This window comes from Paenibacillus cymbidii (genome assembly GCF_004764705.1).
Lineage (GTDB): Bacteria > Bacillota > Bacilli > Paenibacillales > NBRC-103111 > Paenibacillus_AN > Paenibacillus_AN cymbidii.
The window spans coordinates 57,672-115,342 of the sequence record NZ_SHLX01000019.1; the positions used below are offsets into that span (position 1 = coordinate 57,672).

Annotated in this window: 43 protein-coding genes (1 of these 43 only partly in view); 8 read left to right on the forward strand and 35 right to left on the reverse strand. The window is 58.0% G+C overall.

The genetic code is table 11. The features are described 5' to 3' along the window. From EXY20_RS24135 to EXY20_RS24155, 6 genes are all read right to left on the reverse strand, one after another. Positions 1–307 carry the 5' portion of a YbjN domain-containing protein gene (locus EXY20_RS24135; protein ID WP_135554684.1) on the reverse strand. It extends 182 nt beyond the left edge of the window, so the window shows 307 of its 489 coding nt (coding positions 1–307); the start codon lies at positions 305–307; the stop codon falls past the left edge of the window. Positions 308–319: 12 nt separating this feature from the next. Beyond that, positions 320–2,131 carry a hypothetical protein gene (locus tag EXY20_RS24140; protein ID WP_135554685.1) on the reverse strand — a complete coding sequence of 604 codons (1,812 nt, stop codon included), beginning with the start codon at positions 2,129–2,131 and terminating at the stop codon, positions 320–322. A gap of 161 nt (positions 2,132–2,292) precedes the next feature. Continuing rightward, positions 2,293–3,366 (reverse strand): phosphatidylglycerol lysyltransferase domain-containing protein, encoded by a 1,074-nt coding sequence (locus EXY20_RS40005; protein ID WP_235886173.1) that lies wholly within the window; start codon positions 3,364–3,366, stop codon positions 2,293–2,295. After that, positions 3,249–4,955, reverse strand: a complete 1,707-nt coding sequence (locus EXY20_RS40010; RefSeq protein WP_235886174.1) for a lysylphosphatidylglycerol synthase domain-containing protein — start codon at positions 4,953–4,955, stop codon at positions 3,249–3,251. Before EXY20_RS40010 ends, EXY20_RS40005 begins: the two co-directional genes overlap by 118 nt. Positions 4,956–5,125: 170 nt before the next feature. Further along, the gene (locus EXY20_RS24150) at positions 5,126–5,734 is read right to left on the reverse strand and encodes a transglutaminase-like domain-containing protein (RefSeq protein WP_135554749.1); all 609 of its coding nucleotides are present in this window, start codon (positions 5,732–5,734) and stop codon (positions 5,126–5,128) included. A gap of 466 nt (positions 5,735–6,200) precedes the next feature. Beyond that, positions 6,201–9,542, reverse strand: coding sequence for a DUF5107 domain-containing protein (locus EXY20_RS24155; protein ID WP_235886175.1), 3,342 nt, complete (start codon positions 9,540–9,542; stop codon positions 6,201–6,203). Positions 9,543–9,669: 127 nt separating this feature from the next. On the opposite strand from EXY20_RS24155, the gene EXY20_RS24160 reads away from it, so the two are divergent. Next, positions 9,670–10,554: an AraC family transcriptional regulator gene (locus EXY20_RS24160; protein ID WP_135554751.1), complete on the forward strand. Its 885-nt coding sequence runs from the start codon at positions 9,670–9,672 to the stop codon at positions 10,552–10,554. A 27-nt stretch (positions 10,555–10,581) separates the two neighbouring features. On the opposite strand, the gene EXY20_RS24165 is transcribed toward EXY20_RS24160, so the two are convergent. The 21 genes from EXY20_RS24165 to EXY20_RS24260 form a co-directional block, all read right to left on the reverse strand. Then, entirely contained in the window at positions 10,582–11,364 is a 783-nt protein-coding gene (locus EXY20_RS24165) for a DeoR/GlpR family DNA-binding transcription regulator (protein WP_135554686.1), read from the reverse strand. Between the two features lie 73 nt (positions 11,365–11,437). After that, positions 11,438–12,370, reverse strand: a complete 933-nt coding sequence (locus tag EXY20_RS24170; RefSeq protein ID WP_135554687.1) for an ROK family protein — start codon at positions 12,368–12,370, stop codon at positions 11,438–11,440. Positions 12,371–12,385: 15 nt separating this feature from the next. Then, a complete protein-coding gene (locus tag EXY20_RS24175; RefSeq protein WP_135554688.1) occupies positions 12,386–14,137 on the reverse strand; it encodes a class I mannose-6-phosphate isomerase in 1,752 nt (583 codons plus the stop codon). Between the two features lie 51 nt (positions 14,138–14,188). After that, positions 14,189–14,716 carry an ATP-binding domain-containing protein gene (locus EXY20_RS24180; protein WP_135554689.1) on the reverse strand — a complete coding sequence of 176 codons (528 nt, stop codon included), beginning with the start codon at positions 14,714–14,716 and terminating at the stop codon, positions 14,189–14,191. Between the two features lie 132 nt (positions 14,717–14,848). Beyond that, complete coding sequence (locus EXY20_RS24185; RefSeq protein ID WP_135554690.1) at positions 14,849–16,564, reverse strand: alpha-L-fucosidase; 1,716 nt, start codon at positions 16,562–16,564, stop codon at positions 14,849–14,851. 477 nt (positions 16,565–17,041) lie between these two features. After that, on the reverse strand, positions 17,042–17,812 hold the full coding sequence (locus tag EXY20_RS24190) for an SDR family NAD(P)-dependent oxidoreductase (RefSeq protein ID WP_167859478.1): 771 nt from the start codon (positions 17,810–17,812) through the stop codon (positions 17,042–17,044). Between the two features lie 40 nt (positions 17,813–17,852). Further along, positions 17,853–19,013 (reverse strand): galactonate dehydratase, encoded by a 1,161-nt coding sequence (dgoD, locus tag EXY20_RS24195; RefSeq protein ID WP_135554692.1) that lies wholly within the window; start codon positions 19,011–19,013, stop codon positions 17,853–17,855. Between the two features lie 21 nt (positions 19,014–19,034). Next, positions 19,035–20,357 carry a nickel pincer cofactor-dependent isomerase, group 22 gene (locus EXY20_RS24200; protein WP_135554693.1) on the reverse strand — a complete coding sequence of 441 codons (1,323 nt, stop codon included), beginning with the start codon at positions 20,355–20,357 and terminating at the stop codon, positions 19,035–19,037. Between the two features lie 217 nt (positions 20,358–20,574). Further along, positions 20,575–23,172 carry a phosphoenolpyruvate synthase gene (gene ppsA, locus EXY20_RS24205; protein ID WP_135554694.1) on the reverse strand — a complete coding sequence of 866 codons (2,598 nt, stop codon included), beginning with the start codon at positions 23,170–23,172 and terminating at the stop codon, positions 20,575–20,577. A 220-nt stretch (positions 23,173–23,392) separates the two neighbouring features. Continuing rightward, entirely contained in the window at positions 23,393–24,004 is a 612-nt protein-coding gene (locus EXY20_RS24210; RefSeq protein WP_167859479.1) for a sigma-70 family RNA polymerase sigma factor, read from the reverse strand. A 155-nt stretch (positions 24,005–24,159) separates the two neighbouring features. Next, positions 24,160–27,288, reverse strand: coding sequence for an efflux RND transporter permease subunit (locus tag EXY20_RS24215; protein ID WP_135554696.1), 3,129 nt, complete (start codon positions 27,286–27,288; stop codon positions 24,160–24,162). 192 nt (positions 27,289–27,480) lie between these two features. Next, complete coding sequence (locus EXY20_RS24220; protein WP_135554697.1) at positions 27,481–28,845, reverse strand: sensor histidine kinase; 1,365 nt, start codon at positions 28,843–28,845, stop codon at positions 27,481–27,483. Further along, on the reverse strand, positions 28,842–29,516 hold the full coding sequence (locus EXY20_RS24225; protein ID WP_135554698.1) for a response regulator transcription factor: 675 nt from the start codon (positions 29,514–29,516) through the stop codon (positions 28,842–28,844). Before EXY20_RS24225 ends, EXY20_RS24220 begins: the two co-directional genes overlap by 4 nt. A gap of 115 nt (positions 29,517–29,631) precedes the next feature. After that, positions 29,632–32,388: a fibronectin type III domain-containing protein gene (locus EXY20_RS24230; RefSeq protein ID WP_167859480.1), complete on the reverse strand. Its 2,757-nt coding sequence runs from the start codon at positions 32,386–32,388 to the stop codon at positions 29,632–29,634. A 117-nt stretch (positions 32,389–32,505) separates the two neighbouring features. Beyond that, positions 32,506–32,673 (reverse strand): hypothetical protein, encoded by a 168-nt coding sequence (locus tag EXY20_RS39155; RefSeq protein ID WP_167859481.1) that lies wholly within the window; start codon positions 32,671–32,673, stop codon positions 32,506–32,508. Between the two features lie 2 nt (positions 32,674–32,675). Continuing rightward, a complete protein-coding gene (locus EXY20_RS24235) occupies positions 32,676–33,074 on the reverse strand; it encodes a hypothetical protein (RefSeq protein ID WP_135554700.1) in 399 nt (132 codons plus the stop codon). Positions 33,075–33,238: 164 nt separating this feature from the next. Then, positions 33,239–34,951, reverse strand: coding sequence for a type 2 periplasmic-binding domain-containing protein (locus EXY20_RS24240; RefSeq protein WP_135554701.1), 1,713 nt, complete (start codon positions 34,949–34,951; stop codon positions 33,239–33,241). 100 nt (positions 34,952–35,051) lie between these two features. Then, a complete protein-coding gene (locus tag EXY20_RS24245) occupies positions 35,052–36,683 on the reverse strand; it encodes a response regulator (RefSeq protein ID WP_135554702.1) in 1,632 nt (543 codons plus the stop codon). Positions 36,684–36,686: 3 nt separating this feature from the next. After that, complete coding sequence (locus EXY20_RS24250) at positions 36,687–38,477, reverse strand: sensor histidine kinase (RefSeq protein WP_135554703.1); 1,791 nt, start codon at positions 38,475–38,477, stop codon at positions 36,687–36,689. Between the two features lie 356 nt (positions 38,478–38,833). Further along, positions 38,834–40,333, reverse strand: coding sequence for a beta-galactosidase (locus EXY20_RS39555; RefSeq protein ID WP_207671331.1), 1,500 nt, complete (start codon positions 40,331–40,333; stop codon positions 38,834–38,836). A gap of 15 nt (positions 40,334–40,348) precedes the next feature. Beyond that, entirely contained in the window at positions 40,349–40,795 is a 447-nt protein-coding gene (locus tag EXY20_RS24260) for an ABC transporter permease family protein (RefSeq protein WP_135554704.1), read from the reverse strand. 276 nt (positions 40,796–41,071) lie between these two features. Here EXY20_RS24260 and EXY20_RS24265 point away from each other — a divergent pair, with 276 nt between their 5' ends. The 4 genes from EXY20_RS24265 to EXY20_RS24280 all read left to right on the forward strand — a co-directional run bounded on the left by EXY20_RS24265 (position 41,072) and on the right by EXY20_RS24280 (position 45,874). Continuing rightward, entirely contained in the window at positions 41,072–42,547 is a 1,476-nt protein-coding gene (locus EXY20_RS24265; RefSeq protein WP_135554705.1) for a sensor histidine kinase, read from the forward strand. Further along, positions 42,544–43,230 carry a response regulator transcription factor gene (locus EXY20_RS24270; protein WP_135554706.1) on the forward strand — a complete coding sequence of 229 codons (687 nt, stop codon included), beginning with the start codon at positions 42,544–42,546 and terminating at the stop codon, positions 43,228–43,230. Before EXY20_RS24265 ends, EXY20_RS24270 begins: the two co-directional genes overlap by 4 nt. 133 nt (positions 43,231–43,363) lie before the next feature. Continuing rightward, complete coding sequence (locus EXY20_RS24275; protein WP_135554707.1) at positions 43,364–44,971, forward strand: S-layer homology domain-containing protein; 1,608 nt, start codon at positions 43,364–43,366, stop codon at positions 44,969–44,971. A gap of 63 nt (positions 44,972–45,034) precedes the next feature. Next, entirely contained in the window at positions 45,035–45,874 is an 840-nt protein-coding gene (locus tag EXY20_RS24280; protein ID WP_235886176.1) for an ankyrin repeat domain-containing protein, read from the forward strand. Between the two features lie 111 nt (positions 45,875–45,985). On the opposite strand, the gene EXY20_RS24285 is transcribed toward EXY20_RS24280, so the two are convergent. The 7 genes from EXY20_RS24285 to EXY20_RS24315 all read right to left on the reverse strand — a co-directional run bounded on the left by EXY20_RS24285 (position 45,986) and on the right by EXY20_RS24315 (position 53,716). Next, the gene (locus EXY20_RS24285) at positions 45,986–46,318 is read right to left on the reverse strand and encodes an ArsR/SmtB family transcription factor (RefSeq protein WP_135554754.1); all 333 of its coding nucleotides are present in this window, start codon (positions 46,316–46,318) and stop codon (positions 45,986–45,988) included. A gap of 48 nt (positions 46,319–46,366) precedes the next feature. Continuing rightward, the gene (locus EXY20_RS24290) at positions 46,367–46,873 is read right to left on the reverse strand and encodes an SRPBCC domain-containing protein (protein WP_135554708.1); all 507 of its coding nucleotides are present in this window, start codon (positions 46,871–46,873) and stop codon (positions 46,367–46,369) included. Positions 46,874–47,200: 327 nt separating this feature from the next. Continuing rightward, positions 47,201–49,885, reverse strand: coding sequence for a fibronectin type III domain-containing protein (locus tag EXY20_RS24295; protein WP_135554709.1), 2,685 nt, complete (start codon positions 49,883–49,885; stop codon positions 47,201–47,203). A gap of 145 nt (positions 49,886–50,030) precedes the next feature. Further along, entirely contained in the window at positions 50,031–51,248 is a 1,218-nt protein-coding gene (locus EXY20_RS24300) for a GTP-binding protein (RefSeq protein ID WP_135554710.1), read from the reverse strand. A 28-nt stretch (positions 51,249–51,276) separates the two neighbouring features. After that, entirely contained in the window at positions 51,277–52,215 is a 939-nt protein-coding gene (locus EXY20_RS24305; protein ID WP_135554711.1) for a metal ABC transporter substrate-binding protein, read from the reverse strand. Continuing rightward, a complete protein-coding gene (locus tag EXY20_RS24310) occupies positions 52,212–53,072 on the reverse strand; it encodes a metal ABC transporter permease (protein WP_135554712.1) in 861 nt (286 codons plus the stop codon). The genes EXY20_RS24305 and EXY20_RS24310 overlap by 4 nt, the downstream gene beginning before the upstream one ends. Continuing rightward, a complete protein-coding gene (locus tag EXY20_RS24315) occupies positions 53,018–53,716 on the reverse strand; it encodes a metal ABC transporter ATP-binding protein (protein WP_135554755.1) in 699 nt (232 codons plus the stop codon). Before EXY20_RS24315 ends, EXY20_RS24310 begins: the two co-directional genes overlap by 55 nt. Positions 53,717–53,956: 240 nt before the next feature. On the opposite strand from EXY20_RS24315, the gene EXY20_RS24320 reads away from it, so the two are divergent. Together EXY20_RS24320 and EXY20_RS24325 are read left to right on the forward strand one after the other, a co-directional pair. After that, positions 53,957–54,877, forward strand: coding sequence for a permease (locus EXY20_RS24320; RefSeq protein WP_135554713.1), 921 nt, complete (start codon positions 53,957–53,959; stop codon positions 54,875–54,877). Continuing rightward, complete coding sequence (locus EXY20_RS24325) at positions 54,874–55,788, forward strand: TIGR03943 family putative permease subunit (RefSeq protein ID WP_167859482.1); 915 nt, start codon at positions 54,874–54,876, stop codon at positions 55,786–55,788. The genes EXY20_RS24320 and EXY20_RS24325 overlap by 4 nt, the downstream gene beginning before the upstream one ends. A 105-nt stretch (positions 55,789–55,893) precedes the next feature. Here EXY20_RS24325 and EXY20_RS24330 read toward each other — a convergent pair whose 3' ends face one another. Then, on the reverse strand, positions 55,894–56,811 hold the full coding sequence (locus tag EXY20_RS24330; protein ID WP_135554715.1) for a tyrosine-type recombinase/integrase: 918 nt from the start codon (positions 56,809–56,811) through the stop codon (positions 55,894–55,896). 258 nt (positions 56,812–57,069) lie between these two features. Here EXY20_RS24330 and EXY20_RS24335 point away from each other — a divergent pair, with 258 nt between their 5' ends. Further along, the gene (locus tag EXY20_RS24335; protein ID WP_135554716.1) at positions 57,070–57,342 is read left to right on the forward strand and encodes an HU family DNA-binding protein; all 273 of its coding nucleotides are present in this window, start codon (positions 57,070–57,072) and stop codon (positions 57,340–57,342) included. The last annotated feature ends 329 nt before the right edge of the window (positions 57,343–57,671 follow it).

A 57,671-nucleotide genomic window follows, 5' to 3' on the forward strand; every position in this document is an offset into this window, starting at 1 on the left:
GCGTGTTGATTTCCGCCACCGTCGCCGCCGCCGCATCCCGTTCCGCAACGCCAAACGCAAACGGGAGCTTGGCATATAACTGTACCAGCTGAATCGCGTCGATCGACGTATCGTCAAGCGGCAGGAAGCTGAAGTGTATGTAGCGCTCCCGCCCCTTGTCATCGTGCGGCATTCCTGCCAGCAGCACCGGGAGCGGCAACGTATCGGACGCCTCGAGCAAATTCGTCGTTATGCCGGCCTCTTGCAAGATGGCCTCAAGCTGCCCGAGCTGCGCCAGATGGCTCGCCTGTTCAAAATCGGACGCCATCGGTGTCGCCTCCTATTCCCGCTGTTTCATAGCCTCGACCAGTTTCTCTTTCAGTTTGTCCGGATCGCTCTTGAATGCTTCAAACGCGTACAAACTGATGCCGGCCGCCTGCACGAGATCGTGCACTTGTTTATACTGCTTCAAGACGGCGTCGTCGTTCGACAGTACCGGCAGCTTGCCGATCATGTCGAGCATCAGATCCGCATGCGTCGACCGTTTCTCCTGCTTCTTTTCGGTTGACTTCTCGGCGTTGAAAATCGCTTTCGTAATTTTCCATGCGCCTTGTTTGGCCGCGCGGTCGCGACCGGCCTGCTTGAGCGAACGAACGAGCGGCATGGCGGCGCCGGCGCCGGCGGCCACAATTTTCAGCGGCGTGCCCACTTGCGCCCCGACGCCGGTAAGCGTTGCGATGTCTCCGGCGATTTTGGTCAGCTCGATGCCGATCTGCAAACCGCCGCGCGTTGTCCGCTTGACGTTGATGTCTTTCATTTCTTTGGCGAGCTCGTATTGCTGGACTTCGTCCAGCTCCGCCGTCAGGCGATTCTCTTCCTGCTCGCCTTCGTTCCGCTTCTGGGTAGCGTCCGCAAGCTGCTGTTCCAGAATCGTCTTGCGCTGCTTGTTGCGCTCCACACGCAAGCCGCCGCGGGCGATACGGTTGTCCATTTTGGTGATTTTGACCGTAATCGTTTGCATCTTGCTGTCGTTTTCATCTTTTTTCTGGATCGCGATCGTGAGATCGTCGGACAACTTCTGCTTGTGTTTGCCCAGCTCGCCCATGTCGACGCCGGCGTTGCGGAACCTTGTTTTCGCTTTGATGAACGACTTGCCGGCATGCTTGTCCTTGAACTCCCGTTTCAGCTTGGTCATCGCCGAACGGTTGAGGCCGGCCTTGATCACGTCGACGGTCTTGAGCGCAATCTTCACGCCGCTGACCGCAATGCTGACGCCCGGAATGACGGCGGTCAGGCTGGCCGTACTCGATTCCATAATCTCCATGATGCCTTTGGCGACTTTGAGGCCCGAGGATGCCGCCTGAATGGCGTTGCTGATCGTTTCGATCACGCCTTTGGCCGCTTCGCCCTTGTCGAGCCCGCCGTTTTCCGAATATTTGCTGTACATATCGTAAATCGACTTGACCGCCATAATTGTATTTTTGACGGCGGAAATCGCTTCGGCCACCGTCCCTGTATAATCGCTTACAGCCGAAGACGCGCCGACGCCTTTCTCATGGCCGACCGACTTGGCGGCCTTGTCGACCAGTCCGGCCGATCCGCTGACCATCTTGCCCCCCGATTCGATCATCGACGAACCGGTGGCGGCGTAATTCCACCGTTTGTTATGGCCGGTACGGCCCGAATCGCTTGAGACGGAGCGAGTTTCCCGGATCGCGCTCAAAATTTGGAACGGCCCGCCGACCAAATCCGCCGTGGACGAAACGGCGCCCATCGACGCGGAATCTTTGGCGGTGTTGGGGTCATTATTTTTGTCGAACGCATCTTTCAGGTCGTCCGAACGTTTACCGAAGCTTTCGCCGATCGAGCCGACGATGTTTCCGCCGAGATCCGCCCGATCCTTGACCACATCCTGCTGTTCTTGCGACGGGGGTGTCGGAGGCGTTCCGGATCCTGCGCGTTGGATCGTACCGGGCGCGGTACCCATCTGGCTGAGGTACTGCTGGGTCGCACGATTGCCCATCGTACGCTGCATGTTCATCATTCGTGCCGCCGACGACTGGCCCTGCATGCCGCTGCCGCTGCTTGTCCGTTGAACCGTTGGCCTTGAAGGAGCCGGGCGTCTGCCGGTTCCCGATTGATGCACGGGCATACGAAACCTCCTCTTGCACAAACATTCTGCCCAGGGGGGTGTTTAAACACACCCTAACTATATCACACTCGGTTGCGATTGTTACTAGTTTTTGGTCGATTTCAAGGTTTTGTCGCCAAATTGCCATACGCTGCTGCATACCCAGCTCAGTTTCAAGAAAATCAAGCCGATTCCGTTGGCGATCGACGACTGCCGGTTGCCACAACAGCTTTGCGCGAAACCAGCAGCAGCAGCTCTACCGTAAGCACGGACAGCGGCACGGATGCCGGGTAAGCCAGATAACGCGGCTCCCATACGGGATTGAACTTGTCCTTGTAACGGCGCAAGCCTTCGAAGCCATACCATGGTCCGCCATAGCGGAACACAAGCCGGGCCAGCTTCTCCTCGCGGAACGCCGTTTCCGTTTGGCCGACGCTGGACAGCGGCGCCATGCCCAGGTTGAACTGCGCATAACCCTGCTCCTTCGCCCATTCGAAGAGGTTGATGAATAAATAATCCATCGTGCCATTGGGCGCATCCGGCAAATGCCGCATCAAATCGATCGAAGTCGTCGTGCCGCTGTCGTAGCAAGGCATCAAGGTCGCGAACGCGATCAGTTCGTCGCTGCCGTCCGTCAGCAGTGCAACCGGCGCCCGCTGTATATAATCCGGCTCGAACCAGCCGAGCGAAAATCCTTTTTCCTTGCGCCCGGCGAGCCAGCGGTCGGAAACCACTCGCAGCCGCGCCATCAGCGCTTCGCCGTGCGGCGGTTCGGCCATTGCGAAGCGGCAGCCTTCGCGCTCGAAGCGGTTTTTGACGCTGCGCAAGGCGGCATTGCTTTTGCCCGACAGCCGAAATGTCGACAGCGGTACCAGCGCCTCTTCCCCCAGCTTGAAAAACCGGTAGCCATGCTCGTGGTAAAGCGGCAAATAGTCCGCCGTCGCTTGATAGAACACGACATGCAGCGCATGCTTGTCCGCAAATGTCTTCCATTCGCCGATGGCGGCGCCGGCCGATTCCGCCGGACCGATCGGGTCGCCCAGCACGATCAGCTTGTTTCTCGTTCGCGCATACGGAAACAGATGTTTCCCGTCCTTCGTCCAGAACAAATATTTGTCCCCGAGGAATAATGTATGGGTCAGCAAGTTTCCCTGCTGGGTCCGCTGCAAATAGTGCGCCAACTCGTCCAGTTGCCTGCGATCCGGCAGTGCGGCGATGCTGCCGTCCCGGCGAAGCGCCGACAGCAGGAACAGCACGACCCACGCTCCAACGAGACCGATCGCGGCCATAATGGCGAAGTCGTGCGAATCGGGAAAGAACTGCTCCCGGATGGCGGGAGGCAAATGACGGAACGCGCCGCGATGCGCCTGGACGCCGAGCGTGTAATAGGCGAATGCGGCACCGCTTGTCCCAGCAGCCAATAAACCGCCGCACGTGTCGAGAACGGCGCGCTGACGCGGTAGAACCGGGGGTGCGACACCCACAGCAGCAGCGCCACAACAGCGACAAACGCCGCCTCTTCGTAATCGAACCCTTTGGCGAAAGTAAACGCCGCGCCGGCCGGAAGCAGAACGAGCGTCGCCCGGTATGCCTTGCGGATGCGCAAGGAAATGCCGCGCGACAATACAAGCAGCGCAATGCCGATCATAACCGACAGCTGGTTCGACAGCTTCATAATCGGAAGCGTCAGCACTTCTTCGGACAAGCGCAGGCGGTACAGCATGCCCGGCGTCGCTGCGGACAACAGCAGCCACAGCCCGCTAAGCAGCACCAGCTTGCCAAGCGCCCAGGCGCCGATATCGCCGAGGAAGCCGAGCTGGCCCGGCCAACGCCACAGCTTCTGCCAGCCGTTCCAGACGCTTTCCCACGCCGGCGCGGCCCAGGCCTGCACCCGTTTGCGGTTATAGGCGATGTCGAAGACGGCGAACGCAAGGCCAACCGTCCACGGCAGCACGTAGTAAAACAGCCGGTACACCATCAGCGCCGCCAGCGCCTCCTCCGGTCTGGCTCCTAGCAGCTGCAGGCCGAGCATGGCGGTCAAATCGAACGCGCCGATGCCGCCCGGCGCCAGGCTGATTAATCCGGCAACCGCCGCTACCGTAAAGATGCCGAGCCCGGTACCGAGCGTCATGCCGTCCAGGAACCGGCTAGCCGCAAACCAGAACGCCACGCCGGCCAGCGTCCATTCGGCCAACGAAGCGCCGGTCATGGCTCCCGTCAGCAGCCAGGACGTTCTGCCGCCGCCGGGCTGGAAACGCCGCGACAGCCGGACCGAACGTTGCAGCGCAATGTAAAACGGCAAATAGAGCGCCATTCCTGCCAGCGCAACCAGCAAGGAACGATGCCCGTGGGCAAATACTGCCAAAGGAAAAAGACCCGCAAGCGCGGCGAGCGCAAGCACGGACAGGCCGGTAATCATCGCCGGCGACAAAAACACGATAGCCGCAGTGGCTGTCGCCGCCGACACCTCGTTGCTGCGGTACAGCAGCAGCCTGACTCCCGCTCCCGTTACGCCGGCAAATCCCATCATATTATTGAACGTATTGGCGATCCAGCCGTACCGGAACGTCTGCCAGCCGCTCAGCGGCAACGCGAACCGCCGCCGCAGCGCATAATCGTAGGCGCACATGACCGCTACCGCGGCGAGCGCGATCCCGGCCATTTCCATGGACGGCACAAGATGAATGCGGCGCAGCGCATGGAACGTACCGCCTAAACTAAGGCGGCGAAGCTCCAGCCCCGCCTCGCGGAAAACGTAGACAAGCACGGCGAGTGTAATGATCAGCCTCAGTGCCCGCGTGCGATACAGCGCCATTATCATTTGAATCAGTTTGTAGCGGGACATTCCGGCCCTCCAATTTCGTCGCTTCGCTATTCATCTTCCAAAATATATCATTCGTCAATCGAATACAACGAAAGATTTTCTGAAGAATAGCGAGCGTGCGGCCGTTCGTCAGACTTCCATCAACCGGTTTCTCCGCTCCTCCCCGTTCGAATCGACAACTTTTGCCCGCTCTACAGCTCTGTCGGCAGTCCCTGAAGATACATGCTGCGACAGTCCGTATTTCCTCGCAGAGCCTGAATGGTTTTCGGATGGGGCTGCGCGTAAATGACGGGGTAATCCGTTTCGTTGTATGCTTTTCGGATGGGAAAAGCCAGCTTTTCCCCGGTCAGGGAAAATTCCGCTTGAATGCCCGGTTTGTTGCCGCGTGCATCCAGGCGAATCCATTGGCCCGATGGTTGCAGAAATACAGCATTCAAGGCATGTATGCAGTACCCGGTATCCGGGGTATCCCCAAGAGTAAGCCGTTGGTAACAAAATCCGGCCGGAATCCCCTCGCTCCTCAACAAGGCGCACAATAAATTCGACTTCGCATAACAGATTCCTTCGCGAAAATGAAGCACTTCCGAAGCCTGGCACGTGATTCTTGCGCTTTGAATGTCCCACGAATGCGAGATTTCGTCTCGAACGAATTCATAGGCTTTTTGGATAAAATCGGTTTCGTGAGACGAGGCCGCATACAGCTTCGCAGCTTGTTCCCCGATCGATGGGTGGTGGAAATCGACTTCCTCCGACTCCGCCAAATAATCCTCGCGCACGTCTGATTCGCCATGCAGGTTCACGTTCACTCGGTCGCCGCCTTTATCGTCATTTCGTATAATAATACTTCACGACGAATAAATATACAATATATACAGCGGCACCAACGCCACCTTCCACCAAAACGGATGTTGGTGCATTCCTCGAACAGGAGGAGATCAAACGACGAATAACCGGCGAAACCGGCTCCCGCTGCGCGCGAGGGTTGTTATTCCGCTCGCTTCTTGTTTTCCGGATTCTTCGAACGATAACGGCCAGGGTGGAATCCGAAAAACAAAGGCGAACGCTGTCGCTTCTCCATAACAACCCTCGCTCTCCGCTCCGCCACTCGCCACTGTTTTAACCATCGCCAAACGCGGCATTCTCCCCTCCGCCAACTAACAAATTCGCTTTTCGTGTCGCTCCGATCAAGACTCCTGAAAAATAGGCCATGTTTTATGGCCTATTTCGCCAAAAACGGGCCGTCTCTCCGAAATACCTTCACGCGTCCTATTCGATGCAAAGCTTGCGATGAATACCGGCGCCCTGGTGGCCGGAATCAAGCCGGAGCGCCTCGTCGAAAGCTGCCAGCGCTTCCTGGCCCCGGTTCAGGCCGAGAAGACCGAGCCCGCGCATATAGTGGCAGTGAATCCGATTGCGGACGTTCAAATCGTCGTCGAATACGAGGAAATCCGGCAGAGACACAGCAAAATAGTCCATCTTCACGTCGTCGAACAGATGCTTCTCCGCATAATCGATCAGCTTGTTGAACCGCCGGTTCGCTTCCTTTTCCTCGCCCAGCTTCCGCCACGCCATACCTTGGTAAAAAATCATGTCCGGCGGCTGGTCGTTATAGAACATCGCGCTGGCCGGCTCCTCCAGCCCTTGCGAAGCGATGCGCCAGCAGCGGGCCGCTTCCTCGTGCTCGCCGCGTCCTTCATGGGCGCAGCCGAGGTAATTGTAGATGTGGTTCTCCAGTGCGCCCGCCAGCTTGCCTTCGCCCAGATTGTGCGGGTACGTCAGCGCCCGGGACAACGTCTCGACCGCCTCGTCGAACCGGCCTTTGGCAAGCGCCCGTTTGGCCAGCTCTACGTGGGCTAACACGTATTGGCCGGTCACCTTGCCCTCTCCGCCTTCCCATGGATGAAACCGCCGGGCCGCAATCGCTGCCAGCGCTTCCTCGTGCCTGCCTTGGGCATTGAGGAGCGTGGCGAATTCCACGTACAAGTCGTCCCGCTTCTCCACGAGCCCGCGCTGCGCTTCCAGTTTGGCGTACCGGACCTCCGGCGCGAAGCCGAGTTTCTTGTACAGCTGATCCAGTTCGTAGCAGACGCGGGCATCCTCCAGGTTGCACGCGAACGCCTTCTCCAGCGAAACAAGTGCCGCCTGCGCATCATTCCGCTTGTTGTAATAGGCCAGCGCCAGATTGCGGTGTACGGTGGCAAAACCGTCATGGATCGCTCTCGATTGCTCCCAATGCGATATCGCCCGATCATGCCGCTTCTTGTCGTACATCCAGTTGCCCAAATAATAGTGCGCCTTGTCGTCCTGCGGATTCGCCGCTACCGCCGCCTCCAGCGTTTGCAGGTCGAACAGGCTGTTCGGGAAGCAATAGTCCGGCGCCGCTTGCCGTCCGGCTTGGCGATGGGCCGCGGCTGCCTCGCTGCGACCGGATCTCTCGTGCAGATAAGCGAGCGCATAATGCAGCATCGGGTAAACGTCCGCGCCGACAGTCGGAACGATCCGGCCGAGCGCTTCGGCCGCTTCGTCAAACAGGCCCGCCGCGGCATAGTCGGCCGCGAGGCTCAAATAGTTGTGAGCATCGCCGCGCATCAGCCGAACCAGTTCGTCCAGCGCAAGCCGCGCTTGCTCCGTTTCGCCCATGGCCAGCAGGGTCAAGTACGCTTCATTGGCCGAGCCGAAGTCGGCAATGTCCAGACGCAGCGTCTCCTTCGCGCAAGCCAGCGCTTCCGCGAGCCGCCCCGCCTTGCGCAGCAAAGCCGCGCGCAGATGACGCGCCTTGTAGTTTCTGGCGTTGCGGACGAGCGAACGGTCCGCCAGCTCCAGCGCCTCGGCGTATGAACCCCGTTCGCAGGCGATTTGGGCGAGCGAAAAGTAGCCCGGGTCCTGCCAGGCCGCGGACCATACCGATTTGTAAAATGCGGCGAACGCTTCTTCCAGCCGCCCTTGCTGCTGCAAAGCCACGCCGAGCTGATAGCAGGCTTCGCTGTCGTAAGGATTCGGGTTGCGCCAGGTGAGCGAACGGATCGCGCGACGGAAATGAGCCTCGCTCTCCGCGAACTGGCCGCGCCGCAGCAGCAGTGTGCCGTAAGCAACGTTGATCCGGATGTCGGACGGATCGCGTTTCAAGCCTTCGAGGTAATACGCTTCCGGCTCGAACGTCGCGTGCCGGTATTGCTCCAGGTGCAGTCCTGCCAAATACAGCTGCTCGTTTGTTTGCAACTCATGCGGCACAGGCATCGGCTTGGCCGCCTCGGGCATCTGTTCGATCGCCGGACGCGCCGGCCGGTAAGCGATCAATGTGCGTCCCGCTGAGTCTCTCACGCTGACGGTCAGGTCGTGCGCCTCATCCTCTTCGTCCAGATTGACACTCGTATGGAACGTGGACGTCGGCGACAGCGTAATCTTCTCTTCCAGATAGCGCCGCTTCTTTCCTTGCAGCGCGACGACCGCCCCTTCGAATACCGATGTCGCGTACGCCATGACAGTCGCCCGCCGCTCGGATGGCTCCACCTCGAGATTGACGGCGGCGTCGAACGAAGCGTTTTTGACGATACCGATATCCTTGTACGGCATGAAGATTTGTTGGAACGATTTCTCCTCATACGGCTGCAGCCACGTAAAGTCCGGCTGGTTATCGGTGTACACGCCGGTCATGAGCTCGATGTACGGGCCATCCTCGTCGGTCAGATGGCGGTCCCAGGCTTGGCCGAACTCCCCGTTTCCCCACGTCCACTGCTTTTTGCCCGGCGAAATGTGGCGGTTGGCCACGTGCAGCAGCCCCGCCCCTACGCCGTGGTCGTAGCCGCCGACGAAGTTGAAGTCCGACTTGTATGCCATGTAAGAGGTCGGAACGGGAATATTGCTGTAGCGCGAAATGTCGACCCCGGCGGAATAGTCCATTTTGTAATAAGTCCCCGTGGCGATCGGAAAACGCGAAACGTCACGCTTGCCGTGATCGAACACGGCGGTAACGTCCGGCGGGAACACCGACTGCGTATGATCGTTTACCGCCACCGCCGGATTGGCCCACCACAGAAACGTTTGCGGCTCCGGCGTCCGGTTGTAGAGCTGGACGGAAATTTCCACATACGCTTTGCCCGGATGCAGCGTGAAGCCGGCCGTCATTTTCGTCCCGTACATCCGGTCGATTTCGCTCACCCAGACGGTCGCGCTGCCGTCCTCATTGTCGGACAGCCGGTATTCTACCGGGCCGAACGTGTTCGGACGGTGATGCTGCGGCCAGTTGAATTCGATGCCGCCGGAAATCCACGGACCGGCAAGCCCGACGAGCGCGGGCTTGATGACGCGGTTGTAATAGACGAAATCGTATTGGTTAGTTTTGTCCAGCGCGCGGTAAATGCGGCCTCCAAGTTCCGGCATCAGCTCGATCCGTACGTATTCGTTCTCCAGAATCGCCAACCGGTAATGTTGCGGCCGCTTCTCGTCCTCAATCTTGTCGATGACCGGATGCGGGTACACCCGCCCGGAGCTTCCCTGATAAATTCGTTTCTCCAGAAACATCGGATTTTTGTCCGGTTCCCCAACGCCGTAAGTGGGAATCGTTGCGTCTTCCTCCCACACGCGGACTTTATTTGCCGGCTGTTGCACGTCAATCTCTCCCCTGCTGCAGATACTTCTACTGTACTCCCGCGGGCAGGCGCTTCCAATTGACGAAATGCGGTTCTTGATGGATGATATTCTTACTCAACTGCCAAGGAGGCTTTGATTGGTGGATATGATTCGCAAACCGGATGGATTCGATTCGCAGAAGCTTTTTATTCAACCGGACTATATGCTCAAGGAGTTGGACAGGTCCGACTTGACGCGCTCCCTGCACGTCGGCGACATCGGCTGTTTCCCTAGCGCCCGGTATCATTACCGGGAAAGAAAGGACGGCTGCGACACCCCTATTTTCATCTATTGCGCGGAGGGGGAAGGCTGGATCGTGTTGCCCGGCGATCGTACGTTCCGGGTAGCGGAGGGCCAACTGGCGGTCATCCCTGCCGGCGTTCCGCATCGTTACGGCGCGTCGGCAGAGGACCCCTGGACGATATATTGGTTTCATCTGCAAGGCGATCACGCCGGGCAGTTGATCTCGCTGTACGGGCTGGACGCCGGACCGGCGCCGCTTCCGCTCGGGACCCGGTCCCGGTGGCTGGAAGGCTTCGAGCAAATGTACGCCCTGCTGACGGACAAAACTTATTCCGTTCCCGTACAAGCCCATGCCGCTCAAATCGCCCGGCACATGGTCAGCACCGCCGGCCTGACCGCCGGACGTACGGCGCAGGACAAAAAAAGAGAGCGTTATCTGGAGCAAGCCATCCGGTATATGACCGACCGGTTGTCCGACTCCGTTACGCTCTCCGGGCTGGCCCGGCATACCGGGGTGTCGAAGCAGCATTTGATCCATTTGTTCAACCGCGAAACCGGGTGCCCGCCGATCGAATACTTTTTGCGGATGAAGATCCGGCGAGCCGGGCAACTGCTTGACTTGACTGACCTGAGCATCAAGGAAATCAGCGCCGTCGTCGGTTTGTCGGATCCGTATTACTTTTCGCGGCTGTTCAAAAAAGTGATGGGCTGCTCGCCCACGACATACCGCAAAATTCCGAAAGGCTGAAGAATCGGGCCGCTGTCCAGTTCGCAATCAGCCGGACACGATATGCAGCTCGACGCCGCTGTTCTCGAGCTTCTCCTTGTCCTCGGCGCGGATGCCCGAATCCGTGACAACTATATCGACCTCGGCCGCATGGGCGATCGTGGTGAAGGAGCGGTTGCCGATTTTGGAAGCATCCAGCAGCAAAACCACCTTGCCTGCGGCGCGAATCATCGCTTTTTTCACCTGGGTGTCCAGCAGATTCGGATCCGTGAAGCCGTCTTCATGCGTATAGCCCAGCGCGGAAAGAAAGACGGTATCGGCATGATAGCGGGCAAAAAACTCTTCCGCCACCGGGCCTACAAACGTACCCGATACGTCGCGAAGCATGCCGCCGCAGCTTATAAGCGTTCTTCGCTCCGTCACAAGCGGCCGGAAAAGACTGGCCGTGTCGAGCCCGTTCGTCAGAACGGTCAATTCGGCGTAAGCCCCGAGATACGCCGTCATGCCGGAAACAGTCGTGCCGTTCTCGAGGATAAGCACCTCTCCGTCGCGCACGAACCGCTCGGCTGCGTAGGCGGCCAGACGGTTTTTGATCTCGCGATTGCGCCGGGACTTGGCGGCAGCGTTGGGCTCATCTTTGGATACTTCATGCTGTAAATAAACCGCGCCCCCGTGCGATCGCTGCACGCGATTCTCTTGCTCGAGCGCGTTCAGGTCGCGCCGGATCGTCATTTCGGAGACGCCAAAATGTTCGCTGAGTTGTTTCATGGTAGCGGCGCCGCTTTGCGCCAAATAGTCCAGCAGCGCTTGTTTTCGTTGCAGGGGAAGCATGGCCGCACCTCAAGGTTTTTCACCTATTCTAACATAGATGAACATTAACGCAACACGGCGAACCGGGGCCAAGTCATGGTTCCTTGACGACAAATGCATAAATGCCTTTCAACGTGCTGAAAAGCGTATGGCGCGACACCTTTACTTTTGCAACGAATCCCAAACGTGTCATTTCCTCTTGAAAAGCAGGGACGAACAAGCTGCCGCTTTTGGCGATTTGGCCGCCGATAACGATCGAATCCGCTCCGAAACGGCGGAGCGCCGGGGTCAGAATCGATGCCATTCGTTTGCCAAAGGCAACGAACAGCCGCACCGCGTCCGGATCGCCGGATTCGGCCAGGCTGGCGAAATCGTGAACGTCGCGCCCTTGCGTTTCAAGCCCCATTTCCTCGGCCAACTGAAGAACCCCTCGTTTCGAAATGCAATCGTCCGCCATTTGGCCCTGATACGGAATGTTGTACAACCATCCTTGGTCGGGAACGCCTTCGCCCTCCTTCACCAGGCGGCCGTACTCGAGGAAGCAGGAGCCGAGCCCGGTGCCGATCGTCAGGCAAACGCATTTTGCGCTGCCGCGGGCATCGCCATATGTGGCTTCGCCGAGTCCGAACAAGGCGGCGTCGTTCTCAAAGCGAATGCCGAACGAAGGCGAAAGCCGGCGCTTCACATTGTCGCGGGAGCGCAGCTCTTTCTCCAGCAGCGTACCGATGGAGAGACCGTAAAGGGAGTCGAATTTTTTCAGCCCCCGGATCAGACATACGCCGCGCCCGTAATCGAACGGACCGGGAAACGCCATGCCCAGACCCGCGACCGGCCATTCGTCCCGATCAACCTTGCCGAGGACATCGACGGCGATGTCTGCCAAATGGGCGATGATTTCTCCGGCGTTTCGCTCGGCATACGATTCATATTGGGACACCGACGCTTCGACAATGGCCCCTTCAACAACTGCAGCCGCCTTGATCTGCGTGCCGCCTACATCGAAGGCCAACAAAATCCGCTGTTTCATAACCGCGTTGCCCCCCTATGCCCTTACGTAGGCTTTGACAAGTCCAACCGTTTGGCCTTGGCTCGGCCCGCTGGGCCGGACGATATAAGCGTCTACCGCGGCCGGGACGATGAACGTCTCCGCATAACGAACGACGAATGGCTCGAACGCCCCCGTTGGGCTTTCGACAGTCGCTTCGCTGCCTTCGATCAGGTTCAGCATATGAACGCTGCCGTTCGCGCGGTGCAAGACCGGCTCCGAGAACCAGTAGCGCCGCGTTTCAATAAACTCCAGCTCGTGCAGCCCCGTCCGCTCCTCGGTCCACCCCTGCCCTGCCGCAACAGGGTCCACCCTTCCCACACATTCGGCAGTCGTCCACGCGGTCGTCCGGTTCCACTGGATAACCTTGCTGCCGTGCTCGATATGGACCGGCCGCGGCTTCCCGTCAAGACCGAGCCGATCCCAGTCCCAGAGCTTGAAGGTGAAAATATAAGGTGTCGCGCTTATTTCCAGCACCATGCAGCCTGCCGCCGAACAATGCACCGTTCCCGCCGGAATGAGGAAATGGTCGTGTTTGGCCGCCGGATATACGTTGACATATTTGTCCGCAGGGAACGTAAAGTCGCCTGCCTGCGCCTTGCGCAAATCCGCCAGCATCGCTTCCGGCTCGATTCCGTCCTTCAGCCCCAAATAAACGACGGCCCCCGGCTCGGCTGCGAGGATATAGTAGCTTTCGTCCTGCGTATACGACATGCCGAACGTATCGCGGATGTATTCGGTCGTCGGATGCACCTGCAGGCTCAGGTTTTGCCCCCCGATCGTATCGAGAAAATCGAACCGAATCGGGAACTCCGCCCCGAACCGGGCATAAACGCGTTCCCCCAACAGCTGGGTCGCTTCGAAAAAAACAAGATTGATCGCCGGCAGCTCCACGCGCGTATCGCCGTACCGGAAATAGAGGCTGTTCTCCTCCGGCACCCCGTCGAACCCCCAGGCATACGGGTGCTCTTTTTCCGGCAGCCCGATGTTCGCTTCCAGCCACGTGCCGCCCCATACTCCAGGATCGAAATACGGAACGAGCCGAAACGGCCGGTTTGCCGCATGGGCCAATCCCGCGAACAAAGCTTGCCGCGTGACAAGCTTTGGCTCATTTTTCACATTGGTATCCAAATAATAATCGATCCGGCGCAGCAGCGACTTTTTCAGCCGATCCGCCATCCGCCATTCGAAAAAAAATCCGCGCTTGTACAGCCGGAGCACATCCGTCTCCCGGTTCGCCGATCGCCAGTTGCCGCTTTCCTTCGCCCGGTAGCGCTGCTGAATTTCCCAGCGGGCCAGGTCCGCATAAACAAGAATGTCACCTTGGGCGACCAGCGTTGCGCCGAAGCCGATTACGAGGGCGATGCCGGAGTCCATGGTTTTCAGCTGATCTCGCAAGGCCGCCAGCTTGCCCGGATCGTAACATTCGTCAATCGCGAATGGCGCCATATACCCGAACACCCGGTCGTCCGTCATGTAACGTTCGACCATGCGGTCGACTTCGGCCGGCTCCAGAGCGGCGTCTTCCGCACAGATGACGAGCGCCGGTTGCAGCGATTCCGCCAAGCCTGCGACAATCTCCTCCTGGCGAACGCCGGGATAACATTCCACCACAACGGTGGCCTGCCGCCTGCCCGATTGGGCAAGCGTTGCCCCAATCGACGCTCCGATCGCCCGGTATCCCGACCATACCTCATGATCGTAATGGGGGATCTGCAGAAACGGTTCTTTGTTGTACGTGTTGTTCATCGCCAGCGCTTCCTTTCCAACATATTATATCATAATATAACATATATGATCTTATATGAACAATCGCGGAATCAACCTGGAAGCTTCGCCGCAAAAAGTTATTGCCAACGCGTGCATGGCCCTGGTACATGCAATATACAGAAGGTTTCTGTCCATTTCGCTCTTATAGTGGGAGGAATCGGCGAAAGGCACGATCACCTGATCGAATTCCAGCCCTTTGGACGCATGGACGGAGGTAACGATAACCCCCTCCTGAAATTTGTCGCTGTTTAAATCAAGCAAACTGACGGATGGGTCGGTCAAAGCGAATTTCCCGTACAGCGTTCCCGCCTGGGAAGGCGTCTTGCACACGATGCCTATCGTCCGGAATGCGGATAATCGGAAGCGTCCGACCAGTTCCCCGATTCGGCGCAAAACGTACGGAACATCCTTTTGATCGCCGATTTGATTTTTTTCATCGTCGAAGCGGTCAGTTTCCCGCCATCGGCATCCCGTGCGCTCCCGCTTACGGAAGAAGCGGTTTTGTTCAAGCGCAGATGGACCGGCAACCCGGCATATCGTGGGTCCAAAAATAGCCATACGACAGTAGGCTAACCATACGCAAACGTCCCGCTTCTTTTCCAAGAAGCAGGGACGTTTTTTCTTTTGTGTTTACGGTTATTTCATATATTGGCTATACTAAATGACCCGCGCAATCGTTGACGACACGAATCAATTGTATGTCAAATAGTCGAGATGCACGTTGTAATTGTTCGCATTCGCATTTTTCGTGTGGGTCACGACGATTTTGATCGTATGCGTGCCGCTTGCCATATTTTGCAGGTCGAAGGCGAGCTGTTGGTTCTTTTGCGACGCTGCGTAAGAATCATAGGTCGTTTGCAGAACGCCGTCGACGAAAATATCGAATTTGCCGCCGCCTGGTCCCTTTTGCGTGTACAGTTTGACGCCCGTACCGGTGAACGTGTACTCCGCCTGCGCGTTCAGCGTATTGCTGTACGAAATCGTGCCTTCATAGCTGGACGACCGGGAAATATGACTCCACGCGCCGGTATAAACGATCCCTGCGTTCGTATCGTCGACCGATGTGTCGATCGGCGTAATCGGCGGCCGCTGCTTTGCATATTCGAACAAATCGAGGTTAACGTAGTTGTTCGCAGCATTCGGATTTTTGGCGCCGGTGACGACCATTTTGATCGTATGCGGCCCGTCGGCAAGCGAAGTCGTTTCATATGCCGTCACATCGAACTTCTGCTGAGCGGCATACGAATCGTAAGTGGCGACCTTGGCGCCGTCCAGGTAAATGTCGAATATGCCGCCGTTCGGCGTTTTTTTCGTCACCAGCCGAATGCCCGAGCCGGTAAACGCGTACTCGGCGTAGGCGTCCGTTTCGTTGCTGTTTTTGCCGGTGCTCTTGTAGAAAGAGCTGTTGGTGTTTGCCGTCCAGGTGCCGCCGTAGACGATCGCCGCATCGCGGTCGTCGGTTTGTCTCCAGCGAGGGAGTTGCCCCACCTGTTGCATCAGTGCAACACCGGCCGGTGAGATGAGGCCGTTCGGACCGGGCGGCACGCTAAGCGAAAGCGCCGAATATCGCATGTTGTAATAGTGCAGCTTGCCCGCGACCTCCGCCGCTGTATCCCAGTCGCTTGCGGGCCCATCGTTGTCCGTAAACGCCCAGTATTCGTCGTAAACTTTCCACGCCACTTCCCAGGGATTATCGTTTCCAACCGGAGGCGGCCCCTGGATAAGCTCGTGCAGCTTCACTTCTGATTCTTTGTCATCGTCGTGGAACAAGGCCAGGGCGCCGGGCTGTTTCTCGTGCACGAAGTCCGTAAATTCCTGGACTTGCGCGTTCGTCAGCACCTTCGCGTGGTCGAACCAAACCGCGATGACTTCGCCGTAACGGGTCAGCAGTTCATCGAGCTCTTGTTTGGCGAACGCCGTATAACCGCTGTTGCCGGTCACGCCGTTCGGATACTTGTATTTGTCGTCCGAATTGAAATAGATCGCCAGTTTTAAGCCGTAGCGCCGGCAGGCGTCCGCCACCGCTTGCACGATGTCGAGGTTGGAATAATTCGTCATGTTGGCGATGCCGTAATCCGTCAGATTCGTTTGCCAGGCGGCCCAGCCGTAGCGATGCTTGGCGACGACGGTCACATAATCCATCCCGGCATCGTAGGCGGCCTTCACCCATTGGTCGGCGTCAAAGTTGGTCGGCAGGAAGGCGTCTTTGTCCGTATTGGGATGCGGCATGCCATCCGGACCGGTTTTCCCCAGGTACGTATTAATGCCGAAGTGCGGGAAATAGCCGAAGCCGAGCTGCGTGAATTCATCCGGAGTGATGGCGGACGCCCGGGGCATGTGCAGGCCCAGGAACAGGACAACGGCAACAACAAGCGCAAACACGGAACGAAACGGTTTATTCTTCATACGAAAACCTCCTTTAAATGGGAATTCGTTGCCTTACCGCACTGTTCGCCTCCTTTCATTGGGAACAACTTCCCTCCCTAATTTAGTATATCGCTTATACTAAATAAATGCACGGAAAAATTTTGCAGCATTCCGGCGCAACCGGCTCCGCCTGTTCACCCATTTGCTTCACTGCCGCTCCGCTCCCTGAAACGTCTTGCCAAATAGGCCATGTTTTCTTGCCTATTTCGTCAAAAACGGGCCTGCCTGAAATAGCCAGTGATTTCACTGGCTATTTCAGGCAGGCCGGACGATTTGGGGCAAATAGACCATTTTTCATGGGCTATTTTGGTTGCTGAAGCTTCCGAAAACAACAGCGATCGGAGGAGCAGCCCTTCCGCGCAGCGGCTGAAGCGTGCTTGAACTTCCTAGCGCCAGCACGCCTGCAAAATCCTCTCCCCACCCCGAATCTTATCCATTCTTTTGTTGATCCGGTTGCTAATGTTTAAGCTGGATCGACAATCCGCCGTCGATCGTAATCATCGTACCATTGATGAAAGCAGCGTCTTCCGAGCAGAGGAACAGGCACGTCCTTGCGATATCGTCCGGCGTGCCGATCCGGCCTACCGTATGCAAGGAGAGCACATACCGCTCATACGCGGCGGGGTCCTCCAGCGAATCGACGTATCGTCGGTACATCTCCGTATCGATAAATCCGGGGCAAATGCCGTTCACCCGAATGTTGTCCTCCTTCAGCGTCAGTGCCATGCTGCGTGTAAGCGAAACGACGCCGCCCTTGGAAGCGGCGTAAGCGTCGTAATGAGGCACCGTTGCGTATGCGTGGACGGATGAGATGTTGACGATGCTGCGGACCGAGCTTTGCTTCATAAACGGCGCTGCGTATTTGGCTGTCAGGAATACTCCCTTCAAATCGACCCCCAGCACCCGATCCCATTCTTCGCTGTCGAGATCCTTGACGCCTTTCCATAAAGCGATGCCGGCGTTGTTGATGACCGCGTCGATCCCGGACCATTGGTCAGCCGCCCGTGCCATCGTTTGCCGCACTTGCTCCGCGTCCGAAACGTCCGTCTGCATGAACCGGGCATCGATGCCGAGCTGCCGCAGCTCATGCTCCGCCGCTTTCCCGCTTTCGGCATTTGCTTCCGCAAGTACGACACTTGCCCCCTCCTTGCCGAAACCGAGCGCAATTCCCTTGCCAATACCGGCGCCGGCTCCCGTCACGACGACCACTTTTCCCTGAAACCGCATTGTCATCATCCTTCCTTTCGAAACGATTTGCCCACGCGAATTACCAATCGGCCACCGAACCGTCTTCATGCCAGTAACGCGCGAGAATTTCCTGCTCGAACGGGTGTTTGGCCGCCTGCTGCTCGTCCACCTCCACGCCGAGTCCCGGCAGCTCCGGCGGCACGATATGGCCGCCTGCGACCCGCAGCGGGTTGATCACCACTTCATCGCGCCACGGCACGTCGCTGCGGAACGATTCCTGAATGAGCCAGTTCGGCGTGCAGGTTGCAAACTGAATGGCCGCCGCCGTCGCGATCGGTCCGAGCGGATTGTGCGGTGCAACGCTCACGTAGTACGTTTCCGCCATGGCGGCGATTTTGCGGGCTTCCCACAGGCCGCCGCAATGGCACAAGTCCGGTTGGATGACGGCGCACGCCTGCTTCTCCAGCAATTCGCGGAATTCGAACCGTGTCGCAAGCCGTTCCCCGGTAGCGACCGGAATCGACGTTCCCCGCGACACTTTGGCGATGCCGTCCGGGTATTCCGGCAAGCACGGCTCTTCGAGAAAAAACGGCCGATACGGCTCCAGCGCCTTCGCGTACTGGATGGCCATATCCGGCGTCGTACGCCCGTGCAGATCGACCATGATATCGATCTCGTCGCCGCAAGCGCGGCGCAGCGATTCCATCAGCCGTGCGGCATGGTCGAGCACCTTATGCCCGTCAAGCGGCGCCGTTCGCGGCACGATCAGCACCTTGATCGCCGTGTAACCGTCGGCAATGGAGCGAAGCGCTTTTTCCGTCATCGCATCGTGTGTCGCCTGGTTGTAGACCGCATCCATGCTGCCGCCGCCCAGATGGTCGTACATGCGGATTTTGTCGCGCACCTTGCCGCCCATCAGCTTGTAAACGGGCATATTCGCCGCTTTGCCGAACGCGTCCCAGCACGCCATCTCGATGCCGCTCATCGCCGAGTATCCGACGACACCCGCCCGGAAAAACGGCTGCCTCACCATCACCTGGTATAAATGCTCGATACGGGTCGGATCGAGGCCGATTACGAAAGGCTTCAAATCTTCGATACAGCCGACGACGCCGCGCGTTTTCCATTCGAGCGACGCTTCTCCCCAGCCAACGATTCCTTCGTCGGTGAGCACTTTGACAAAAATCCAGTTGCGCATCCTGGCGTTGACAACAACCGTCTGAATATCGGTAATTTTCATGGCGAAACGATTCGTCCTCCCCTATTCGTCCCAATCTCCCGCACAAAGATGGCCGGTTTCGTCAAATGCCCATTCGGCCGGTTCGCCTTCGATCGCCATCCTTGGGTGCCGCCTGACTTCGTCCAACATGTTCTCGGAGACCAGAAGCTCGTTCATTCGCAAGGTGTGCTGAATCCGCACCAGCCGGACGCGGCTGAAATCGCGTTGCCCGCCGGTATATACGGCAGCGGTAACGGCTTCGCGATCGTTCGCCAGAATGAGCGGCAGTTTGCCTGCCCCGATCTCGACAGCCGTTATCGCATTCGTATATACCTTGTCAAAATCGATCCGTTCGACCGTGCGGCGCGTCGTAAAATCCGCCAAACCGATGCCCACGGCATTGCCGTCCGTTTGTTCCGTCAGGCCGAGAATCGCCACTTTGTTGATCGGCGGCGCCTCCCTGAACTGACCGTATGCTTTCGTATTTGCCGTGCGGCCGACGATATTCGGATCGAAGCCGCTGCCGCTGATGTTTTTGCCGATTTGATCGATAATCAGGGCGTCGATCTCCTGAAGCCAGAAGCGAGGCATATTCCGTTTCGCCAGCGCCAACAACTCCTCTTCGCGCCCGGGCAGCTGTTCCTTCGTGACTAGCTCGATCATGGAGGTTTGATGGAAGGCGTCCTCGACCAGACCGATGCCGAACAGAAACGGCGTTTTCTCCATTACGAGCGCGGCGACCGCCGGCAGCAGCCGATCGAAATTCGCCATTCCTCCCCGGTGCAGGTAGCTCGCTCCCTTGTGCTTGCCAAGCCCGATCCCGAGCATTTTGACAATGCCGCTTTCGATCGGCGACTTAAAGTCGGTGTGCGGCTTGATGCGCGAGACGACGATGATGCCGTCCGCATGCTCAAAAGCGGTTTTGTCAAAAAACACTTCCACATCGTTCAGCACGCGGCCCAGATGAACGGTTTCCATCGACGAGCGAACGGGAGCGCCGACCAGCTCCTCCGTAATGCCGTATTCGGCCAGCACTTCCGCCTGTCCTTCGGCGGTTGCGCCGCCGTGGCTCCCCATCGCCGGCACGATGAACGGTTCGGCTCCGTATTGCTTGAGCAGCGCAACCGCGGTTCGCACGATCAACTGCAAATGGTCGATCCCGCGGCTGCCGACGCCAACGGCAATCGTCATGCCGGGCTTGATTCGGGAACGAATGTCGTCACGGGCGAACTGCCGCCCGAGAGCGGCGATAATGTCCGCTTGCCCGATTGCCGACGAAGCGAACGTTTGCCTGACGCGCACCATGCGCGGCAGCGGTACATGTATGCCGGCGCCCAATTTCAAAGCCGGCAAGTTCAATTTCATGCCGTCAACTCCTTCCTTCGCCTATGCTTTCTTACATGTCCGCGGCCGGCGGCGGATGGGTAGTCGAGATTCCGTCTCTCCTTTTACTCGATCTTTCACCATACTACCATGGTAGTATGGTTGATACAACAGTAATTTACCGCATGCCCAACCGGACATGCGGCTGATTTCACGCCACTACAACATGATCGACTGGCTGAATACTCCATGTTCTGCCTTACACGAATTCAATATACCCTTCCGTCCCATTCACGCGAATTCGTTGCCCGTCTTTAATCAGCTTGGTGGCATTCTCCACGCCGACGACGGCCGGCAACCCATATTCGCGCGCGATGACAGCGCCGTGCGTCATCAGTCCGCCTACTTCGGTGACGAGACCCTTGATGGCGACGAACAACGGCGTCCAGCCAGGGTCGGCAAAAGAGGTGACCAATATATCCCCTTCTTCCAGATTGGCCGACTCCATGTTGAGGATCACACGCGCCCTTCCCTCGATCACGCCGGAGGAAACAGGCAAACCAACCATCGCTTGGGCGGGAAGATGATTCCGGTGATAGTTGCCGGCGATTATTTCACCGTCCGACGTGATGACGCGAGGAGGCGTCAGTTTTTCATACCACTTGTAGGCTTCTTTCCGCTTGTCGACGACCCGCCAGTCCAGCGTACGGGTGCGCACGACTTCGCCAAGTTCATCAAAAGCGAGATAAAAAACATCCTCTTTTTCATCAATAACGCCATCTTGTACGAGTTGTTCGGCTACTTGGAGCAATGCCTGCTTATAAATAAAGTACCGGCCGATCATGCCGTACTTGGGATATTCCCTGTACCCGCTGAAATGCCGGATCAGGTCGATCCTTCGTTTGGTTTCCATGGCTTTTTGATCGCCGTCCGGCAGCCGCGTCAATCGGTCCAATAACGATTGTTCCTTGTTCCGGGCTTCCTGTCTCCCTTGCTCGAATTTCCGTTTGGCGGCACCGGGTTCAAAAGTTTTGACGTTCGAAAGAATCGCCGGAACAAGGGTTAGCGGTTTTTCGCTCCAGCGGGTTTTCGTGACGTCGATTTCCCCGGGACACCGCATTCCGAACCGGTCGAGAAAAGCGGCGATCGCGTCGCGGCTTTCCCGTCCGCCTTCCAGTTTGCCCAGTTCATCCAGAAATCGATCGTCTGTTGCCTGCTGCAAATAAGCCACCACTTCCGGATACGGACGAATCGCATCCGCGACATCCATCAGCGCCAGTCCCATCTCCGAAGTAATATTGTTCGGTACCGACTGGGAGATCGAATCGGCAGCGTTTTGTTCGCCCAACCACTTGTACATGTGTTCGTTGAGCCAGGCTGCAGCCCCCATGGCCGCCATAATGACACCCGAGCTTTGCGGATCGAACAACAGCTTCTTCAATTGCTGGAAATCTTCGCGGATGAAATCGATTGCATCCGCCCCCGATTTTGTTTGGATGGCCAGTTGCAACGCTTCGATCGAAGCTTGATGGCGGCTGATCAAGTCCGCCACGACGGTCGGATCGGGTTCGATTGCTGCCTGCATCGCAGTCTGTATTCTGCCGGAAGTCGCGGCGTCCCGGTCGGCCGGCGACGATGCGATAAACTCGCGCTCCACAACGGTCTGGAGCGCGTCTTTCATCAGCGGTTCGGCTTGCCCCATCATACGGATCAACGCTTCCCGGCTGGCAGGTGAAGCCAATTGAGCGGTAACGTCGACAAACAACCTACCGCCGGCCGTACGCATGGGAGCGGGAGTCGTCATCAAATAAAACGACAATCCCAACGGTTTGATCGGATCGGTCATCATTTGTTGATGGCCGACGGATACGTAAACGCGATTCTCGCGATCGTTCGCCTCGGGGATCGGATATAACGTCGTGATTGGCCGACTCTGAACGATCGAGAACTTATGGTCGGCCAAACACCATTCGATATCTTGCGGCTCGCCGAAATAAGCTTCGATTTGTCTGCCGATGCAAGCCAATTGGACGATCTGTTGATCCGTAATCGTCTGTGTCTGCTGCAGGTCGGGAGCGATCTGCCGCGTCACCGTTCCTCCTTCTTTTTGTCCGTAGATGGCCCAGGTTTTGGTTGCTATTCGCTTCTCGACGATTTCCTCATCCTTGACCTTATAACAATCGGCAGCCGCCAAGCCCGAGACCAGCGCTTCCCCGAGTCCATATCCGGCATCGATGGAAAGCACCTTCCGGTTGGAAGTAACCGGATCGGCGGTAAATAATATTCCCGAAGCCTGCGGGTAAACCATCTTTTGCACGATCACGGATACATATACGCTGCGGTGGTCGAACCCCTGCCGCATACGGTAAACGATCGCACGATCCGTGAACAGAGATGCCCAGCATTTGCTGATATGCCTCAAGACAGCCTCTTTGCCGATAATATTCAAATACGTGTCTTGTTGGCCGGCAAAAGAGGCATGCGGCAAATCTTCGGCGGTCGCGCTGGAACGGACGGCATAAGCCTGATCATCGCCATACCGGGAGAGAGAATCGGCAACGGCTTTCACAACCTCGGAAGGAATTTTCGCTTCCGTTATGAGTTGGCGCAGTTGCCTGCCGATGTCGCCGATTGGCTCCCGATCCTCCGCTTCCAGCATCGCGAGTCGATCCAAACAAGCATGAAACGTTTCGTTGTGTTCGATCGCGCTGCGATAGCATGCCGTCGTCACGCAAAACCCATCCGGTACCTGGATGCCTTCAATAGTCGCCAATTGCCCCAAGTGCAGCCCTTTTCCGCCAACAAGCGAAAGATGCGTTTTTTCAATTTCATTGAAGCCGAGAAGCAATGGATGCATGGAACACCTCTCCCAACCAGTAAATTTTGAAAATCGTTTGACAAGAGTACGCCCAGCGTGATACAATAAAATTGTAAGATGCACTATTCATGTGAATTTGCAAAATAACAGTCGTAAATTGATTATAGCATCGTGTTTGTTGATGTGCAACGTGAAAGAACCTGGCTCCCGGGAGTCAGGTTCTTTTTGATTTAATGTTCGCTAATGCGCGGCGCTTTTTTCATCCAACCAGCTGTATATAAAAAGTTAACACCATAAAATAATAAACGAGCGCCTTCCCCCACTTGCGACGCAGCAAGCTTCTGCCGCGGTTCATTCGCGATTTGACCGTATTGAGCGGCAACTGCTCCGCCTGGCTGATTTCTTCCAGCGACATGCCGTGCAGGTATTGGCCAACGAAGAGCGGCTTGTACTTGTCCGGCAACGAGTCGAGAATAGCGGCCACCATCCGGCCGTTTTCTTTTGTAATGGCTGCTTCTTCCGGCGTCTTCTCCTCGCTCGCGATCGTCTCCCGCCGCTGCAGCGCTTCGTCGTGAGACGCACCGTCCAGCGGAAGCGTTCCTTTGCGCTTGCGCAAGATGTCCAGACATACGTTTTTGCCGATGCGATACAGCCATGCCGACAACGACTTGGATTCGTCGAAGCGGTTAATGCTCAGGTAGAAACGAATGAACGTTTCCTGAACGACGTCGTCGCTGTCTGCATTGCCTTGCAATATTCGGGACGCCATCCGGACGAGATTGTCCTTGTACTTGTTCATCAGCACTTCGAGCGCGCTTTGATCGCCATTCTGAAACATGGTAATCAGACGCCGTTCAGAAAACTCCAACATGTCCCCTCCTCCGCCATACGTTCGGTAGCATACGAGCATTCGTTTCTCCCATTGTAGCACACCTGTACGCACCGAACATGAAAGACAAATGAGAAAAAGCAAAAGCCCGCCGCAAGACGGGCTTCTGCGTCCTTTTCCGACGGGCTGCCGTTCGGTTATTGCAAGTTTGCGCTTCCGATCGTTTCTATCGCCTTATGGTCGATCCGCTTGCTCCGGAACTTCATGAGAAATTCGTACACGACCGGCACGATCACGAGCGTGAGCAGCGTCGAGCTCGTCAGCCCGCCGATCACGATAATGCCGAGGCCCTTCGAGATGATGCCGGAGCTCTCGAAACCGAAGGCGAGCGGCAGAAGCGCGCCGATTGTGGCGAGCGCCGTCATCAGAATCGGGCGAAGCCGGGTAGCCGCAGCCTCCAGCAGCGCTTCCCGCGTAGGCAGCCCTTCCTTCTCCTTCCGGGTGACCCGGTCGATGAGCACGATCGCATTGGTGACCACGATGCCGATCAGCATGAGCGCTCCCATCATCGCGGAAACACTCAGCGATTCGCCGGCCAAGAACAGTCCCAGGAGCCCGCCGATCAGCGCAAACGGCAGCGAGAACAAAATCGCGAACGGGGCGAGCGCGCCGCCAAACGTGATGACCAGCACCAGGTAGATGATCGCGATCGCCGCCGCCATCGCCATCCCGAGCTGTGTTATCATGGTGCCTACTTGCTCCGCCGCCCCGGCCAAATGGACATCGATCGTGGACGGCAGCTTCAGTTCCTGAATGGCCTGCTCCAAATCGCTTGACGCTTTGGATACATTCGATGCGACTATCGTTGCCGTCACTTCCGCGTACATCCGGTTGTCGCGGCGGGCGATCGTTTGCGGCGAGTCGCCCTCCTTGATTTGCACGATTTCCTTGAGCGGCACTTCGCCGCGTACGGGCGAAACGACGGTCGTTTTTTCGATGTCGGCAACCGTACGGAACTGCTGGGCGTCCGTTTGCACATACACCTCATATTGTTTGCCGTCGACTTTGACATGCGTCAACACGGGACGTTCGCGCACCGGGCTAAGCTTCATGGCAATTTGGCCGGCGGTCAAGCCGAGCGTGCCCAGCTTGTTCGGATCGGCGACCAGTGTATACTGGCCGTAAGCTTGGGACAAGCTGGTGCCGGGTTTCTCGAAATCGGCGTTCGACTTCAGCAGCTGCGAGATGCGATCGACGGCCGGCTTGATTTCCTCCATGCTGTCTCCATATACGTACAGGCTCAGCTTGTTGCCGCCCAATCCTTCGTCCGTTTCGAGCTGTTTCCATTCTCCGCTGCCGGCGACGTTTTGTTTCAAGTCTTCGATCACGGTTTTTTTCTCTTCGGCAAATGCATTGAAGTCTTTGTTATACAAGATGAGGAATTGCGCCGCTTTGGACGGCGTTCCGGCGATCGCGTCCCGGCCCCCGACGGAATACTGCATATCTTTTACGCCGTCGCGCTTCAGCAGCAGCGCTTCCGCCTTTTGCGCAACCTGCTCGATGTCCGCAGCCCGCTCGCCCGCCGCCGGCGTGTACGAAATCATCACATATTTATCGTCTTCGCTTGGAGGGAACAGGCTGAAGCCTATGCGCGGAATCAAGGTCAGGCTGCCGACAAGCAGAAGCATGGCCGATCCGAACGTTATGAGCTTGTGACCAAGCGCCCAGCGCAAGACGCCCTTGTATAACCGGCCCAGCGCGCCGGGATGTTCATCGTGTTTGCTCCGGTCTTTCACCCCCCGCTTGAACATCGAATGCCCGAGCATCGGAACGATCGTCACGGCGACGAGCAAGGACGCGAGCAGCGCAAACATGACGGTCAAGCCGAACGGCAGGAACATGGCGCCAATCATGCCGTCCACGGTGCCGAGCGGCAGGAAGACGGCAACCGTCACGACGGTGGACGACAAGATCGGGAGGAACATTTCGCGCGTCGCTTCGCGGATCAGTTCCTTGCCCTTTAGCTTCTCCGACGACAGCGACATGCGCCGGTAAATGTTTTCGATGACGACGATCGAATCGTCGACGACGCGGCCGATCGCAACGGTCATCGCCCCAAGCGTCATCAGGTTCAAGGTGATGTCCATCCGTTTCAGCAGCAGAATGCCGATCAGGAGCGAAAGCGGAATCGATACGATCGAGATGAGCGTCGTGCGGAAGTTCCGCAGGAACAACAAAATAATCAATACGGCGAACAGCGCGCCGAACAGCGCCTTGCTAAGCATCGTGGAGACGGACTTCTCGATCGGCGTGCCTTGGTCGCTCATCGTCGTCACGTGGAGACCCGGCCAGTCTTTTTCGAAGCGCTCCATCTCTTTCTTAATGGCATTAACGACGTTGACCGTGTTGGCTTCTGGGGCTTTGACAATTTGAATGCCGATCGATTCGTTGCCGTTCGTACGCGAGATCGATTCGGCTTTGCCGACGAGCGCAAGCTTGGCGATTTCGTTCAGCCGCACCGTCTGCAAGGTGTCCGCGGCCGGTTTGCCTGCCGCTTGCTGCTGCGGCTGCCCCGCCGCGGCGGAAGGCAGCGGAATCGGCAGTCGGTTCAGTTCGTCCAATGTGGCGACATTGCCGTCGACAACTACTGTTTTGATCGCTTGATCCATTTCAAATACGCCGAGCGGCACTTTCACCGCCGAGCTTTGGACGATCGCGGCAACCTCGTTTTCGCTTAAGCCGAGCGTCTTCATTTTCTCCGTGTTGAACGCAAGCTGAACTTCCTGAAGCTGCTGCCCGGCGACCTCGACGTTGGCCACCCCGGCCAGCCCTTCAAGCGCCGGCTTTATTTCGCCCACGATGCGGTCGGTCAAGTCGGGCAGCGACTTCCCGTCCTCGGCAACGCTGAGCGAGATGACCGGCATCGCATCAAGACTGATGCGCGACACTGCCGCGGCTTGAGCCCCCGCGGGCAATCGAACGCCGGCGATCGCTTCGCGGACGTCGCTAGCCGCTTTGTCCATATTTTGCTTGTAGTTGTACTCGGCGACGATCGAAGAAACGTTTTCCGTCGAGGTGGAACTGATCGTTTTGACCCCGTCCAAATTTCTGATCCTCGTTTCGAGCGGTTTGGTCAGATGTTCCGCCACCTCCTCCGGGGCTGCGCCGGGGTATACAGTGGTGATGGTCAAATACGGGATCGACACGTCGGGAAGCGACTCCTGCTTCATGCCGAATCCCGCGTACAGTCCCGCTACCGTGACGATGATCGTCATGATCCACACGGCAAATTTGTTGTTCAAACTGAAATTGATCAAACCTTTCATGCGCCTCTTCTCCTGTTCGATCCGGATTATCGGCCGATTGCGAACCGACCGCTGGGAATAACGTACCCGACGAACATGTCGGCTTCGTGATCCCAATATGAACGGAATATGAACAGGCGAAAAAAAGGCGAAAAAAACAAAAACCGCGCCGCGTGCTCCGGGAGCAAACGAGGCGCGGCCGTTTGCGGCCGCCTAAGGCAACGAGGGCGCGCTTGGCAACGTAACGATAAACGTCGTGCCGCAGCCGGGCTCGCTCTCGACCTGAATCTCGCCCTGATGCAGCGACACGATTTGTTTGACGATGGCGAGCCCAAGACCGCTTCCGCCGTATTTGCGGCTGTGCGAGCGGTCGGCCTTGAAGAAACGTTCAAACACCCGTTTGCGGTCTTCCGGCGATATGCCGATGCCGCGATCCGCGATTCGAACGACTACGGTGGTGATGCCTGGTTCGATGCTGACGGCAATCGCACCGCCGTCGGGCGAAAACTTGATGCTGTTGCCGATCAAATTGGTCCATATTTGGTTCCATTGATCTTGATCGGCGGTAACGATCGCGTTTGGCAGCTCGAGTTCGAAGCGGATGCCCCGCGGCGACCAAGTCGGCTGCAGGGCGACGATAACCCGACGAATTTGCTCGTCGAGCCTGAACGTGACCGGTCGTAGCGGCTCGTGCTGCGCTTCGAGCATGGCCAGCTTGAGCAAGCTGTCGCTCATGCTCGACACGCGATCCGATTCCGCGATAATAATATCGAGGTAACGGTTCCGTTCGGCGTCGGGGAGATCGACTTGCTTCAGCGCTTTGGCGTATCCGGAGATCGACGTGAGCGGAGAGCGCACTTCATGAGAGACGTTGGAAACGAAGTCCCGGCGCATCTGCTCAAGCTGCCGCAGCTCGTGCGTCATGTCCTCGAAGCTGCGGGCCAATTTGCCGAGCTCGTCCTTCTGTTTGATATTCAGCTTGACGTTGAAGTCGCCGGCGGCGAGCCGCCTCGTCGCTTTCGTCAGCTTCTTGAGCGGCCTGACGAGGAAAACGGCGGCAATCAGAATAAAGATGCTCCCCGCCGCAAGAGAATAAGCGAGTATCGTCAAGATCCATTGCACAAGAAGCGAAACGGATGGATAAATCGGCTGCACGAACAACGCTTGCGTCCCGCCGTTCGTATGCAGCGGCACCCCGACGACGAACGGGTCCGTGTTCTTCGGATTATCGCGAGATACTTCGCCGCCGAGCACCCTGTCGATCATCTCCGGCGTTACGACGGCAGGATCGTAAGTGCCGGGCTGACCGAATGTCCGCCGCAACCCCTCCCTGTCGTAAATGCGAACATAATAAGATTCGAGCTGTTTCATCTCGCCGAGCAGCTTGTCCGCTTCGTCGCCAGGCAGCGATTCGTAGATGCGGGCGGTATCGAGACCAAAGGATATCGCCCCGCTCGTCAACACAACGTTCACCTTCTCCTGGAATACCGCCGTCGCCACGAAAAAGGCGACAATAATGCCGGCAATGACAGACAGCAGGAACGTCAATACGACACGCACATAAAGCGAACGGATCATACGTCCGCCTCAAGCCGATAGCCGAGACCGCGCACCGTTTCGATGCGGAAGTCGGCCACATCCGCGAACCGTTCGCGCAGCCGTTTGATATGGACGTCGACCGTGCGGTCGTCGCCGGCGTAATCAAGCCCCCATATTTGATCGATCAGCTGCTCGCGCGTGTAAATTTGGCCGGGGGTGCCGGCAAGCTTGTACAGCAGCTCGAACTCCTTCAGCGGCAAGGTGAGCGATTCCGCGCCTTTGGTCACTTTGTACGTCATCTTGTCGAGCGTTACCGCGCCGAGCCGGATCGACTGCGACGCTCCGATGCGGTACCGTTTCAGAAGCGCCCTGACGCGAACGGTCAATTCGAGCGGGTCGAACGGTTTGGTCAAATAATCGTCCGTTCCGAGCTGAAACCCTTTCACTTTCTCCCACGTTTCGCTCCTGGCGGTCAACATCAGCAGAGGCAAGTCGGGGTTGCCGCGCCGCAGCTCCTTGCACAGCGTCCAGCCGTCCATGACCGGCATCATAATGTCGAGCACAACGAGATCGACCGCCGTGGCGGCGAATACGTCCAGCGCTTCCTTGCCGTCCGCCGCTTCGACGGTCGCGAATCCGTCGTTGCGCAGAAACAGGCAGACGAGCTCGCGGATATTCGCGTCGTCGTCCGCTACGAGAATTGTCGGCACGCGTCATTCCTACTTTCCATTGCCGGATACGTTGCATTTCTTGGAAACTGTCACCATTATACTACAAGCGGCACAAAAAGGAGACCAAGCGCAAAACGCCTGGTCTCAAGTGATCTCACTGCATGTCGTTCGTCAGCACGAAAACCGGACGTTCGCTGACATTAACGGACACTTTGCCGCCGGCGATCGTCATCGCGCTTGAGACGCCGTCCGTATCGCCGTCCGCCATGGTCACGAGCGACGCGGTTGTCGGCGAACCGGTCAGCGACAGCTGGTAGCCGCTCACCGTTGTCTGGTTGCTCGTCGGCGCCCATACGACGTAAGCGCCGTTACTGCCGGTTGCGCTTTTGAACTTGTAAATTTTTACGTTGGCGTTGCCGGAGCCTTGTTCGCCGACATAACGCATGCCTGCCAGCGTGTTCTTCAGCGTATACACGTAGTAGTACGAGGTGCGCGGCACTTCGCCGGTCGCCTTCGACGACACGAGACCCGAGCTGTCGAACTGGGTGGCGCTGTTCACGTCGACATCGCGGAACATGTACATCTGCGCCTTGTCGACGCCGGCTGCGGCCGCCGCAAGATAGGAGCGCACGATCCATTGCGCTTGCACCTCGTTCACGCTGAACGTGCCGATCGACGGCGCGTGAATCGGCGAGCTCTGGTTCACGTCGTAGCCGAATTCGCTCAGCCAAAATTCCTTGCCCGGCAAATACCGGTTGCGGTAGTCGGCGAATGCTTCCAGCTGCGTCTTCATGCCGGCCGCTTCCGGACTGATGCCGGCGTTGCTCGGGCCGAAGTTGTACGAATGAATGTTGATCGCGTCGGCCGGGAAGCTGCCGCTGCGGTAATAATCCGACCAAACCTTCATCGCCCGGATATAGTCGACGTTCGGGTAAGCGAGCCCCATCATCGCCATTTTGCCGTTCGGGTCGGCGTTTTTGATTCCGAACGTGTTGCCCATCCGGCCTTGGTCGCCGTCATAATCGGCGCTGGCCATCGCCGCGTACTCGTATGGCGTGAAGTACGTCGTGCGATTGCTCCATTTGGCGTCGCCTTCGTTCCAGTCCTCGTAGTATTGGATGTAGCCGAGCCCGGTGCTGCGGGCCTGGTCCGGCGCCAGCTTGAGCTTGTTGTCGGCGACGGCCGTCGAGCCGTACCGCGCGGCGTACTGGAACATATGGTCGGCGTGAGCCGCGTACGAAGCGGGCAGCTTCGGATCGGCGCCGGACGGCACCGGCTTGTCGGCGAAGTTCGCCGTCAGCCAGTTGACGCCGCCGATCAGCGTCGGCACGACCGAAACGCCGGCTGCGCTCATCGTGTGGTAGTACGCGTCGAAATCGAAGCCGCCGGACGCGCCGTACGACGGGCTGAACTTGTTCCGGTTGTTCGGATACGGATACGCATAAGGCACCGCCCAGTCGCCTTCGTCCCAGCCCCAGTTGTGGTACTCGCGCACATTGCCGGCCACTTGCTGCTTCGTCGTCGAGTCGTCGTTGAAGCCGTTGATGCCGATCAGCTTATCCATCGTCGGCAGCGTATGCGGCGACGGCGACGGCACCGTATCGATATTCGTGCCAAGCGCGCGGCCGTACACGACAAGCTCGTTCGTCTGCACCCCGCCGTCGGAAATTTCCACCTTGAGGTAGTGCGTCGACGGTACGCTGACGGGATGGTTGATCCATCCCGGCGTATTGGTCATCGGGTCGGACACTTGCTGCGTCCATTGGAACGGAGAACCGGTGTACACCTTGACGTAGGAGCCATTCGGCCCGTAAGGCGGATCGTACAGGAAAATGTTGTCGATCTCGTAATCCTGCCCAAGGTTGATGATGGCCGAGTTGACCATCGAGTTGGCGAAGCCGCCGCCCGGGTAGTAGTTCGTTGTCGGCGTGCCGCCCGAGCCGTGCAGCGGATCGCCGGACAACGTTTGCTCGTCGACGAGCTTCTCGGGATTGCCGGTGGCGGTTTCATTCAGCACCATCGACGGATCGAGCGGAATTTTGATAATCGAGCTGGCCGCCGCAGTCGCCTTCGACACCACGTTAGACAGCCCCGATTCGTTCGGCACTTCATCCTTCGTTTTCATCGCAAAATAGTACGTCGTGCTCGCCGACAGCCCGCTCACTGTCATTGACTGGCCGGTGCCCGCCGCCGCAGGCGCCGGTTCGCCGCTCGCCTGCGTGGCACTGCCCCAGTTGCCGCTCGTAATCGTCGACGTGCTGTAGCGAATGTCGTACGACGAGGCTGTGCCGGTGCTGCCGTCGTCGCCAGGCGCCGTCCAGTTCAGCGTCACCGAGCTTGACGTCGACGATGGCGCCGACAAGTTCGCAATCGCCGCCGGCGCCGTTGTATCCCCGCCGGTGACGGGCGTGCCGTACAGCACGATTTCCGAAATTTGCGCGTGATAATCGGCCAGCGTCACCCGGATATAGCGCGTTTGCACGCTTGCCGTGTGCGCGTTCCACACCATCCAGTTGTTCGTGTTGTAGGTGAACAGCGAGGTCCAGCTTCCCGGACTGCCCGCGGAAACGGTCAAATTGCCGATGTCGTACGTATCCCACATGTAAATGCCGGTAATGTTGTAAGATTGCCCGAGGTCGATATACGCGCTGGCCGGGTAGTCAGCCATGTTCCACAGCGCGACCCAACTGGTGGTCGGCGACCCGCCGGAGCCGTTCGCCGGATCGCCGGCGGCCGACTGTTCGTCGACGAGCAGCGTCGCGTCGCCTTTACCCGACTCGTTCGTTACCATGGCGGGCGTCAGCGTTATTTTCGGATCGGAGGCGTACACGCGGGCGTTTCCTCCTGGCCAAACAAGGGCGGGCAGCATGGCGAGCAGCGCGATCAGCAGCAGGACAAGCGGTTTTTTCACAAACATCCCTCCGTTCTTCGATTGTTCATTCCTTGCTTGCAAAACTTCGACTCCGACGACGACTAGTTTCGAAGCAGGCGTAAAGCATCGACCACCCCCTTTCGGGCAACCGCCCGGTTATTCCTTGACGCTGCCAAGCACGATGCCGGCCATAAAATACCGCTGCAAAAACGGATACACGCCCAGCACCGGCAGCGCCCCGAGAAAAATTTGCGCCGCCCGCAGCGCGCGATCGTTCAACTCGGACAAAAACCTTGCCTGCGTCGGATCGTTGATCTGCGACATGTCTAGCCTGCGGTAATTCGCCAGCCGGTAAGCCAGCGTATAAGAAACCGAATTCTTTCCACACATCCGTAGCAACCAGAATGTAAGGGAACCAGTTGCGGGCCGAGAAAAAACACTTTCGGCAAGCCGAGCCCGTGCAGAAACGCATTGACTACGCCGGTTGTCGGCGACAGCACGTCGATAAGGATGCCGGCCAAGATGACCCACGACAGAAAATGCGGCAAATAAATGACCGTTTGCAACGAACGGCGAAACAACTGCCGGCGCACTTCGTTCAGCAGCAGCGCGGCGGCGATCGGCGCGGCCAGGCCGGCGACGATTTTCATCGCGGAGATGAACAGCGTGTTGCGGATGACGACGAATGTGTCGGGCAGCCCGCAGATATAGCGAAAATGCGCCAAACCCACCCAGTCGGAGCCGAACAGCCCTTTGGACGGATTGAAGTTCTAGAAGGCGATGGCCGCCCCCGCCATCGGCCCGTAGCAGAACACAAGCGCCAGCGCCACGCTCGGCAGCATCATCAGATGAAGCGGCAGCTCCCGTTTCCTTCGTTTGCCCATGCCGTCTACTGCATTTGCCCGCTGGCGTTCACTTCCGCAAGAATGTCGTTGCCGCCCTGCTCCTGCCACTTCTTCGCGAAATCGTCGAACGCATCCAGTTTTTGCACGCCCATAATAATTTCCGTGAACGTCTTCGCTTCCATGTCGCGCAGCGACGGACCGCGGGAAATCATTGTCGGCGTCGGCGAGCCGGTATACGCCGATGGCAGGATGCGATTCGCCTTTTTGTACTGGCCGAGAATATCGAATGCGCCGCCTTCGCCCCACATGCGGTCGAACTGCCAGCTGCCAAGATCGCCGGACCTGTATTTCATCACGTCGTCATATGCCTTCCTGTCGGTCGAATTCAGCTTCGACGGGCCGTTGTTCTTGATGGCGTCCTGCACCGCATAGAATGTGTTCTGGTTCGTGTCCGGGAAACCGCCGCCGACCGGCGAATACATGAACACGTTGTAGACGAGCCCTTCGCCGGCGTTAACGACGTGGTAGCTTTCGTCGCGGTTGTCGCCGTACACTTTTTCCATGAAATAGTTCATCATCTTGAACACGGCTTCCGGGTGCTTCGCCTTTCTGCTCACGACCAGAAAAGAGCCCGGAAACCCTTGCGTGCTTTGCGCCAGCACCGGCTTGCCGTCGGCGGAGACGAGCGGGTACATGCCCCAGTCGACATCCTTGTTGTCTTTCTTCATGCTATTGATCGGCCACGACGGCACCCAGAACGCGCCGAACGTCATGCCGACCTTGCCCGACGTCACGAGCTCCGCCGATTTGATGCCGTCGATGACGCTGAATTCGGGGTAAATCGCGCCCTCGCGGAACAGCTCCTGCAGCTTGCCGAGCGCCGTTTTCACTTCCGGCTGCGTATCGGCCCATATCGCCTTGCCGTCCGCTCCTTTCAGGAACATCAGGTTCGTGCCCGAACCTTTCGTCGGGTTGAACGGATACGCGTGGTAGCCGTTGAAGAAGCCGTCGAGGCCGGACCAGCCGTTCCACAAGTTCAGGTCGACGCTCAAGCCGTACGTGTCGTTTTTGCCGTTGCGGTCGGGGTCGTTTTTGGCAAAAGCGAGTGCGGTCCTGTACACGTCGTCCATCGATTTCGGCGGCAACAAACCGACGCTGCGCAGCCAGTCGTTGCGGATGTAGATCATCTGCGCGTCGTCCTGCCCGCCGCCGCCGACCGGAATGCTCATGATTTTGCCGTTTACCGTGGCGGCCTTCAGCGCGATGCCGTTGCCGGCGTTCATCGACTTTTTGGTCAGCTCGGAGGCGTACTTGTTGTAAATGTCGGTCAAGTCGGCCACTTGCCCCGCCTGCACGAGCACCTGGAACTGCTGGGCGTCGACGGTCATGAAGTCCGGCAAGACGCCCGACACCATCGTCACCGTAATTTTGTTCGGGTACTGCTGGTCGCTCACCTTCCACTTGTTCGTCAGCCTGATGCCAAGCTTGCTTGCAAAATCGCGGGACCACACATTGCTGTCGTACGAGTCGCCGTCCTTGAACTTGACGCCGGCGTTGACCGAACGCACCGTCGACACTTCGATCGGCGGATCGTAACGGCCAAACGGTTCGTCCGCCGCTGCCGGAGCAGCCGACGTTCCCGGCTGTACGATCTCTTCCGTCCCGGCTTCCGCACCGCCCTTGCTGCAGGCGCCGACCGCCGCGAGCGCCAGCGCCAACGCAGCCGTCGCCGCGAGCGACCCCAGCTTGCCGTTCATCCGTTTCCCTCCCCGTTCCCGTCGGTGGCCGCCTTACGCCCCCATTATGCCGGAACCGCCCCTTTTCCAAAAGATGAATCTGATGTCCTTTCTTGACATTTCATAACCGATCGGCGGCGTCGCGGTACTCCTGCGGCGTGCGCCCCGTTATCCTTTTGAAGAAACGGGTAAAATACGGCGCCGACTCGTACCCGATGCGCAAACCGATCTCGTGGATTTTGAGCGGCGTGTCGGCCAGCAGCTCCTTCGCCCTGACGATGCGGGCGTCGATGATGTAGTCGGTCAGGCTGACGCCGGTGCGCTGTTTGTATAGCCGGGACAAATAAAACGGCGCCAAATACACCGCGTCGGCGAGTTGGGCGAGCGAGAGGTCGCCGCCGAGGTTGGAGGCGATGTATTCCTGCACGAGCCGCACGATGCGCCCGCTCTCGCGCTCGTTCTCGTCGCTGTGCCGCCGGAACAGCAGCCCGGCCAGCTCGCGGTAGAAGGCGCAAACTTCGTCCCACGTCGCGTGCTCGCGAATCGACAGCAGCTTGCCGAGCTGGATTTGTTCGGCGATGTCGGCGAGCAATTGCTTGCGGTTCAAGTACGAAATAAACAGCGACGCCAGCCCGTAATAAATTTCGAGCCCCAGCCCCGTCTGCAAGCCCGAATGGCCGGGCACGGCGGCGACGATTTCATCGTACAGCCGCTCGAACGCCGCTTGTTCCTTCTGTTCGAGCAGCTGCCCGAGCTGCGGCAGTTTCCTTAGCCGCGCCCGTGCGCCAAACGATTCTTCTTCAAACAGCCGCCGGTCCGAAAGCAGCATTTCGCTTTCGATGCCCAGCCCGCGCACGAACATGAGCGACAGCCGTTCGTAGCGGGAAGGCAGTTCCTCCCACGGGCAAGGCGCGCTGCCGACGACGAACGAAATCGCCAGTTTCAAATAGCGGCGGCACGATTGCTGCACCGCCTCGGCCGTGCCGACGGCGTACCGGTGCAGTTCCTCGGCGTTTGCGGCATCGTTGCCGTCCTTTGGCTGCAGCAGCCAGACGAGCCGGTTCGGCGCCAGCTGCACGTGCACGATCCGCTGCGTGGCAGCGAAATATTCCTCGAAGATGTTGCCGATCGAGTACACATACAGCGGCCGATCGGCGATACCGGTTTCGTCGCGCCAGCGGTCGACGCGTCCGACGATCGGCAGCACCGGGCGATGCGGATCGAGCGGAATGCCGAGCTCGGCGAAACGTCCCTGCCGCGCCGCCGCCGTCGACGGTTCACCGCCGAGCAGCTCGGACAAATATTCCTTGCGCAGCGTTGGCAGCGCGGCGGTCATCCGGCTGCGCGCGCCGGCGATCAGCCGCTCGAGCGACACCTCCTGCGAGATGGCCTGCACCGCTTTGTTCACCGCAGCGACGATGGCCGGATCGCCTTCGGTTTTGAGCACGTAGTCGAGCGCGCCGCTGCGCAGCGACGACTGGATGTAGTCGAAGTCGTCGTAGCCGGTGAGAAAGATCGAGCGGCATCGCGGCCACAGCCGCACGACTTCTCGCTGCAGCCCGATGCCGTCCATCTCCGGCATCTGAATATCGGTCAGCAGGATATCGATGCGCGACCGCCGGGCGATGTCGAGCGCCGCCTTGGCGTCGTAAGCGCGGTGCAGCTCCAGCGGCCAATCGCCGATCTGCTGGAACATGTCGTACAAGCCTTCGACGATAATCGGTTCGTCGTCCACGATCAGCATCCGATACATGGGTCAAGTCGCCTCCCTTGATTTCATCGCAGCGAAGGCCGCCGCCGGCATCGGTTCGGCAGCCGTCATTTCGAGCGCCAGCTCGACGCAGAGCCCGCCCATCGCGCCGCGCGACAAACGAATGCCGCTGCGCGCGCCGAACGTCAGCCGGATGCGCCGATGCACGTTGAGCAAGCCGGTTTGCTCCACATCCGGGTCGTGCTGTGCGAGTTCGTCCTGCAGGCGCCGCAGCGTTTCGTCGGTCAAGAGCGTGCCGTTGTCCTCCACCTCGATCCGCACCGTGTCTGCCCGCTGTTCGATGCGCAGCGCAATTTTGCCGTCCGTCCGTTTGTTTTCCAGCCCGTATTTGTAAGCGTTCTCCAGGATGGGCTGCAGGATGAGCCGTGGCACGCGTTGTTTGGCGCACGATTCCGGCAGCGGGTCGATTGCGACCTGGATCCGGTTCGAGAAGCGGATATTTTGAATTTCCGCGTACGTGCGCACATGGCGCAGCTCGGCTTCGAGAGGCACGTCGGCGGACGCGCTGCGGGTGATGTAGCGGAAGTAGTCGCCAAGGAACTGGCTGAAGCGGGCGATGCTTTCGTTGTCGTTGATGCGGGCGAGCCGGTACATGATGAAGTAGGTGTTGTACAAAAAATGCGGGTTGATCTGCGACTGCAGCTGCTTCAGCTCGGAGCGTTGGGCGCGGATTTTTTGCTCGTACACTTGCGTGATGAGCACCTTGAGCTTCTCGACCATCGTATTGTACTGACGGAACAAATAGTGGAATTCGTCCTGCGCGGAAGGAAGCGGCGCCGGATCGAGGTTGCCGTCCTCGACGCGCCGGAACGAACGGATCAGCTTGCGCAGCGGCTTGTGGATGAGCCGGTACAGCCAGTACGAGTAAACCACGATAATGATGCTGGAGATCAGCGACAGTCCCCAGTAGAAAGTGCGGTAAAACTCGATTTGGCCGAACACCTCGCGATAAGGCACGTACACGCTTAAATAGAAGCCTAGCATGTCCGAATAGCGGTACGTGACGAGGTACGTTTCGCCGCCCTCCTTGACCGTCTCCATGCCGGCCAGCTTGCCCGCTTCGTATTGCCGGCTCAAATAATCGCGCAGCGCCGTATGCTCCGGCGTGCCGTCCGCTTGCGAGAGCGACCAGCTCCGCTGCGGGTTGTAGAGCAGAGCGCCCGACCGGTCATAGTCGGTAATGCCGCTCAGCAAACCGCGGAACCTGTCGGGATCAAGCTCGATCGACAGCACGAATTCGGGCTGGCGGTTAAAGCTCGGCTCGGGGAACCCGAGGCCGATGAACAGCCGGTCGCGCCAATCGACGATCGTCATGCCGGCGGCCGATACCTGACCGGCAAACGCCGGGCGCAGCGCTTCGTAATCGCCGGCGACATGGTCGGTGATCGAATACTCCGTCGACAGCGTGCGGTCGAGCGAAAGGATGTGGGCGCTGACGCTTTTGATAAACAGGCTGGAGCTCTTGACGATGTCGAGGTTGCTTTCGATCCGCCGCACCGCCTCCGCCCGTTCGCCGAGCGACATGACTTCATTGAGCAGCGCGTAATGCTGCAAATCTTTGTCCAGCGTGTTCATCTGCAGCAGCTTCACCATGTGCTCCTTCTCGGCGTCGAGCGCGTTGACGTAGAAGTCGACCTTGGACTGCATCGAACGGGCGAGCTCGTCGCGCACGATCGTTTCTCCCCGCTTGTTGACCAGCAGGCCGAGCCCGTACAGCGGGGCGATCACCAGCATAAACGCCACAATCAGCTTCGGAAACAACGTCAGTTTGCCCACATCGGCGCCTCCTCCCACAAGACGCAAAAAACGCGTCCAAGGATCAGTTGAACGCGCATGCCGTCTTGTTTCATTGTGTCACACCGGCAAGCCCGGGAACATTGCCATTCGATAACCTTTTTTGACCTTTGATAACCGTTTGGTGCCGAACCGTTCAGCCCTATTATAAGGGACGCCTTTATATTGGAAAATAAACATTTTATTTCCTCTTGCGAGAGAGTCTCCCTGTTCGAAACATGCCTCCCTCCAAAATAGCCCATGAAAAATGGCTTATTCATCCGTTTTCACCCGGTCCGACAATAATAACCAGTGAATATACTGGCTATTCTGCTACAATCGCCTCGAAATGGAACATTTCAAGCAAATAACCAGTGATACCATGCGGCGCGATTGGCGTCACCGGCCGGCGCGAGCCCAACGGTTGGCGGGGGGAGCGCTTCCTCGAAGCTTGCATACGTGGTGCCCCAGCAATCGTTCAATCGCTCGATCGCCCCATGCCGCTCCTCCAGCCAGACGCGGAACCGCTGCAGCGACTGCTCGCAATAACACAAGTAGGCGAGCTCGTAGCCGAGAATGACATACAGCAGCTGGGGGTGGTTCGTCCAATCGGCGGCATGTTCCCGATTGTAGGCGTCAATGGCCGTCAGAATGCGCTCGTTCTCCAGACATATCACGACATTTTCCTTGCGGCCGCCCATCGCCCACTGATCTTTGATCAGATGGCCGCACCAGCCCTTCCAGCCGACCCGCTCCGTATCAGGAAACGAATGGAACGCTTCATAAACCGGAGAACGTTCGATATCGTAGCGGGAGCCGCCGCCCGCCGCGTATATTTCCATCTTGTGCTGCTCCGGGGAGAAGAAAGACAGCAGCGCGCCTTCATTGTGATAGCTCATCGAACAGATCAATATCGGCGCTCCGGCCGTATCGACGAACGACTTGCCTTCGATACGAAGCATCTTCAGATCCGGCAGCGGCCTGACATTCGACAGCGGCAGATTCGAATCGTCTTCATCATCCTCGTGCGCACGGGAGGAAAGCAACCGCTTCAGTGGCAGCCGATGCTTCTGCAGCTCGGCGAGCGCGCCGCTGAGGTTGCGTCGCCTTGCTCCCGCCGAAAAGTGCCATGCGAGCAGCGGCCTGCTCTTGAGCGCGATGTCCGCCGCCACAATTCCCGCGCGCGCGTACAACGTCGGCTTGCCGTTGATTTCCGCCGCCTCGACAAGACGCTGCAGCCGTTCGCGCTCGGCCCAAACTTCCGATTCAAGCTTGCGCAGGTCCTCCGGCAGCTCCGCCCGCTCCGGTTCATACGTATAGCAGCTGATATCCTGATGCTTCAGGCACAGGATCGAATCTCCCGGAACCGCCCTTGCGCAAGCGTCCGGAGTATCCGGCGATTCCGACAGCCGCAACGCCGCGATTTCCAGCGGCTCCGACCCGCCGGGGAGCGGGAAGTGCAGAGTGACCTTCACAATGTGCGCAAGGTCAAGCAAACGATCGCCGCGCTGGGTCTGCATCGGATCGATCCGAATCACCACATGAGTCTTCCCCTCGCCCAGCAGCAGCGCGCGCTTGCGATCGACCCAGTCGCCGTACGCCAATTCGGCCCCGTCCGCTTCCGTCCGGTCCCATATTTCAATCCCTCCGATCACGGGCTCCGGATGCGGATTCGTTATCGTGAATTGGAGCGACCGATACCCTCTCCAGTCTCGCGGCAGCCGGACAGTCGACACCGTGCCGCGAGCTTGCGCGGTCCATTGCCCGGCAGCGCCGGCATGAGGCTGCCGCTTCGCCAGTTCGCCCGACCAGACGGGCTCCGCCGCGTCGAAGCGGTCGATGAATTTCCAGCCCGACATGTGAGTTCTCCCCTCCTACCCTTTGATCGAGCCGAGCAGCACGCCAGGAATCACCATCGCCCAGACGGTGTCGAGCAGCCCCAAGGCTTGGACGACCATGTAGGAAGGAATCATGCCGCCATTGAACAAAATGGTGAACACGAAGCCCAGCATGATCGGCTTGCGCATGACCATATGCCGCTGCGACAGCGCGAAGGCGGCCATAGAAGTCAGCAGCAAGGAAAGGACGGAGCCCAAGGCGGTGTATATCGCCGTATTTTTATAGCCCGACCAAATCCGATCGTCATGCACCACCTGCTCGTACCATCTCAGCGTGAATCCTTTCGGCCAGAAGCTGACCGCATTTTGCAAAACGTAAGTATCGCTGCTCAGCGACACGTTGAGCACGTATACGAACGGATATAATGTCACGAACATAAGCCCCAGCATAAACAACGCGTTCACGGCTGTGAACAGATCCAACCGGCGCCTCTTCACCGTCGGCAAAGCTTGAATGACCGCTTCCACCTTCTCTTCCGTGTACGGTCGGGAGCATAATCTCCGGGCCGCGCGGCGAACCCGCCGATTTATTATCCGGCTGCACTGTGTTATCATGGTTGAACGTTGGCCGGCTTCCGCTTCATAGCCGCAGAAGCGCGGCGATTTAAGAAACGGTTAAGAAACCGATTATATCCGGGAAACATTTGTACGCTACACTCCAATCGAAACGTATGTCGTTTTCGTGAAAGGGTAGTTTCGATGTCCATTCGCCACCGCATGCTGTTCTCCTTTACATTGATGACACTGCTCACGCTGCTGTCCGTCGCCATCCTAGGCCTGGTCATGGCTGTCGCCATCACCGGCGATTTTGACCGGGTCCGCGAGCTGTATACCCGGCAATACTCGATGAAGCCGCTGCTCCCCGAGGAGGAAACGGCGTTCGCCGAAGCCAAATTCGTGGCCAAAAAAACGCCGGAGCAGCTGCTGCTGCCGGACGCCCTCGCATCGATCGACGCCCCGCTGCCGGAGGTGCAAGCCGGCCTGCTGCTGCGCAAAGCAGAAACGATTGTTTACGCCACACCCGCGCTACGCCTCCAGTTGCACGGCGATCAGCTGCCCCCGTACGAGATGGCGAACATCAACGTACGCGACACCTGGTCGGTGAACGGGCGGTTTTTTACGTACGTCAAATTCGATTTCTCCTTCACCGATCAGACGCCCGGGAGCCTTTACGTCGTTCGCGAAACGAGTCCGTCAAGCGAATTTATGGCCAAATGGTTTCCGCTGCTGGCCGGTTTGCTGCTGCTCCTGCTGCTCGTTGGCAATGCCCTGCTCTATTGGTGGGTGACACGCGGCATCGTCATTCCGCTTCGCCGGCTGAAAGAGGCGTCCGAGCAAATTCGCGAAGGAAATTTGGCGTTCGAGGTCGGCGTCCGCTCCGCCGATGAAATCGGCGCCCTGTCGGCATCGTTCGAAGAAATGAGGCGCCGGCTCCATGCTTCCGTCGAGCTGCAGCACCAGTACGAAGCGAATCGCAAGGAACTGATGACGAATATTTCCCATGATCTGAAGACGCCGATGACGATGATCAAAGGATATGTCGAAGGCATTCGCGACGGCGTGGCGCGAACGCCCGAGCAGTTGGACGCCTATCTGGCGGTTATTTCCGCCAAAACGGTCGTGATGGACCGACTGATCGACGATTTGTTTCTGTTCTCCAAGCTGGATCTCGGCAAGGTGCCGTTTGCGTTCGAGCAGGTAGAGCTTCGCGGTTATATGGCCGATCTTGTCGAAGAGATGGCGTTCGATCTGACGGAGCGCGGCGTCGCGCTGCGGCTGCACGGCGCCGAAGGCGTTCCGCTGCGGGTGCGGATCGATCGCGATAAGCTGCGGCGTGTCATCGTCAACATTGTCGAGAATAGCGCCAAGTACATGGACGTGGAGCAGCCGGACAAACGGGTGGAAATCGCGCTGGTTGACAAGCCGGACGAAGGCGGCGTTTCGATCGAGGTGGCGGACAACGGGCCGGGCATAACGGCAGAGGCGCTGCCGAACATTTTCGAGCGGTTTTATCGGGCGGAGCAGTCGCGCGGCGCGTCCACCGGCGGCAGCGGGCTGGGGCTGGCGATCGCCAAACAGATCGTCCGCGAGCACGGCGGACGGATCGAGGCGTCCAGCACGGTTGGCCGCGGCACCACGCTGACGATTACATTGCCGAAGGAGGAAGCCGAATGAACATTTTGCTTATCGAGGACGAGCCGCTGATAGCCAAGCTGCAGAAGGACTACCTCGAAATCAGCGGATTCGCCGTCGACATCGCGGCGGACGGCGACACGGGCATCCGCCAGGCGCTTCAGGGCGACTACAACCTGATTATTCTCGACATCATGCTGCCGGTCTTGGACGGCTTCGAAGCGTGCCGGCGCATCCGCGCGCAGAAGGACATTCCGATCTTGTTCGTTTCGGCGCGCAAGGAGGATGCGGATAAAATATTGGCGCTTGGTCTCGGCGGCGACGACTATATGACGAAACCGTTCAGTCCCGGCGAGCTGGTAGCGCGGGTTAAAGCGCATTTGTCCCGCTACGAACGGCTGCGGGGCAGCCGCGACCAGGATGCGCAGGATATTCGCATCGGCGGACTGCGCGTCGACCTTCCCGCCCGGCGCGTATTCGTCAACGAAAAAGAGGTGAATTTAAAAACGAAGGAATTCGACCTGCTCGCTTTTATGGCGGCACATCCGAACCAGGTGTTCAGCAAGGAGCACTTGTTCGAACGCATCTGGGGACTCGACTCCGCCGGCGATCTGTCGACGGTTACCGTACACATCCGCAAAATCCGCGAAAAAATCGAAGCCGACCCTTCCGATCCCAAATACATCGAAACCTTGTGGGGCGCCGGCTACCGGCTTACAGTCTGACGGGCGGAAAAAATAAATCGTTCGCAAACTTTTAAGAAACCGATAAGATTCTGCACAGCCGCAGTTTAGACTTGGCCGTTACGATGAGAACAAGCAACACATCCCAATCCCTTACCGACAAGGAGTGGTTCTCATGTACGGCAACAACAAACGCAAGAAAACGGAACAGTCTCATTCTGGTGCAATCGGCGCGGTTCGCACTGCCGGCGTTCGGCGGCCTTCCGGCAAAATCGGCGCGTTCCCGATGCTGACGCTGGCCGCTGTCATCGGCTTGTCCGCCGCAATCCCCGCTGCCGGCCTTCGTCCGACTTCGGCGCAAGCGGCCGCCGCGGCTGCCGATGCAACCGCCTTCGCCGATTTGTCGCTTGCCGGCCCCTACCGCAGCGCAATGGAAGAACTGCTGAAGCAGCACGTGCTGGAAGGCGACGGCACGGCGGAGCTGAAACCGACCCGCTCGGCGACACGCGCCGAGTTGGCCAAAATCGTAACGCTTTCCTTCGGCCTGAAAGCTGCCGCTGCCGGGAATGCCGGCGCAAGCTTCGAAGACGTTGCCGGCGACGTTTGGTACGCGCCTTATGTCAACGTTGTTGCGCAAGCCGGCTTGCTGCAAGGCGAAGGCGGCCTGTTCCACCCGCAAGCTTCCGTGAGCGTGGAAGAACTGGTGCGCGTCATGGCTGCCGCATCGCGGACGGACGCCGCCGCGTTGCAGGCGGCGATCGCCGGCTACGAGCCCCGGCAAGCGGCAACGCGCGCGGAAACGTCGCAGGCAGCCGTTCGCGCTCAGCAGCTGCAAGCGGAGGCGGCGGTGCGCGTCGTCAGCGTCAAGGCGCTGAACAAGCTGACGCTGCAGGTCGACTTTTCCGGGCCGATCGCGGACCTCGAAGCCAATCTCGAGCTGGCGGCGCGGGAGCTGACGTTCGACAACGGTTTGCGCATCGTCAATGTGCCCCGATTGATGTCCGGCTTCGACAGCCGCTACATCATCCCGGTCACGCCGCAGCAGGAAGGCGTCAGCTATACGTTCAGCTTCAAGGGCAAGGCGGCGGGAACGTTCGCCGCAAGCGGCGCTACGATCGCCTTGAACGAAGCGCGCCAAGTAACGGACGATACGTTCGAGGTCGAAGCGCTGCAGGAAGACGGCGTGGTCGACTACGGCTACATTATTAAAGCTTACGCCGGAGGCCGCAGCCCCCTCGCTTTTGCGCTGGACGAGAATAACCGGCATGAAGACAAGGCGTTCCAAATCATCTCCTCCATGCGCGAACGCGTCGTTACGATTACGCCGGAAGGCGGCGAACCTGTTGTGGCGTCCTATGTACCGTTCACGCAATCGACGGACGGTCGGCAAACGCCGAAGTTCCGCCTGCCGAACGGCCAGAAGCTGGTACCGGGCACCGTTTACACGGTGACGGCCGATTGGGCGACGCTGCGAGACGCTTCCTTCACCGCCGGCGCAACGCAGCCGCTGCGCATCGCTTCGGCAGCGCCGATCGACGCCGCTTCGTTCTCGGCATCCTTGTCCGCCGATCCGTTGGATGAGCTGTTTGCCGGACGCAGCGTCGTGTTGACCGCCGATGACGGCTCGACCGTTACCGCCGCCTATCGGTTCCAGTCGCGCAAAGGCGTTGTCGGCATCTTCGACCTGCCGGCCGGGCAGACGCTGCAATCCGGAGCCGTTTACCAGGTCGCGCCGGTTGGCGATTGGGCAGTAGCCGAACAGGTAACGCTCGCAACGAAATAACAGGAGGCGATCGTTGATGGCAACAACACAATGGTTGCGGCACGGTGTTGCCGGGGTGCGTCCATGAGCGGCGTTCGATTGGCGGGGCTGCTTCTGGCCGTCCAACTGCTCGCGGGCTGCGCGGCGCAGGCGGAACCGCCGGCAGCGACCGGAGCCAGTCCGGTTACAGCGAAGCCGGCTTCGGCGACTCCCGATGCCGGGCGATCGACGGCATCGCCCGACATCGGACCAACGGCATCTCCTAGTGCCGGGACAACCGCGCCGTCGCCGGAACGACCGGCGATGGTGAACAAGGAGGAACAGATGAAAGCGAACGAACAACTGATCGCAGCGGCGGAACGCGGCGATACCGCTGAAGTGAACAGGCTTCTTTCCGCGGGTGCGGACATCGACTCCAAAGACGGGCGCGGCCGTACGGCGGTCATGGCGGCAACGCACGGCAACAAGCCGGCGGTCGTGCAAGCGCTGATCGCGGCCGGGGCGAACATTCACTTGCAGGACAACAAGCAGGACAATCCGTTTCTGTATGCGGGCGCGGAAGGGTTGCTCGACATCCTGAAGCTGACGATCGACGCCGGCGCAGACGTCAAGCTGACGAACCGGTACAACGGCACGGCGCTCATTCCCGCATCCGAGCACGGCTACGTCGACATCGTTCGCGAGCTGCTGACGCGCACCGCAATCGACGTCAACCATGTGAACCGGCTCGGTTGGACCGCGCTGATGGAGGCGATCGTGCTGGGCGGCGGCGGGACGAATCACCAGACTGTTGTCCGACTGCTGCTTGAACACGGCGCCGATCCCAACATCCCGGACAAAGAAGGCGTCACCGCGCTTGCGCATGCCGAATCGCGAGGCTTCAAGGAAATAGCGCGCATGCTTCGCGATGCGGGAGCGCATTGATCTCCTGAAGCAACAGGCCGTCCGGCCGATTTGGCGGACGGCCTGTTGCCGTGTTGAGCGTCCCACGGCTCCTCAACATAAGGCTGCGGGGTAAATAGGCCATAAAATGGCTTATTTCGCTGGCGGCTGATTCTTCTGCTGCAATTCGCGCAGCAATCGTTCGAAACGATCGAACTGCGCTTCCTTCAACAGGCGGAACGAATCCAGCCAAACGCTCAGTTCCTCGAACGGTTCGTACCGCAGCTTGTAGATCCGACGGTTGGCGACCGGGTGCGCTTCGGCGAGTCCGGCTTCGCTCAATACGCGCAAATGTTTGGACGTTTGCGGATGATTAAGCTCGAGCCGTTCGGCGATTTCCCCCATCGTGAGCGGACCGTCCCGCAACAGTTCGACAATGTGCAGCCGGTTGGGCTCGGCGAGCGCGTTCAAAGTGGCAAGTTGCATCATTTGAACACCTCCGTTGGGAAGGACTCCCCTCCGCTTGGCCTCGCGTCACTTCGAATCGGCAGCCAGCAATCGCACTTGTTCGGCGAACCGTTCCATCGAGTCGACCGCTCCCGTTTCCATGCCGCCGGCCAATGCTCCCTGCAGCCCTTCTTCCGTTGCGAAAGTTGTGATGCTCGTCAGCTTCGTCCGGTTGCCCGGCAGTTCGCTTAACGTATCGGTAACGATCGATTCGTGGATCGAATACGGTTCGACGTCAAAAATTTGCGTGTACACGAGCCGTTCCGGCTTGACGACTTCGCGATAAACGCCTTTGAACGGCATCTCGCCGACTTGGGGAATTTGCTGCACGAACCGATAGCTGCCGCCTTCCCTCAGGTCGATTTCGCAAATCGGCAGCTTCACTCCCTGGAATCCCCACCATACCGCCACATGCTCCGGATTCGTCCAGGCTTCCCAGACAATTTCGCGGGGTGCGTCGAAAATGCGCTCCACAATGAGATTCAGATCCTCCACATACGTTGTGGTGCTGCCCGTTGCTTTGTTGTCGGCCATTATTCATTCCTCCGTTTTGGGTTTGGTAACTTCATCGTTTCCAACCAATCGTAAACCACTGTGCACGGTGCTTTACGGTTCGTCTTGCAATGAATATACCAAACAAGGAATATTCCTGTAAAGGAAATTTCCTGCGGAGGAAAATTCTAAAATGGGAACGGATCAGGCGGCATTACTGCCGGCTGCTTCCGGTGCAAATCCCGACTCCGAGCTCTCCGTCAAGCCTCAAATAGACGCAGTAAGGCCGCCGGCATAACGCCAGCGGCCTGTTGATATTCCCATATGTTGTCGCAAATGAAGCTGATCGTTCATGGCCGACCGAACCAATCACGGTTTGGACTTGCCAAGCAGCCATGCGTAAACATTGGGATTGTTGTACGTTTCTTCCCAGCCCCCATGCACATTGCTTTGATAGATGGTGTACAGCGGCGTTGGGCTGGGCGGCGGCGTACAGGCGTTGATCCAGTTCAGCATCCGCTCCGTACCGGTGGCGCGGGGGACCGCCGGATCGTTGCTGTTGTGGAACGCCCAGATCGGGATGGCGCGCACGTTGCACGCATTCGTCGACGTCAAGGTCGTCACGGCAGCGATCGGCACGATGGCCGCCACTTTCTCCGGGTGCTCCGCGGCATAGTAGAACGTGCCGCCGCCGCCCAGGCTGAGCCCGGTCACGTAGATGCGTTTCGGATCTTCGCGGTACAGGGCGCGGGCATGCTCGACGAAGGTGTCGATGAATCCGGCGGTATTCCATCCGGAGAAATTGCCCGGCAGCTGCGGCGATATCACGATGAACGGCAGCTCCTGTCCGGCCGCTATCTGCTGCGGCGGCCCGGCCTCCAGCACTTTGTTGATGCCGGGCCCCTTCTGGCCTCCTCCATGCAGGAACACAAGGAGCGGGAAATCGGCATCCTGATTTTTGTAGTAGTCTTCCGGAGCGTACGCCCAATACTGCACATCGCCGGCGTTCGGGTTGCCGGAGGCAAACGTCATCACCTGATGCCGGGTCGGCATCGCGACCGGGAAGCCGTATACAGGGCCGAGGCCCGAAGACGTCCCTTCGCCCATCAGGTACAAATAATACGTGGCGTTATCGCCAAGCCCCGTCAAATAACGAACGAGATCGTTTCCGACATCGCCGGCGGCAACCGGGACGACGCCGTTCCGAAGCACACCGCTGCCGGTTGGCCCCTGGGCTGCCGACTTTAATGCGGTTGCCGTCAAACCGGGCTGTGCGGCCGAATACAGCACGTAGTAGATGGCCCCCGTCTCCTGCAGCTTCGCGTGCACATCGATCGTAGTCGCTCCGTTCAGCGCGTAACCGATCGGCGTTGCAACCGTCATCGCGTTCGGGACGTTCGACAGCCCGGACGTATGCTGAACGTCGTCGTCCGTCCGCATCGCAAAATAATACCGGTGCTTCGGCGTCAATCCGCTCACCGTCATGAATTCGCTTGCGCCTGCGGCTGCCGGCAGCGGTTCGCCGGTCACCTGCGTTGCGCTCGCCCAGTTCAACTCCGACAAGGGAGACGTGCTGTAGCGAATGTCGTAGCTTGCCGCCGTTCCGGTACTGCCGTCGTCGCCGGGCGCCGTCCAGCTCAGCTTGACGGAACCGAACGCAATGTCGGACACCGCCAGGTCGGTGATACTCGCCGGAGCCGTTACGTCTCCCCCGTGCGGCGCGCCGTACAGCACGATTTCGGCCATCGCCGCCGCCTGGACGTGCAGCTGCACGCGGACGTAACGCGTCGTGACGTTCGTCAAAACGTGCCCGTTCCAGCTCATGTAGCCGGACAGCGGATCGGTGAACAGCGGCGTCGCCGACCAGTTGCCCGGGCTGCCGCTGTAGAACGAAACATTGCCGCTTGCATATGTGTCGTACAAATAGATGTCGCTCAAGTCGTACAACTGGCCGAGATCAATGTACGCGTAGAGCGGATAGTCCGAGTTGTCGTAGCCGGGGTTCCACTGGTTGGTCGTCGTCAGGCCGGTGCTGTTCGTCCCGCCGTGCCCGCCCTTCGGATCGTCCGCGATCCCCTGCTGGTCGACCAGCTTCGTGGCGTCGCCGATCGGCCGCTCGTTGGTCACCATAGCGGGCGCTAAGTTGATTTTGCCGCTTCCCGGGTTCGCCGACGTCGTGCCGTTCGGCACATTGGACAATGCGGAAATGTTGCCCGCTTCGTCCGTCGTTGTCATCGCGAAGTAATACTTCGTGCTTGCGACAAGCCCGCTTACCGTAAACGACTGGCTCGCGCCTGCCGCAGCCGGAGCCGGTTCGCCGCTCGCCGGCGTGGCGCTTGCCCAGTTGCCCGCGGTAATGGCACTCGTGCTGTAGCGGATGTCGTAGCTTGTTGCCGTGCCCGTGCCGCCGTCGTCCCCCGGCGCCGTCCACGTCAGCGTCAGCGACGAAGCCGTCGGGTTCCCTGCCGCAAGCGTCGTCACCTGCGCAGGCGCCGTTGTGTCGCCGCCGCTGACCGGCGAACCGTACAGCACGATTTCGGCCATCGCCGCCGCCTGCACGTGCAGCTGCACGCGGACGTAACGCGTCGTGACATTCGACAGCGCGTGCCCGTTCCAATTCATGTAGCCCGACAACGGATCGGTAAACAGCGGCGTCGCCGACCAGTTGCCCGGGCTGCCGCTGTAGAACGACACATTCCCGCCCGCATACGTGTCGTACAAATAAATGTCGGTCATGTCGTACTGTTGCCCGAGATCGATGTACGCGTAAAGAGGGTAGCCGGTGTTGTCGTAGCCGGGATTCCACTGGTTGGTCGTCGCGAGGCCCGTCGCGTTCGTTCCGCCGTGGCCCCCCTTCGGATCGTCGGCAATATCCTGCTGGTCGACCAGCTTCGTAGCGTCGCCGACCCCGCTTTCGTTCGTGACCATCAGCGTCGTCAGCGCGATTTTGCCTCCGGCTGCGTGCGCCGTGGGCACCCCCTGCCCCGTTCCGAACAAGGGAAGCACAACCAGCAGCCATACCAGGAGCATCACCCACACTTGCCGTCGTTTCATCAATTCCTCCTCCTCAATAATAAAATGGCGGTGCACCTTTATTATGGAAGGAAGTTTTTTCCTGCGTAAATAGCTTTATTTTGGGATTGATTGCCTTCTCATATCTTCTCCGCAAGGAAGGAGCGGGCATCGTCCCACCCGACCCTTAATGGATATCGGGTACCGCCGTCGTTTCCGCGACCGCATTCGGCAGCTCGTCCGGAAAACGGCTCCAGTCCTGATGCCATTCGTCATCGGTCAGCAAACTGTCGTCCAGGCTCGCCTCGATGCCGGATCGGTCCATCCCGATCCCGATAAACACCAATTTGGTGATCCGGTCTCCATGCACGGAATGCCAACCGGCAGCCAATTCGGGCTCCTCTTGCAGCAGCGCCATTCGCTCCGCTTCGGGCAAAGCCGCCATCCAATAGCCGGATGGCCCGAACCGAATCGACGGCCCCGCCTGACTCAAGCTATGCGCAACGTTATGGCGGGTGGACAGCCAGACGATTCCTTTCGCTCTCACTACTTCCGCCGGCCACGCTTTCATCCAACGCAGCAGCCTTCCCGGATGGAACGGCTTGTGGCGTTCGTAAACAAAGGACGAAATGCCGTATTCCTCCGTCTCCGGCGTATGAGCCGGCTTCTCCAGCTCCTTGAGCCACCCTGCCGACTGGCTTGCCGCCTCGAAATCGAACAATCCGGTATGGAGAATCGCGGACGGGTCCACCTTGCCGTGCTCGGTTCGAATAATTCGCGCTCGCGGCTGAAGCTTGCGCAGGACGGCCTCAAGCTCCTCCAGCCGATCCTCCTGCACAAGATCGCATTTATTGAGCAGGAGCACATCGCAAAATTCGATCTGATCGATCAGCAAATCGACCACCTCGCGCGTATCGTCTTCGCCAATTGCCTGGCTGCGATCGAGCAGCGTTTCGCCGGAAGTGTAATCGTGCCAGAACCGATAAGCGTCAACGACCGTTACCATACAATCCAGCCGGCAAAAGCGGGACAAATCGATGCCCTGCGTTTCATCGATGTACGTAAACGTCTGCGCAACCGGGACCGGCTCGCCAATGCCGGTCGATTCGATCAGGATGTAGTCGAACCGATTCTCCTTCGCCAATTGCTCCACTTCGCGCAATAAATCTTCCCGCAGCGTGCAGCAGATGCAGCCGTTGGACATTTCCACCAATGTTTCATTGGTCCGGGAAAGTCCGCCGCCGTCTCTGACAAGCGACGCATCGATATTCACTTCGCTCAAATCGTTGACGATTACGGCAACCTTGAGCCCGTCGCGATTGTTCAGTACATGGTTAAGTACGGTCGTTTTGCCCGAGCCGAGATAGCCGCTCAATACGGTAACCGGCAATTTGGCAGTGGTCATGTCATCACCTTTTTCGCAGATAAGTAGGTTACGATTCGTTTAATGCTTTTTTTAATGCTTCCAGATTGTTTTTCATGATGCCGATGTAATCCAGGTTGTTTTTCTTATCCTGTTCGGTTAAGCCTTCGAGCGGATTGAGCACATCCGTTTTGGCCCCGATTTCGTTGGCAATCGTTTTCGCGACAGCGGGATCGACCAACGTTTCGAAGAAGATCGTTTTGACTTGGCGCTCCTTCGCGAACTTCACGATATCCGCCATCTTGTCGGGAGACGGCTCCTGCTCGGGAGAAAGCCCGGCAATCGGAACTTGCGTAAGCCCGTAGTGGGCGGCCAAATAACCGAACGCCGCATGTTGGGTCACAAACTCTTTGCGTTTCACACTTTTCAGCCCTTCTTGAAAGGCGGCATCCAGTTCCTTCAATTTGGCGATGTAGGCTTCGGCGTTTTTGCGATAATCCTCCTTGTGAGCCGGGTCCGCTTGTTCGAGCGCCGCCTGGATCGCTGCCACTTCTTGCTGGGCCAGAGCGGGATCGAGCCATACGTGCGGATCGAGCACGTGCCCGTCCCCCGCTGCGTGTTCGTGCCCCTCTTCCTCCTCGTCGGGCAACCCTTCCATCAGCTTGATGCCTTTGCTCGCTTCCACCACGACGCGCTTCCCGCTCGCTGCGCTCGACAGCGCCTTGTCCACCCAACCTTCGACGATGCCGTTATAGACGAACACATCCGCTTTTTTCACCCGCGTCATATCTTTGGCGCTTGGCTCCCAGTCGTGCGGCTCCGCTCCGGGCGGAATAAGCGCAACGACGTCGGCATGTTCGCCGGCCACCTGCTTGCTGAACTCATACATCGGATAAAATGTCGTCACCACGCTCAATTTGTCGCTTCCCTGCGAAAGACTGCCGCACCCGGCCAAAACAAGCGCCGCTCCAGCCGACAGGACAAACGATTTTGCTATCCCCGCTTTCATCCTTCTACCTCCCACCCTTTTTCTTTGGCCATGACATGACCGGTACTTTTGGCGAGTCGAAGCGCCATTTTTTTGACGCCGATTCCCGCCAGCAAACATACGAGCAGCACAAAAGCGATCGTTCCTCCCGGCGGCGTGCTGAGCTGATAAGAAGCGGCGAGTCCGGAAAAAACGCCGATCAGGCCGACGGCCATCGCCAGCACAACGGTTGCCGTGAAGCTTCGCGCCAGGCGGGTCGCAAGCGAAGCGGGCAAGATGATGAGCGATGATACCAGCAATACGCCGACAATCGGCATCGCCGCCGCAACGATCATCCCGGTAAGTACACTGAAGAGCAACGAAATCCGCCGGACTGGCACGCCGCTCGCCGCAGCCGTCTCCTCGTCGAAAGCGATGTGATACAAGGGGCGGCGCAACCAATAAAAGCAGGCTCCCCCTACCACCGCAACGAACAGCATCAGCAGCAGCTCCGTTTGATTGACGGCGACGACCGAACCGAACAAATACGACGAAAAACCTTTATTGATGCTTTGGTTCAGACTCATCAGCATAACGGCAACCGAAAGCCCTCCCACCATGATGATCGCCACCGAAATTTCACTGTAGGTTTTATACGATCTGCGTATGTATTCCACCGCCACGGCGCCAAGAATGACGACAAGAAAACCGGTCAACGTCGGATTGACATGAAAATAGGCGCCTCCGGCGATGCCGGCCAGCGATACGTGCGACAGCATATCCGCCATCAGCGCCTGACGGCGAAGCATCAAGTAAACGCCGAGCACGGAAGCCAGCAGAGCGATTATTCCACCGGCGCAAAATGCCCGCAGCATGAAGTCGTAGTGCAGCATTTCCAGCCTCCGCCCTCCTTTCGCGCAAGCTCAACGATGCGGTCCAAATGACCTTCGACTTCCGACAGTCCGTGCGTAACCATGACAACTGTCCTGCCATACGCCGTCGCCTGGCGACGCATCAGCTCATAAAAGCCGAACCGGCTTTTCGGATCCATGCCGGTGGTAGGTTCGTCAAGCGCCAGCAGGTCCGGTTCCTGCGCCAATGCCCGCGCGATGCAAATCCGCTGTTTTTGCCCGCCCGACAATTCGCCGATTTTGCGTTTTCGCAGCTCCCACATGCCCACTTGCCGCAGCGCTTGTTCCGTCGCCTCATGATCGGCCGAACGAAGCTTGCGCAGCCAGCCGCCCCCGGCGAATCGCCCCGAACGGACAAATTCCAGAACCGTGCTCGGAAACCCGCCGTTAAAGGCGGCGATATGCTGCGGGACATAACCGACACCACCCGCGGCTTTGCCGGCAGCAAGCCGCACATTTCCTTTCCATGGCCGCAGCAGGCCGAGCTGCAATTTCAACAGCGTCGATTTCGACGCGCCGTTCGGCCCCGTAATGGCAACAAACTCGCCGCGCCGAATCTCGAGATTCACCTCCTCCAAACAAGGCACATCGCCGTACCCGAACGTAACTTCCTTCATCGAGGCCATAAGCATCAATCATCGAATCCTCCCCGCACAACACAACCGCTTTTAATTACATGTAATTATTACGAATAAAGCGGAATGAAAAACGAGCCGCAGCTCGCTAAACGTAATATTTACATTTAACAATGTACCAAACGAGCGAACGATCTGTCAATGTAAAACTGTTCGCTCTTTTTCATTTGTGATAATATAGTAATACTTACGAATAGTTCGGCGGAACGATTCCCGTGTCAATCGGAGCGAACCCAAGTGAAACCATTGTTGCAGTTGAACACCTTGTTTATCAGCATGGTGATGGAAGCCATTCCGTTCATCCTCGTCGGCGTCATCGTTTCCGGGCTCATCCAGACATTCGTCACGGAAAAATGGATTTCCCGGATCGTGCCCGGCAACCGCTACTTCTCCATTTTGTTCGGATGCGGCATCGGCGCCTTGTTCCCTTCCTGCGAATGCGGCATCGTGCCGATTACGCGCCGCCTGATCGGCAAAGGAATGCCGCTTCATGCGGGAATCGCATTTATGCTGACGGGGCCGATCATTAACCCGATCGTCTTGTTCGCGACTTTCATCGCGTTCGGCAACGATTGGACGATGGTTGCCATACGCGGCGGGTTGGCGGTTGTTGTCGCTTTTGTTGTGGCCGTGGTCGTGTCTTTTCTGTTCAAGGATGCCCCGATCAGGCGCGCCGAGTCCGAGGCGGCGGCGCAAACGGCCGCGGCGGTCGAACCGATCGGCAGGCAAGAGACGACTGCAGCGACCGCGCTCCAGAAATGCGGCGGGGCGATGAGCCATGCGATCGACGAATTTTTTGCGGTCGGCAAATATTTGGTGTTGGGCGCCTTTGTTGCCGCCGGGATGCAAACGTTTCTCCCTACCGCCCATTTGCTTGGCATCGGCCATCATCCGCTCGCCGCTTCACTTGTCATGATGGCGTTCGCTTATGTCATTTCCCTTTGCTCGGAAGCGGATGCGTTCATCGCCTCCTCCTTCAGAAGCACGTTTTCGACCGGCGCCTTGTCGGCCTTTCTCGTGTTCGGCCCCATGGTCGACATTAAAAATACGATTATGCTGCTCAGCGCTTTTCGCGGCAAATTCGTCGCCGTGCTGATCGGTCTCATTGCTGTTCTTACTTGGCTCGGATCCTTATTGGTGGGATGGTGGTTGGCATGAGTCGCTACATGATCTTGTTCGGGCTTGCCTTTATGCTGTTCCTGCTGCACTATACCGGCGATATTCACAAATATATCAATATGCGGTACGCCTATTTGTCCATCGGCGCGATTGTGCTGCTCGTGTTGCTCGGCATCGTCGAATACATCCGTTTCGCCAAGCGGAACAAGGCGCGCCAGCTTTCGGGCGAAGAAAGCCATGACCATCATGGGAATGATCGTGATCACGAGCACGAGGACGGCCATGATCACGGGCACGATCATCATGCGCACGGGCATTCGCATCTCAGTCGATCCAGGTTCAAGCGTGCCGTTGGGTATGCGATCGTCAGTGTGCCGATCTTTACCGGCATTTTTTTGCCGGTACAGACGTTGGATTCCAGCTTCGTGAAGGCCAAGGGGTTTTCCATCCCTTCCATGCAGGAAGGCATCGATCAGAACCCGGGCATCCATCAGTTTCTGAAGCCGGATACGAGCGTGTTCTACAGCAAAACAGGCTACAACAAAATAAAAGCCCAGGACGCCAAAGCGTTCATCGACCGGCCGGAAATCAGGCTGGGGGAGAACGATTTTTTAACCGGGCTGGAAGTCATTTATAACTCGCCGGACACGTATATGGGCCGCACGATCGCCTTCGACGGTTTTGTTTACCGGGAAAGCCGGGTAGACGATCAGCATGCTTTCATCTTTCGGTTCGGGTTCATCCATTGTGTGGCGGATTCCGGCGTGTTCGGCATGCTGGCGGATTTCTCCGAGCGAACGCCGCTGAACAACGACCAGTGGGTGCATGTGGAGGGCAAGCTGACCTGGGAATATTACCAGCCGATCAAACAAACGGTGCCCGTCGTCAAAATCCAATCGTGGTCGAAAATCGACGCGCCGAAAGATCCTTATGTGTATCGGATGTTTTGAAGCATGTCCCATTCCCATTCGCCAAGATCAGCGGTATTGCAACTATGGCATCCGTCCTTCTGGAGTTAGCAGTTCCCTACTCTTGCATACATCATTCTCATACCCTCATTGCCGAGCTATTTTTTCGACTTCAGATGGCAAATTTTCACGAGTCGCCTTGACGTAAATCATCGTTGTATCCGTACTGTCGTGTCCCATAATTTGTGCCAAGCGGGGCAACGGCGTGTTTTCCGCCATCACGTACCCGAACCGGTGCCGAAGATCGTGGGCGCTCAACCCTTCGAGCCGCGCGGCTTTCCTGTATTTTTGAATCAAATGGCGTAAAGCGCGTTCGGTTAAACGATCGCCGGTTTTCTCCGATGGAAACAGATAAGGGCAACCCGAAGGAAGGACGGCCAGATAGTTTTCCAAAGCAGTTTTGCACGTTGCGTTCAAAGGGACTTCCCGCTGTTTATTCCGTTTTCCGGATCGGACCGTAAGCTGTCCGCCGGATGTACCGATTTGAATATCTCCGGGAGCCAGATCGCATATTTCCATCGTTCGCAAGCCGGTGTGAAGCATCACGGTAAGAAGCGTCAGATCCCGAATGGAACCGCCGCGCTCAGCCGCAGCGATCAATGCAGCTTCTTCTTTGTCCGTCATCTGCCTGGGACTTGCCTTTTCTTCAGGAACCAATTTCACCGGTTTGGAAGGATCGCGGCGAATCCTGGATTCCGACACGGCCCACTCGAAAAACCGTTTCAAGGTGACAAGCCGCCGGTTAATGGTCGCCGGTTTCAATTCCATTATGTTTTGAGCGGCTTCCCGGTATCGTGTTAGTGTTGGAGTAGCCACCTCTTCCATGCGAAATATTACTTCTTCCTCTTGGCGGCCCGATGTCTCAAACCAAAAGATGAAGTGTTTCAGATCGCTTGTGTATTCCTTTAGCGTTTTGGGATTCAAAGCTTTGCGGGTGGCGAGAGCGTGAATGAAGTCGTGAATGGCCTGCTCCCCCTGCTTGGAAATCCCGGACGTGTCAATCATTGGCGAGCCCTCCCGACATTGACTTACATTAGCGGACATGGTATTCTTATCTTAACCAAAACAATAGCGGACATCAAGTATACGTTATGGTTAAATTGGTTATTGGAGGAATTCTATGCAAACAAGTACTTCTATACATGATTAAATTTTTTCGAACTGCTCGAAATGTGGGGCAGTTTTTTGTTTCTTCCTGCTTTTTCATCCATGCACGAGAACGGTTATTAGCGCAATTAAAATAATAGAAGCGAGGGATTGTAAATGAACAAAGAACAATTGATCGAAGATGTGGCGAAATCGAGCGGATTTTCAAAAAAGAATGCTGAAAAAGCGGTAACGCATGTGCTGGACTCGATTTTTGAAGCGCTGAAACAAGGCAAAGAAGTTCAACTGGTCGGTTTCGGAAAATTTAATGTCCGCAGTCGTGAAGCACGCCGGGGAAGAAACAGCAAAACAGGTGAAATGGTGGAACTTCCGGCGGGTAATGTTCCTGTATTCACGGCAGGAATCACGTTGAAAAAAGCGTTAAATTAAGCTTGCTATCCCCACATGCGAATATAAAATAAAGATGTTCCTACATCAGAAAAGCGGTTTTTTATCAAAATAAGTACCCCTGATTCGAACGTTAGTGTCGTATTTTCTACCATTGATGACATTATTAATTTTTATACCAAACAAAGTTTGCAGCGAAAGGCAGCCAATCCGGGCCATTTAAAGATTGGCACAAGCAGGGAAAGGGATGGTCGTTCATCACTGGAGAAATGATTCTTTACAACCGACCGGGAAGGACAATGAAGAAGAGTTCGCGGTTGATCATGATTTCCTGCGTTTTTACTTCATTTTTCTTCACTGTTTGGGGGGGG

Bases quoted from the DNA above. Each gene is read 5' to 3' on its own strand.
- EXY20_RS24330 (WP_135554715.1), bottom strand. From the start codon at position 56,811: ATGATTGACACGTCCGGGATTTCCAAGCAGGGGGAGCAGGCCATTCAC.
- EXY20_RS24305 (WP_135554711.1), bottom strand. From the start codon at position 52,215: ATGAAAGCGGGGATAGCAAAATCGTTTGTCCTGTCGGCTGGAGCGGCG.
- EXY20_RS24165 (WP_135554686.1), bottom strand. From the start codon at position 11,364: ATGCTTCCCCTGCAACGAAAACAAGCGCTGCTGGACTATTTGGCGCAA.
- EXY20_RS24180 (WP_135554689.1), bottom strand. From the start codon at position 14,716: ATGGCTATTTTTGGACCCACGATATGCCGGGTTGCCGGTCCATCTGCG.
- EXY20_RS24170 (WP_135554687.1), bottom strand. From the start codon at position 12,370: ATGAAACAGCGGATTTTGTTGGCCTTCGATGTAGGCGGCACGCAGATC.
- EXY20_RS24315 (WP_135554755.1), bottom strand. From the start codon at position 53,716: ATGCTTATGGCCTCGATGAAGGAAGTTACGTTCGGGTACGGCGATGTG.
- EXY20_RS24335 (WP_135554716.1), top strand. From the start codon at position 57,070: ATGAACAAAGAACAATTGATCGAAGATGTGGCGAAATCGAGCGGATTT.
- EXY20_RS24240 (WP_135554701.1), bottom strand. From the start codon at position 34,951: ATGAACGGCAAGCTGGGGTCGCTCGCGGCGACGGCTGCGTTGGCGCTG.
- EXY20_RS40010 (WP_235886174.1), bottom strand. From the start codon at position 4,955: ATGTCCCGCTACAAACTGATTCAAATGATAATGGCGCTGTATCGCACG.
- EXY20_RS24190 (WP_167859478.1), bottom strand. From the start codon at position 17,812: ATGCGGTTTCAGGGAAAAGTGGTCGTCGTGACGGGAGCCGGCGCCGGT.
- EXY20_RS24280 (WP_235886176.1), top strand. From the start codon at position 45,035: ATGAGCGGCGTTCGATTGGCGGGGCTGCTTCTGGCCGTCCAACTGCTC.
- EXY20_RS24275 (WP_135554707.1), top strand. From the start codon at position 43,364: ATGTACGGCAACAACAAACGCAAGAAAACGGAACAGTCTCATTCTGGT.
- EXY20_RS24200 (WP_135554693.1), bottom strand. From the start codon at position 20,357: ATGAAATTGAACTTGCCGGCTTTGAAATTGGGCGCCGGCATACATGTA.
- EXY20_RS24295 (WP_135554709.1), bottom strand. From the start codon at position 49,885: ATGAAACGACGGCAAGTGTGGGTGATGCTCCTGGTATGGCTGCTGGTT.
- EXY20_RS39555 (WP_207671331.1), bottom strand. From the start codon at position 40,333: ATGTCGGGCTGGAAATTCATCGACCGCTTCGACGCGGCGGAGCCCGTC.
- EXY20_RS24185 (WP_135554690.1), bottom strand. From the start codon at position 16,564: ATGAAGAATAAACCGTTTCGTTCCGTGTTTGCGCTTGTTGTTGCCGTT.
- EXY20_RS24300 (WP_135554710.1), bottom strand. From the start codon at position 51,248: ATGACCACTGCCAAATTGCCGGTTACCGTATTGAGCGGCTATCTCGGC.
- EXY20_RS24245 (WP_135554702.1), bottom strand. From the start codon at position 36,683: ATGTATCGGATGCTGATCGTGGACGACGAACCGATTATCGTCGAAGGC.
- EXY20_RS24290 (WP_135554708.1), bottom strand. From the start codon at position 46,873: ATGGCCGACAACAAAGCAACGGGCAGCACCACAACGTATGTGGAGGAT.
- EXY20_RS24175 (WP_135554688.1), bottom strand. From the start codon at position 14,137: ATGAACAACACGTACAACAAAGAACCGTTTCTGCAGATCCCCCATTAC.
- dgoD (WP_135554692.1), bottom strand. From the start codon at position 19,013: ATGAAAATTACCGATATTCAGACGGTTGTTGTCAACGCCAGGATGCGC.
- EXY20_RS24210 (WP_167859479.1), bottom strand. From the start codon at position 24,004: ATGTTGGAGTTTTCTGAACGGCGTCTGATTACCATGTTTCAGAATGGC.
- EXY20_RS24270 (WP_135554706.1), top strand. From the start codon at position 42,544: ATGAACATTTTGCTTATCGAGGACGAGCCGCTGATAGCCAAGCTGCAG.
- EXY20_RS24265 (WP_135554705.1), top strand. From the start codon at position 41,072: ATGTCCATTCGCCACCGCATGCTGTTCTCCTTTACATTGATGACACTG.
- EXY20_RS24140 (WP_135554685.1), bottom strand. From the start codon at position 2,131: ATGCCCGTGCATCAATCGGGAACCGGCAGACGCCCGGCTCCTTCAAGG.
- EXY20_RS39155 (WP_167859481.1), bottom strand. From the start codon at position 32,673: ATGTCGCAGATCAACGATCCGACGCAGGCAAGGTTTTTGTCCGAGTTG.
- ppsA (WP_135554694.1), bottom strand. From the start codon at position 23,172: ATGCATCCATTGCTTCTCGGCTTCAATGAAATTGAAAAAACGCATCTT.
- EXY20_RS24215 (WP_135554696.1), bottom strand. From the start codon at position 27,288: ATGAAAGGTTTGATCAATTTCAGTTTGAACAACAAATTTGCCGTGTGG.
- EXY20_RS24160 (WP_135554751.1), top strand. From the start codon at position 9,670: ATGATTCGCAAACCGGATGGATTCGATTCGCAGAAGCTTTTTATTCAA.
- EXY20_RS24325 (WP_167859482.1), top strand. From the start codon at position 54,874: ATGAGTCGCTACATGATCTTGTTCGGGCTTGCCTTTATGCTGTTCCTG.
- EXY20_RS24220 (WP_135554697.1), bottom strand. From the start codon at position 28,845: ATGATCCGTTCGCTTTATGTGCGTGTCGTATTGACGTTCCTGCTGTCT.
- EXY20_RS24285 (WP_135554754.1), bottom strand. From the start codon at position 46,318: ATGCAACTTGCCACTTTGAACGCGCTCGCCGAGCCCAACCGGCTGCAC.